Source organism: Pseudomonas sp. 910_23 (assembly GCF_052850795.1).
The window spans coordinates 287,968-334,907 of record NZ_VXCZ01000005.1 but is presented as its reverse complement, the minus strand read 5'-3'; the positions used below and the strand labels follow the sequence as shown (position 1 = coordinate 334,907).

General features: G+C 59.8%; 38 protein-coding genes (1 of these 38 running past the window's edge). 27 read left to right on the top strand and 11 right to left on the bottom strand.

The window, feature by feature from the left end; all coding sequences use genetic code 11:
- Positions 1–420: 420 nt before the first annotated feature.
- Positions 421–693: a DUF1652 domain-containing protein gene (locus FW800_RS08630; protein ID WP_005788459.1), complete on the top strand. Its 273-nt coding sequence runs from the start codon at positions 421–423 to the stop codon at positions 691–693.
- Between the two features lie 80 nt (positions 694–773).
- On the opposite strand, the gene FW800_RS08625 is transcribed toward FW800_RS08630, so the two are convergent.
- Positions 774–3,218 (bottom strand): UvrD-helicase domain-containing protein, encoded by a 2,445-nt coding sequence (locus FW800_RS08625; RefSeq protein ID WP_446437426.1) that lies wholly within the window; start codon positions 3,216–3,218, stop codon positions 774–776.
- 218 nt (positions 3,219–3,436) lie between these two features.
- Between FW800_RS08625 and FW800_RS08620 the strand changes: the two genes are divergently transcribed.
- Positions 3,437–4,132, top strand: coding sequence for a pirin family protein (locus tag FW800_RS08620; protein ID WP_446437425.1), 696 nt, complete (start codon positions 3,437–3,439; stop codon positions 4,130–4,132).
- A gap of 115 nt (positions 4,133–4,247) precedes the next feature.
- On the opposite strand, the gene pgm is transcribed toward FW800_RS08620, so the two are convergent.
- From pgm to FW800_RS08600, 4 genes are all read right to left on the bottom strand, one after another.
- On the bottom strand, positions 4,248–5,891 hold the full coding sequence (pgm, locus tag FW800_RS08615; protein WP_446437424.1) for a phosphoglucomutase (alpha-D-glucose-1,6-bisphosphate-dependent): 1,644 nt from the start codon (positions 5,889–5,891) through the stop codon (positions 4,248–4,250).
- Between the two features lie 105 nt (positions 5,892–5,996).
- Complete coding sequence (locus tag FW800_RS08610) at positions 5,997–7,400, bottom strand: aminotransferase-like domain-containing protein (protein ID WP_446437423.1); 1,404 nt, start codon at positions 7,398–7,400, stop codon at positions 5,997–5,999.
- 36 nt (positions 7,401–7,436) lie between these two features.
- Entirely contained in the window at positions 7,437–8,861 is a 1,425-nt protein-coding gene (locus FW800_RS08605) for a hypothetical protein (RefSeq protein ID WP_446437422.1), read from the bottom strand.
- Between the two features lie 703 nt (positions 8,862–9,564).
- Positions 9,565–10,587: a zinc-dependent alcohol dehydrogenase family protein gene (locus FW800_RS08600; RefSeq protein WP_005788465.1), complete on the bottom strand. Its 1,023-nt coding sequence runs from the start codon at positions 10,585–10,587 to the stop codon at positions 9,565–9,567.
- A 268-nt stretch (positions 10,588–10,855) separates the two neighbouring features.
- Between FW800_RS08600 and FW800_RS08595 the strand changes: the two genes are divergently transcribed.
- The 17 genes from FW800_RS08595 to FW800_RS08515 all read left to right on the top strand — a co-directional run bounded on the left by FW800_RS08595 (position 10,856) and on the right by FW800_RS08515 (position 31,196).
- Positions 10,856–11,770: a LysR family transcriptional regulator gene (locus tag FW800_RS08595; RefSeq protein WP_078821402.1), complete on the top strand. Its 915-nt coding sequence runs from the start codon at positions 10,856–10,858 to the stop codon at positions 11,768–11,770.
- A 132-nt stretch (positions 11,771–11,902) separates the two neighbouring features.
- Positions 11,903–12,631: a helix-turn-helix domain-containing protein gene (locus FW800_RS08590; RefSeq protein ID WP_032875173.1), complete on the top strand. Its 729-nt coding sequence runs from the start codon at positions 11,903–11,905 to the stop codon at positions 12,629–12,631.
- A gap of 182 nt (positions 12,632–12,813) precedes the next feature.
- Entirely contained in the window at positions 12,814–13,878 is a 1,065-nt protein-coding gene (locus tag FW800_RS08585; RefSeq protein WP_446437421.1) for an SDR family oxidoreductase, read from the top strand.
- Positions 13,875–15,134, top strand: coding sequence for an aspartate aminotransferase family protein (locus FW800_RS08580; RefSeq protein ID WP_103735205.1), 1,260 nt, complete (start codon positions 13,875–13,877; stop codon positions 15,132–15,134). The genes FW800_RS08585 and FW800_RS08580 overlap by 4 nt, the downstream gene beginning before the upstream one ends.
- Positions 15,135–15,149: 15 nt before the next feature.
- Positions 15,150–15,593 (top strand): type II toxin-antitoxin system RatA family toxin, encoded by a 444-nt coding sequence (locus FW800_RS08575; protein ID WP_032875168.1) that lies wholly within the window; start codon positions 15,150–15,152, stop codon positions 15,591–15,593.
- A gap of 3 nt (positions 15,594–15,596) precedes the next feature.
- On the top strand, positions 15,597–16,739 hold the full coding sequence (locus FW800_RS08570) for an acyl-CoA dehydrogenase family protein (protein ID WP_032875165.1): 1,143 nt from the start codon (positions 15,597–15,599) through the stop codon (positions 16,737–16,739).
- Positions 16,736–17,563, top strand: a complete 828-nt coding sequence (locus tag FW800_RS08565) for an SDR family NAD(P)-dependent oxidoreductase (RefSeq protein WP_446437420.1) — start codon at positions 16,736–16,738, stop codon at positions 17,561–17,563. The genes FW800_RS08570 and FW800_RS08565 overlap by 4 nt, the downstream gene beginning before the upstream one ends.
- A gap of 10 nt (positions 17,564–17,573) precedes the next feature.
- Positions 17,574–18,533: a fatty acid desaturase family protein gene (locus FW800_RS08560; RefSeq protein WP_103735206.1), complete on the top strand. Its 960-nt coding sequence runs from the start codon at positions 17,574–17,576 to the stop codon at positions 18,531–18,533.
- 46 nt (positions 18,534–18,579) lie between these two features.
- Positions 18,580–19,395 carry a DUF3050 domain-containing protein gene (locus FW800_RS08555; protein WP_032875157.1) on the top strand — a complete coding sequence of 272 codons (816 nt, stop codon included), beginning with the start codon at positions 18,580–18,582 and terminating at the stop codon, positions 19,393–19,395.
- A gap of 29 nt (positions 19,396–19,424) precedes the next feature.
- Positions 19,425–20,492: an HlyD family secretion protein gene (locus FW800_RS08550; protein WP_032875154.1), complete on the top strand. Its 1,068-nt coding sequence runs from the start codon at positions 19,425–19,427 to the stop codon at positions 20,490–20,492.
- The gene (locus FW800_RS08545; RefSeq protein WP_005788488.1) at positions 20,489–22,006 is read left to right on the top strand and encodes a DHA2 family efflux MFS transporter permease subunit; all 1,518 of its coding nucleotides are present in this window, start codon (positions 20,489–20,491) and stop codon (positions 22,004–22,006) included. Before FW800_RS08550 ends, FW800_RS08545 begins: the two co-directional genes overlap by 4 nt.
- A gap of 22 nt (positions 22,007–22,028) precedes the next feature.
- Positions 22,029–23,372 (top strand): TolC family outer membrane protein, encoded by a 1,344-nt coding sequence (locus tag FW800_RS08540; protein WP_248091266.1) that lies wholly within the window; start codon positions 22,029–22,031, stop codon positions 23,370–23,372.
- An 84-nt stretch (positions 23,373–23,456) separates the two neighbouring features.
- Positions 23,457–24,353: a LysR substrate-binding domain-containing protein gene (locus tag FW800_RS08535; protein ID WP_032875145.1), complete on the top strand. Its 897-nt coding sequence runs from the start codon at positions 23,457–23,459 to the stop codon at positions 24,351–24,353.
- A gap of 178 nt (positions 24,354–24,531) precedes the next feature.
- On the top strand, positions 24,532–25,773 hold the full coding sequence (gene mexE / locus FW800_RS08530) for a multidrug efflux RND transporter periplasmic adaptor subunit MexE (protein ID WP_216091322.1): 1,242 nt from the start codon (positions 24,532–24,534) through the stop codon (positions 25,771–25,773).
- A 15-nt stretch (positions 25,774–25,788) separates the two neighbouring features.
- Positions 25,789–28,968 carry an efflux RND transporter permease subunit gene (locus FW800_RS08525; protein ID WP_005788492.1) on the top strand — a complete coding sequence of 1,060 codons (3,180 nt, stop codon included), beginning with the start codon at positions 25,789–25,791 and terminating at the stop codon, positions 28,966–28,968.
- Positions 28,965–30,380 carry an efflux transporter outer membrane subunit gene (locus FW800_RS08520; protein ID WP_216091321.1) on the top strand — a complete coding sequence of 472 codons (1,416 nt, stop codon included), beginning with the start codon at positions 28,965–28,967 and terminating at the stop codon, positions 30,378–30,380. The genes FW800_RS08525 and FW800_RS08520 overlap by 4 nt, the downstream gene beginning before the upstream one ends.
- Positions 30,381–30,671: 291 nt before the next feature.
- On the top strand, positions 30,672–31,196 hold the full coding sequence (locus tag FW800_RS08515; RefSeq protein WP_194438335.1) for a hypothetical protein: 525 nt from the start codon (positions 30,672–30,674) through the stop codon (positions 31,194–31,196).
- A gap of 725 nt (positions 31,197–31,921) precedes the next feature.
- Here the strand turns inward: FW800_RS08515 and FW800_RS08510 are convergent.
- Complete coding sequence (locus FW800_RS08510) at positions 31,922–32,941, bottom strand: AraC family transcriptional regulator (protein ID WP_446437419.1); 1,020 nt, start codon at positions 32,939–32,941, stop codon at positions 31,922–31,924.
- Positions 32,942–33,109: 168 nt separating this feature from the next.
- Here FW800_RS08510 and efeU point away from each other — a divergent pair, with 168 nt between their 5' ends.
- From efeU to efeO (FW800_RS08490), 4 genes are read left to right on the top strand one after another with little or no spacing between them, the layout of a single operon-like run.
- Complete coding sequence (gene efeU / locus FW800_RS08505; RefSeq protein WP_194438337.1) at positions 33,110–33,955, top strand: iron uptake transporter permease EfeU; 846 nt, start codon at positions 33,110–33,112, stop codon at positions 33,953–33,955.
- Positions 33,956–33,965: 10 nt separating this feature from the next.
- Positions 33,966–35,168 carry an iron uptake system protein EfeO gene (gene efeO / locus FW800_RS08500; RefSeq protein WP_446437418.1) on the top strand — a complete coding sequence of 401 codons (1,203 nt, stop codon included), beginning with the start codon at positions 33,966–33,968 and terminating at the stop codon, positions 35,166–35,168.
- Positions 35,169–35,181: 13 nt separating this feature from the next.
- Positions 35,182–36,486 (top strand): iron uptake transporter deferrochelatase/peroxidase subunit, encoded by a 1,305-nt coding sequence (gene efeB / locus FW800_RS08495; RefSeq protein WP_032875125.1) that lies wholly within the window; start codon positions 35,182–35,184, stop codon positions 36,484–36,486.
- 24 nt (positions 36,487–36,510) lie between these two features.
- On the top strand, positions 36,511–37,329 hold the full coding sequence (efeO, locus tag FW800_RS08490; RefSeq protein ID WP_032875122.1) for an iron uptake system protein EfeO: 819 nt from the start codon (positions 36,511–36,513) through the stop codon (positions 37,327–37,329).
- Positions 37,330–37,398: 69 nt separating this feature from the next.
- Here the strand turns inward: efeO (FW800_RS08490) and pssA are convergent, their stop codons facing one another.
- Entirely contained in the window at positions 37,399–38,742 is a 1,344-nt protein-coding gene (gene pssA / locus FW800_RS08485; RefSeq protein WP_032875119.1) for a CDP-diacylglycerol--serine O-phosphatidyltransferase, read from the bottom strand.
- A 124-nt stretch (positions 38,743–38,866) separates the two neighbouring features.
- Between pssA and FW800_RS08480 the strand changes: the two genes are divergently transcribed.
- Both FW800_RS08480 and FW800_RS08475 read left to right on the top strand, forming a co-directional pair.
- On the top strand, positions 38,867–39,418 hold the full coding sequence (locus FW800_RS08480; RefSeq protein WP_446437417.1) for a TetR/AcrR family transcriptional regulator: 552 nt from the start codon (positions 38,867–38,869) through the stop codon (positions 39,416–39,418).
- A gap of 56 nt (positions 39,419–39,474) precedes the next feature.
- Positions 39,475–39,954 carry a nuclear transport factor 2 family protein gene (locus tag FW800_RS08475; RefSeq protein WP_032875113.1) on the top strand — a complete coding sequence of 160 codons (480 nt, stop codon included), beginning with the start codon at positions 39,475–39,477 and terminating at the stop codon, positions 39,952–39,954.
- A gap of 62 nt (positions 39,955–40,016) precedes the next feature.
- On the opposite strand, the gene FW800_RS08470 is transcribed toward FW800_RS08475, so the two are convergent.
- Together FW800_RS08470 and FW800_RS08465 are read right to left on the bottom strand one after the other, a co-directional pair.
- Positions 40,017–41,174 (bottom strand): PQQ-dependent sugar dehydrogenase, encoded by a 1,158-nt coding sequence (locus tag FW800_RS08470; protein ID WP_248128759.1) that lies wholly within the window; start codon positions 41,172–41,174, stop codon positions 40,017–40,019.
- Positions 41,175–41,186: 12 nt separating this feature from the next.
- Positions 41,187–41,501, bottom strand: coding sequence for a hypothetical protein (locus FW800_RS08465; RefSeq protein ID WP_446437416.1), 315 nt, complete (start codon positions 41,499–41,501; stop codon positions 41,187–41,189).
- Positions 41,502–41,685: 184 nt separating this feature from the next.
- On the opposite strand from FW800_RS08465, the gene ku reads away from it, so the two are divergent.
- The gene (gene ku, locus FW800_RS08460) at positions 41,686–42,525 is read left to right on the top strand and encodes a non-homologous end joining protein Ku (protein WP_446437415.1); all 840 of its coding nucleotides are present in this window, start codon (positions 41,686–41,688) and stop codon (positions 42,523–42,525) included.
- Positions 42,526–42,549: 24 nt separating this feature from the next.
- Positions 42,550–45,069, top strand: a complete 2,520-nt coding sequence (gene ligD / locus FW800_RS08455; protein WP_446437414.1) for a DNA ligase D — start codon at positions 42,550–42,552, stop codon at positions 45,067–45,069.
- 19 nt (positions 45,070–45,088) lie between these two features.
- Here the strand turns inward: ligD and lpxO are convergent, their stop codons facing one another.
- Positions 45,089–45,988 (bottom strand): lipid A hydroxylase LpxO, encoded by a 900-nt coding sequence (gene lpxO, locus FW800_RS08450; RefSeq protein ID WP_032875099.1) that lies wholly within the window; start codon positions 45,986–45,988, stop codon positions 45,089–45,091.
- Between the two features lie 265 nt (positions 45,989–46,253).
- Positions 46,254–46,940, bottom strand: the 3' portion of a protein-coding gene (locus FW800_RS08445) for a Wzz/FepE/Etk N-terminal domain-containing protein (RefSeq protein WP_103735219.1). It continues 651 nt past the right edge of the window; only the last 687 of its 1,338 coding nucleotides appear in the window; the start codon falls outside the window, past its right edge; its stop codon occupies positions 46,254–46,256.

The window sequence follows — 46,940 nt, the reverse complement described above, 5'->3', positions numbered from 1 at the left end:
AAGAGCCCTTTGGTTACTTTGGGGCTCTTTTCCAAAGTGATCCGCTGTAAAAGCGGAACCAATAGCAGCCGTTACCCAAATAACGGATATATACCCGGTCTGATCCAGCACCCTGGTCAGCCCTGAGGCCGCCATCGGGAGCAAGTCGAATCGTCGCACCGCCCTGTGCCAGCACAGCGAACAAAATGCTTGAGATTGCCTAAATCTACCCGCCCCCACAATGGCCAGACGACCATTCGAAGTAATGGCCTTTTGCCTAATCTGCTGTAGGACATGATCCACATCAAAATCAGGTAAAAGAACCGCCGAACGGGGCCGAAAAACTCACCTTGTACTTGCGAACGAATGCTATTTTTAAGTTATTCGCCGTCTTGACCAACGAAGGTCCTGACCCCTGCCGCGAGCTAAAGGAAGCGCTCAATGAACAAGGTAGGCAACATGAACAAAGTGACTTTTCCCAATGCGTGCCAGTTGATGCGCTGGCATTTTCATCCGATGGGCTTCGAGGGGAGTATGGATGCCCCCGGCAGCATGATCGCCCGCCTGTTCGACCGCGCCAGCGGTGAAACATTGATCGCCATCGCCGGCATACCTTGCGCCACAGTGATGAACGCCGCTGATGTGGAGCGCATTATCGAGGCCGTGGAGGATGAGCTGGAGTGTTTTGTGCCGCCGTTGTCGTTGCGGGCCTGAATAGTATTTGTCAGCCGCCGATTACCTGATGCGGGAGCGGACAAGCCCCTCCCGCATTTTGCTGTGTGTCAGCTGAAGGTTCAGCGCTGATCGTCGAAAAACGCTTTCTTGCCATCCACCCGCTCGGATGCCCTGGGCACATTTACACCCTGGCCCTCCGACTTTTCCACATACCAGTAGCAGTGGCTGACCGCTCGGGTAATACCGACGTAGGCCAGTCGTAGTATTTCGTCCTTTTGCGCATTGTCGTACGGCTCGCTGTCACCTTCCTTGCCCAAGCCCGCCATGCGGTAGACCTGGTTTTTGTAGGGCGAGCTGGTGAGATGCTGGCAGTCCCCAAGCAGAAATACTGCATCGGCCTGAAGGCCCTTGGCGCTGTGGTAAGTGAGCTGTTTCAGACGGCGCTCGTGGACCGGCAAGCTAGAATCCACATTAACAACAGACTGAATATGCTCTTGAATCAGCAACTTATCGCTGCTTTTTCGATAAAGCATCAAGACCGTATCCCCGCGTTGGTAATGCTCCAGCAACCGCCGGCCGAGCGCCGCGTCGTCGCGCTCCAGCACGGTGACCGGCACCAATGCCTTGGGCTCGCCACTGGCCTTGGCCTTCTTGCCGGGGATGGCCGGTGCGGTGCGCACGATATGCTCGGCCGCGTCGATGATGTGTTGGTGGCTGCGGTAGTTCTCGCCCAGCATCACGCGAGTGGTGCTCGGTGCGACAAATTCCTGGTTGAATTCCATGAAGTACTTGGGCGAACTGCCGCGCCAGCCATAAATCGACTGCCAGTCATCGCCGACACACAGCAAGGATGAGCGTTGCGCCCCACGCCCGACGTGCATGGCTGGGCCGCGACTGCGGATTTCCCGCAGCGTGGCACGGATCCACGAGACGATCTGCGGCGATACATCCTGGAATTCGTCGATCATCAGGTGTGACATCGGCCGCAGCAAGGGATCACTGAGCAGCTTGAGGTTCTCCGGGGTATTTTCGCCAAACAGGGAAAACATTCGGTTGTAGGTCATGATCGGCGGTGATTGATCGAGCAGGTGGTCTTCCAGGGCCTTCCAGAAAATACTCAAGGCCTCGAAGAACAACCGATCCGGGTCTTCCTTGGCGAAGCTCATCTGGCCCACGGCCGTCGGTACGTCCAGCCCGAGGTTCTCGATAAACCCGGCCGCCGTGACAAAACTGTCCAGCAGCGGCGCCGAGGCGAGCTCACCCTTGACCTTGTAATCAAAGCCAGGCCCTGCCGTGGCCTCGCCGGCCAGACTGCTTAAAAGGCGCTTGGATGACTCGTAGTTATCCAGCCATATCAATGGCTTATTGCAGAAAGCTTGAAACAGGGTGCGCTTTACCGCCCACTCTGCGCGCACCGATAGTTTTGAGTTTGGGCGGCTGATCCCCGCGTTTTCCCGCGCATCGAAACCCAATACGACCCAGGCATCCAACTGCGGGATATAGCCGTGACAATGAAACTTGGCACCGTTGATTTCAAAAGTCTGACGGCTGGGTTCGATGCCTTTGATCGGCCAGGCGCCCGCGCGGAACCACAGGTCCTCGATCACGTCGCAGAGTTCTTCATCACGTTTGGCCGCCAACTCGGTCACGGCCATGCGCTTTTGCACGTCCGGATGATCGCGCTCAAGCTCCTTGAGCTGCAGGCCCTGGCGAGCCAGCGGCGCAATCAACTCGCGAAAACGCGCATGATGCCCCTGCAAACGGTGATAACAGGCGTTCATATGTTGGCGCTGGGCATCACTGATACGTAGATCGAAGGCATTGCTATCGGCGTCTTCGAAGCCGCCACTGAGGTTTTCAAAGGCTTGCAGCCGTTCAAAACCCGGCAGGCTGCGCACCATCGGCAGGATGCGCGAGTGAAACGTACGCACCACCGCCTGGGCTTGTTTCAGGTCAAGGGGTTGGCCCCACAGGCTCAGAATCTCCATGAGCTTGTTGATGAAGTCCTTGCGCGACTCGCGGGTGAACGTCACCACGGTCATTGAACTCAACTCAAAACCCAGGTAGTGGGTGAGCAACAGGATACGCAACACCAGGGAGGTCGATTTACCTGCGCCGGCGCCCGCAATCACCGAGGTCGAGGGCGTGTCGCTGAAGATCATCTTCCACTGCGCTGTGCTCGGCTGCGCGTGGGCTGGCAGCAGGCGCGCCACATCCGCCTTCATGAGCTTCTTCACATCGGCGGTGAGCGGCAATCGCCAATCGTCGAACAGGCTGTCATCCACACCGGGCGCTCGGTGCTCATCAGGGCGAAAGTCGCGAATCAACAGGACTTGCCGGCCCTCTTCAAGACCATCGGCCTTGCCCTCGCGATACCCATATTCCACACCGGCTTCATGCCCATTGCGGAAACCGTCGGCCTGGCCATGCAGCCAGGAAAACCGGTGCTGCGCGCGCAAACGGGTGAGGCCATGGCCGAACAGGCGAGCGGCCAGCCGCTTCAATAACGGCATTTCAGCCAAGGGGCGCAGTTCAGGGGGCAGATCAGGCTTTTGTTGCGGCACGCGGACTCCTGCGATGAGCTTGGCTTTGACAAGGCCGCCATGGTCGCCGGAATCGACGCTCAGTTCCAGCCAATTGCTTTGCCTTCATGTAGTTAGGCGATGAAGTGAAAGCTGAAGCAGGTTTAAATGATCGAATTGATGGATAGGAATCAGGCATTTTTTACGCTTTTTATCGATCATGCGCTGCTGGATGATGGGCTCATTCACAGGAGACGATCATGCTTGAACTTCGACCTTTCAACACCCTCGGCGGCGCCCATCATGGCTGGCTCGACGCCCATCACCACTTTTCATTCGCCGAATACCACGACCCCGAGCGTATGCACTGGGGCAATTTGCGGGTATGGAACGACGACATCATCGCGCCTGGCAGCGGTTTCCCCCAGCACCCGCACCGCGACATGGAAATCATCACCTACGTACGCGAAGGCGCAATCAGCCATGCCGATAACCTGGGCAACAAAGGCCGCACCGAGGCGGGCGATGTACAGGTGATGAGCGCTGGTACCGGGATCGCCCACAGCGAGTACAACCTGGAGGCCACCCCGACCAAGATCTTCCAGATCTGGATCATCCCGAATGAGGCCGGCTTGCCACCGTCCTGGGGTGCCAAGCCGTTTCCGCAAGGTAATCGTGAAGGCTTTGTGACGCTGGCCAGCGGCAAGGCTGGCGACAGTGAAAGCCTGCGCATTCGTGCCGATGCACGCTTGGTGGCGGCGAACCTGAAAGCTGGGGAAAGCGCCGAATACCGGCTGGACACCGGACGCCGGGCGTACCTGGTGCCGGCAACCGGCGTAATTGAAGTCAATGGTTTGCGCGCACAGGCGCGAGACGGCGTGGCCGTTGAGGATGAGCAAGTGTTGCGGGTGACGGCGATCGAGGACAGCGAGATCGTGCTGGTCGACCTGGCCTGATCTTGCATCATGCTGCTATCTAATGTGGGAGGGGGCTTGCTCCCGATGAGGTTATGCCAGTCAACACATCTGTGACTGACCCACCGCTATCGGGGGCAAGCCCCCTCCTACACCGTTACTGGGAAATTGCGCCGTCCACCAGCACCTGCGCCTCTTCCACCAGCTGCTTGAGGTGTTCTTCGCCGATAAAGCTCTCGGCGTAGATCTTGTAGATGTCCTCGGTACCCGATGGCCGCGCAGCAAACCAGCCGTTTTCCGTCATGACCTTCAAGCCGCCAATCGCCTGGTTATTGCCCGGGGCATGGCTGAGGATCTGCTGGATGCTCTCGCCGGCCAATTGGGTGGACGTCACCTGCTCCGGCGACAGCTTGCCCAGCAGGGCTTTCTGCGCCGGGGTCGCCTTGGCATCCACGCGAATGGCAAACGGTTCGCCGAGTGCATCGGTCAGGCCGCGGTAGATCTGGCTGGGATCCTGGCCCTTGCGCGAGGTCATTTCCGCCGCCAGCAAGGCCGGGATCAGGCCGTCCTTGTCAGTGCTCCAGACCGTGCCGTCCTTGCGCAGGAACGAAGCACCAGCGCTTTCTTCGCCGCCAAAACCCAACGAGCCTTCGAACAAGCCATCGGCAAACCATTTGAAGCCCACCGGCACTTCATACAGGCGCCGGCCCATACGTGCAGCCACGCGATCGATCAGGCCACTGCTGACCACGGTCTTGCCCACCGCAGCATCGGCTCGCCAATCAGGACGGTTCTGGAACAGGTAATCGATGGACACCGCCAGGTAGTTGTTCGGCGCCAACAGGCCGCCGGAGGGCGTGACGATACCGTGACGGTCATGATCCGGGTCACAGGCAAACGCCACGTCAAAACGTTCCTTGAGACCAATGAGGCTCTGCATGGCGTAGCTGGAGGATGGGTCCATGCGGATCTGTCCATCCCAGTCCACGCTCATGAAGCGGAAGGTGGAATCCACTTCGGTGTTCACCACCTCCAGGTTCAGGCGGTAGTGCTCGGCAATTGCCGACCAGTAGCGCACCCCCGCCCCGCCCAATGGATCAACGCCCAGGCGCAGATCAGCGCTACGGATCGCGTCCATATCGATCACATTGATCAGGTCGGCCACATAGCTGTTGAGGTAGTCATGGCGATGAGTGGTCTCCGCCTTGAGCGCCTGGGCATGGGTGATGCGCTTGACCCCAGCAAGCTTGTTGGCTAGCAGTTCATTGGCTTTGGCTTCGATCCACTTGGTGACGTGGGTATCGGCCGGGCCGCCATTGGGCGGGTTGTACTTGTAGCCGCCACTCTGCGGCGGATTGTGCGACGGGGTGATCACAATGCCGTCCGCCAGGCCGCTGGTGCGGCCGCGGTTGTAGCAAATGATGGCGTGGGAAATCGCCGGGGTCGGTGTGTACTCATCGCCCTCAGCCAGCATGACGTGCACGCCATTGGCAGCGAGCACCTCCAGGGCACTGGCACCGGCCGGCGTGGACAATGCATGGGTATCCAGGCCAACGAACAACGGCCCTGTGATGCCTTGGGCTTCACGGTACAGGCAGATCGCCTGGCTGATCGCCAGCACATGCCATTCATTGAAGCTCAGCTCGAACGAACTGCCTCGGTGCCCGGAGGTACCAAAGGCTACACGCTGGGTAGAGATTGCTGCATCAGGCTGGCCGGTGTAATAGGCCGTGACCAGTCGCGGGATATCCACCAGCAACTGAGCCGGTGCCGGTTTGCCCGCAAAAGGACTGATAGTCATGCATAAACCTCGGAAAATAAGGATTCGGAAAAAATGACAGTTTACTCAGAGTTGGACTACTGAGCGATGTTATCGATCCCACAATTCGGAGAGAAGTTTCACACATTAATCGGTCTGTGCCTGGAGCAGCGCCTGAGCCAGCGCATTCAGGACAATATCCAGATTGGGGTGGCCGCTGAACGTATGACTCAAGCGCATATGCTGGTGATGCAAGCCTAAGAGGCTGAACAACTCCCCCGGCGCAATCACGACCTGCTGGGCGAGCATGCGCTGGAACACCAGACGCATATCCACCGGCGCCACCGACTGCAACCAGAAACTTGCCCCGGCGATAGGCATTCGATAACTCACACGCCCTTGCATATGCACATCCAACCGATGGCTCATGGCTTGCGCCTGTTCCTGGAGGCGCTGGCATAACGTCTGCAGGTGCTGATCCAACCGCCCGCTCTCATATAGCCGAGCAATGGCGCGTTGCCGAATGGAGGAAAGTCGAAATGAGCGCAGCAAAAACTGGCGCTGCAACTCACTGCCCATTTGCTGCGTCAGTAGGTACCCAAACGGCGCTTCTGGCCCCAACACCTTTTCGAACGAAGAAAACACAATCAGCCGCTGCGGGTTGACCAGGTTGCGCAAAGCCGTCTGCGACGACGCGAAGCTCAGCTCACCAAATGTGTCGTTCTCCAGCAACCAACAGGCGTGCCGCTCCAGCAAATGCGCTACTTGCAGCCGTTCGGGTAGCGTCAGCGCATTACCCGAGGGCATGCTGACCACGGAGGACAGCAGCACAAGGTGTACCGGTTCGTGCTTGAGCAGGTGCTCGAACGTGGCCAAGTCGAAGCTGCCATCGGCGTGCCAGGGCAGTTCAATAACCCGCACGCCAGCGCTCTGTAACAGGCGCAAGACCAGGTAATCGCAGGGCGATTCAGCCAGCACCACCGTACCCTCGAGGCCAAGCGTATCGATCAGGATTTGCAGTACGCCCTGAAGATCGGCGCCGATATACACCTCGTCGGCCTGCCAGCAATGGCTAGGCGACGAGGTATAACGGGCCGCCAATGCCGCCCGTAATTCCCATACACCACAAGGTTGCGACGGTTGCAGGTGGTGTGGATACCTGCGCACCAGCTGGCGCTCCAGCGCAAGCAAAGCGCCATCCAGTGAACCCAACAACGCCGGCTCATCACCACTGAGCACAACCATGGTCGGGCGTCGCGCCGCCGCATACAGCCGCTCAAGCAGGTCGGCGCCCGCCATGACCGGCGGGTTTGCCGCCACCGGCCAGGCGAAATAGCCAGACTTGGCCACCGAGTAGACCCGCCCTTCCTTTTCCAGCAAGGAGTAAGCGTACTGAATCGTCGAGATCGACACGTTCATCCGTGTTGACAACTGACGCAACGACGGCAACTTGACCGGCGTCTCCAGGCTGACTTCGTTGATCAGGTTGATCATGTAGCGGTACACCGCCTGATAGGCAAAGTCTGCCTGCCGCTCTCCCCTCAGGTTCATCGCCGCTCACCGGCATCTATACGCCAATGCACGGTGCTAGCGCCCCGACACTTGGGCGATCCGGGCCTCGGGCCGGCTAAACAGTTGTTTGTGGATGCGAGAGCCGTGCGCAGCCTGCAATGTTCGCTTGCGATACAAATGCTGCAATAAGGCCAGCGGCAAACCACTGGTGTCTACCAGCCACTGATGCAACATGTCCGCAGCAGGCTTGCCCTGCAGCGCCTTGTGCAGTTCGGGCAGTGCCACCAACATGCCGGGATGGCATTGACGCAAGAAGCCCTCCAGCCGTTCGCCATGCTGAACGAAAGGCGCGAACAGCAGGCAAGTCAACTGACTTTCATCCAGACCAAAAAACGCCTGGGCGTAGGTGGTCGACAATACCCGCCCATCCGGGCTGGACGCCTCGGTGATCAACTCAATGGGGACGCGTCTGCGCAGCATGTAGTCTGCCGCGTGACGAACAAAACCTTCGACACCGTGCTCATAGGAGAGCTCACGCAGGCATTGGGCCTGCAAGCCGTACATATGTGCCATGAGCAATGGGTTTGGATAGGCTGGGTGGCTGAACTGGAACTCGAACGGGTCGCGCTTGTGAGCCAGAAACTCCGTAAGCAGCGGCGCGCGCGCGACGTCGACATCGTCGAGCAGGTCGGCAATACCGATGTAGGCCAAATGCCGGTGCCCGCCCCGGCCTGGGTTCTCGGTGCCCGCGTAGTGCTCGCCATAGAGGTCGCGGTAGCAGCCGACGCTCCATTCTTCCATGCGTGCAAACAACCCGTTGAGCGATGTCGGCTTGCCGGGCGCGAACGCGAGACCGGTTGCCAGGGCATTTTTCTTCAGCCACGCGATGTATTGGCTTTGCTTGCGCACCGAATCGCCGCTGACCACTGCGTGCACACCGCCGTTCCAGGTAGCAACCCGCTGATAGAAATCGCCAAGGGCCAGATACGTGTCGTTGCGCAGGATGGCGCGAATGTCCCCGGACGTCAGGTGCCCTATCATCAGCATATTGCGCTGGCTGACTTCACGCCCGGCACTGGACGCCGGGCGCTGATGATTAAAGGGCAGTACTTCATGGTTTTCGACCATCAGCAGTTCAACCCGAGAATCATCATGGAAGAACAACGCGCCATAGCCCTGATGCAGTGAATCAAGCGTTGCCTGAGTCATTCCCGGATGCCGCAACGTTGCCACGCGCAGATGAAAAGTCTTGGGTGCACGCCCGGCGATGCTCAGTTGCGCCGCACGCAACAGCGCCAGGGTGTAGCTGCTGACCTCACCCCCGCCGTGAGCAATCAGCACTTTGTAGTTGCCTACTTGTTCCATGCCACCGGCCGCTACCACAATTCGCTGGATCAACAGTTGCAGTGCGGTACGTTCGTCACGGGTAAAGTGCCCGACCAACCGTTGCAGAACTTGCTGGTAAACATAGTTCATGGCTTGCTCATGAATAGCGCTCATCGTTCTACTACCTGAATTGAAATATTAGCTTCAAGCAATTATCAATTGTCATTGCTCGACCCATTACATCTATAAGTTTGTCGTCAGTTGCATCGTGCGAGGTTGATTCAACATTAGCACCCTGCAACAAAATCGCAGGACCGCTCACCGGAGCAGTCAATGGCGCCACCGATGCTGAGTCGTGGGCGTGCACGGCTTCCAGCGCGGCTGGCCGCATGTCTTAGGAATATTCCGACAACGCCCTACACCACTTTAACTAAGCAACTAAGGAAACGTCCGACGCATATTAGTTACCCGCTCATTGTTGGCTCAGGTAAAGCGACTGCGTATTTGTTTTGCACTTTCGAGAAGGCGACCCGTGCATCGCTAGTTTCAGAGGTGCGAGACGTTAATGTCAGGTATTCAATCATTGCTCAATCCTTGAGATGACAGCGAAGACACAATTATCGGCACTCAAATAATGATTAACAGATACAGAACAACGCCTGAAAGCAGTTCAGATGGGCAGGCGACCGAACTTTTTTGGCGCGCACGCAACAGCGCCGCGCTGGAATTCAGGGCGGCGTAAGGAAAAAAGGTATTGTTTGCAGGGCGCAACGCCCTCGCGGCGGCTCAACCCCGATGCGGGTTAAGCCCTGTCAAATGGCGCATTTGCCTCATAGGCCCAGACGCCAACGTATTCATTTACGAATACTCCTACAGCTCAAACAGCTTCAACCTGCAACGCCACACGCTCGCGACACGGGCATTCGTCCATGTATCGATGTGCTTCGACGAACTTACCGAACGGAAACACCGTGGTTTTCAGTGGGACCAGCACCCGATCGGCCGTCAGTTGGTTGATCTCACGCAAGGCGCGCTGCACTGCCACCTGGTCCTGGATGATGCCCAGCTCCGGCTTGCCCGTGAAGTTGCCGATACAGTGCACGAAGAACTGAATGTTCTTCTGGAACGCCGCACAGGCCGGGAACGGCGTCTGGTTGCCGCCTTGCAGGCCATACAGCACCAAGCTGCCACGCGGTGCCAGCACATCACCGAGCAGCGACATCTGCGGGCCACCCAGGCCATCGAATACCACGTCCACGCCACGGTTATCGGTGAACTTGTTGATCTGCATGAGCAGGTCTTGTTCTTCGGTGACGATGACTTTTTCTGCCCCAAGGGACAGCAGGTATTCGCGCTCGGCACTGTCTTTGGTAGCGGCGATCACCCGCACACCCAAGGCCTTGCCCAGTTGTACAAACGATGGGCCGGAACAATGGCTGGCATCGGTCACCAAGGCAAACTGCCCCGGTTTGACCCGCGCCAGATCCATGTAGGCAAAGTAGGCAATCAGCAGCGGCGTGTAGTGCACGCTGGCTTCAATCGGGCTCAAGACATCCGGGTAACGGGTCAGCGCCGAACGGGGCAGGACGATCTGCTCGCCGTACACCGGGTAATCATTGGGGCTCTCGGCCGGAAAACTGGCCACCTTGTCGCCCACTGCCAAGTCATCCACGCCGTCACCGAGGGCGACAACAACGCCGGCCATTTCATGACCAAGGCCCGAAGGCAGGCGCGCATGGGAAGACGCCAGGTTCTGGCGCCACAGAATGTCGTACCAACTGATGCCAATTGCCTCGACACGCACCTGCACTTCGCCCGGTGCGGGCTGCGCGGCTGCATGCTCTTCGCATTTGAGCACCTCGGCCGGACCAAACTTGTGAAAACGGATCGTGCGGGACATCGCAAACCTCGTCAAAGTAACCTCTAATGCCATGAACTTTATCTGGGCTTTCCAGGTAAGACCACCGGTCGCCATTAATAGTCGACATGCCTGTCATTGATTCCGCGAAGGAGGAGCAGACCTCAACTATCGTAGGAAAAATCAATTAGCCGGTGCAGAGTACCAGCCTTTCCCCGTAAGATTCATGCCGGTCATGCTTCTGAATAGGACCTTATGGGTTCCTGTGTGACCGCTCACATCAAGTTTGCAGACTCTTCCAGGACACAAGATGAACCGTAACGACCTGCGTCGTGTCGACCTTAACCTCTTGATCGTATTCGAAACCTTGATGCATGAGCGCAGTGTGACCCGCGCGGCCGAGAAATTGTTCCTCGGCCAGCCGGCCATCAGCGCGGCCTTGTCGCGCCTGCGTGGGCTGTTCGATGACCCGCTGTTCGTGCGCACCGGGCGCAGCATGGAACCCTCGGCCCGCGCCGTAGAAATCTTCGCCCTGCTCTCCCCGGCCCTGGACTCGATTTCCACCGCCGTCAGCCGCGCCGCCGAATTCGACCCGGCCACCAGCACCGCCGTGTTCCGTATCGGCCTGTCCGATGACGTGGAATTTGCCCTGCTTCCGCAATTGCTCAAACGCCTGCGTTCCGAAGCCCCCGGCATTGTGCTGGTGGTACGCCGCGTCAATTACATCCTGATGCCCAGTCTGCTCGCCTCCGGTGAAATCTCCATCGGCGTCAGTTACACCGCCGACCTGCCGGCCAATGCCAAGCGCAAGGTGCTGCGGCGCAGCCTGCCAAAACTGCTGCGCGCCGACAGCGTGCCCGGCTCGCTGAGCCTGGACGACTTCTGCTCACGCCCCCATGCATTGGTGTCATTCGCCGGCGACCTGAGCGGGTTTATTGATGAAGAGCTGGAGAAACTCGACCGCAAACGCCACGTAGTACTGGCCGTGCCGCAGTTCAACGGGCTGGGCACGTTGCTGGCGGGCACCGACATCTTGGCCACCGTGCCGGATTATGCGGCTGAAGCGCTGACCGCGGCGGGAGGGTTGCGCGCCGAAGACCCGCCGCTGCCCGTGCGCTCGTTTGAGCTGCATATGGCATGGCGGGGGTCGCAGGATAATGATCCGGGGGAGCGGTGGTTGCGGTCGCGGATTCAGATGTTTTTCGGGGATCCGGATAGCCTCTAGCAAGCGTCGGCTTGATACGCACTCGCTGTGCAACGAAAAGACAGCGACCCAGCGCCGCGCTTGAATCCAGCCCTGCGCAGGCCTACCCTGCACGCGTCGAACAATCACCCAACACGTCAAGGAAGACTTCAAATGTGGGATGGCAGCGTTACCTTTGGCGACTCGTGGGCCGGCTACATTGGCCGTGCGGATCAAAACACTGCTCACTCCCATGTCGCCATCCAACTGTGCATCGGCGTAGGTCACCCCGCCACCCTTGAGTTGCCCGGAAGGGTGCTCCGTGCGGCAGGTGTGATCATCGGTCCCAACGTCGAACACCGTGCCGTGGCGGAGAGTCATCCGGTAGCGTTTTTATATGTCAGCCCGGACACGGCGTTGGGCCGTGCACTCAATGCGTTGCTCCAGGACGATGGCATCGCCCTGGCCAGTGATGAACTGCTGACGTGCTTTCGCCGTAGTACATCCCTGTCGCACTTTGTCGATGCCCTCTCGCGTTTGCTGGCAATTACCCCGCCGATCGACCATAGGCTCCACAAAGCGCTGAATATTTTGCGCCTGGACCGCGACGGCCCAGGTTGCGTCAGTCGCGCTGCCCAGGCGGTGGGGTTGTCCAGCCCCCGGTTGCGCTGCGTCGCCACCCACCAGATGGGGGTTTCCCTCTCCCAGTGGATCATCTGGAACAAATTGGAACGGGCCTCCAAATCCCTGGCCGGCGGTTCGACGTTATCGGACGCCGCCGCCGACGGCGGTTTCTCCGACCAGGCGCATCTGGCTCGCATGATGCGCCGCATGATTGGCATGACGCCGCGCACCGCCGCTGAGGTTTTGCGTAAGACAAGCGTTTCGTTCAAGACGCACTGATATCAAAACGCCAATATCGATCGCATCTTATTCGCGACAACGTTAAGCGCTGATCACCTCCTCCCAGAGCACCTCAGCGCCACCGAAAGTGAATAGAAGAGTGTTCGCCCGGGGCACCTGTGCCTGCAATTCGGCGAAACGCACCATGAATTCTTTCGATGAATCCGCAGGATGCGCCCTACATGTCAGCACAGCAAAAACTAACCGTCCTTCTCACTGGAGGCTCAGGGGTGCTCGGTGAGTCACTGATCGACTGCCTGGCAGAGGACTTTCACCTGGTCTGCCTGGCGCGCAAAAGCCGTATCCGCGATCCCCGAGTGGAAGTGCTCAAGGGTGATATTTGCAGCGTTGACCTGGGCTTGGCCAGCGACGTTTATGCGGCGCTGGTTGAGCGTGTCGACTGGGTGATCCACGCCGCGGCGGTGACGCGCCTGGACGGTGATATCGATCAGATCTTTTCGGTGAACTACCTTGGCACCGAAAACGTCGTGGCCTTCGTGCAGCAAGCCAAGGTGCCGCTGTATCACATCAGCACCGCCTTTACCCACCCTTGCGACTATTACGAAGGCGTGCAAGCGGAAACGCCATACGAAGTCGCCAAGCGCCAGGCCGAAACCCTGGTGCGCTCGGCTGGCATCGATGTGTCGATCTTTCGTCCGTCCATCATTATCGGTGACGCCAGCACAGGGCATATGCCCAACTTTCAGGGTTTCCATATGACCATGGGGCTGATGATGTCTGGCGTACTGCCCATCGTACCCTGCCCGCCTGCTGGCTATGTCGACCTGATCGCCCGTGACGTCGCGGCCCGAGCGATTGCCAACGCGCTGCACCAGCGTTTGATCGGCGACGACTACTTTCTCACCAGCGGCCCACAGGCTCTGGATCTGACGGGGCTGCTGGACCTGATGTGCCAATCCATGGATGCCCAGATGCAACCCTTCACACGGCCACGCTGCATGGCGCCGGATATTTACGAACGGTTGATCCGCCCGGTATTTCTGCCGGCGCTGAGCGGCAATATCCAGGCTGCCCTGACCCGTGCCACTCAGTTGTGCCGCTATGCCTGCCTGCGCACGCCACTGCCCACTTCATTGCCACAGTTACTCGGTGAGCCGGCGTTCAGCCAGCGTGATGTTGGCCGCGAGTTGCTGCTGTCGCTCAACCACCTGGCACCCAAGCTGGGGGCTCTGACGCGCATGCTCAAGCAGCCGGTGACAACGTCCACAGAAGCGAGCGTGGCATGAACCACACTGTTATCGAACCTACTCTCGACGCCGCACAGGTCGACCAATACCTGCGCCAGCACGTCAACTCGGGCTACGCACGCCTCGCCTCGCTGATGAACCTGCCGATCGAGCAGTCCAGCCGTGGCGTCTACATCTACGACGAGCAAGGCCGTCAATATCTGGATGCAGGCGGCTATGGCGTGTTTTTCCTCGGCCATGGCCACCCGGTCGTCGTGGAAGCGGTTACCCGGCAACTGCAGCAAAACGCTTTGGCCAGCAAGTTGTTGCTCAACCCGCAACAGGCCTTTGCCGCACGCGCCCTGGCAGCGCAGTGCCCGGGTGACCTGGACTATGTGTTCTTTTGCAATTCAGGCGCCGAGGCCACCGAAGCCGGCTTGAAGCTCGCGCGCCTCAACGGTTGCCGCCGTACGCTGTCGACCTTCGGGGGGTTCCACGGCAAGACCCTCGGTGCCCTCGCCGTCACCGGCCGCGAGAGCTACCGAGAACCCTTCAATGGGTTGCTCAGCGACAGCGAGTTCGTGCCGTTTGGCGACAGCGTCGCACTTGAGCAGCAACTACGCGCATCGCCGGACAAGGCCTGCGTGATCCTCGAACCGATCCAGGCCGAAGCGGGAGTCATTCTGCCGCCATCGGGTTACCTCAGGCGTGTGCGCGAGCTGTGCAATCAGTATGGCGCCGTGCTGATTATCGACGAGATCCAATCTGGCCTGGGCCGCACCGGCTATTGGTGGGGCTGTGACCAGGAACAGGTGGTGCCCGACATCATGCTGGTAGGTAAAAGCCTGTCCGGCGGTTGCGTACCGGTGAGCGCCATGGTCGCCAGCGCCACGATCTATGCGCCGTTCAATCGCAACCCTACGGTCCACACCTCGACCTTCGGCGCCAACCCGCTGGCCATGGCGGCCGTGCAGGCCACGCTGCAAGTGATGGTGCAAGAAGACCTGGTCGCGCGTGCCCGGTTACTGGGCCAGGACCTGCACGCCCGCTTCAGCGCGCTGTTGCAACAAAGAGGTTGGGCCGAACGTGTGCAACTGCGCAGTGCAGGTTTGCTGTTGGGCTTTGAGTTCGCCGAGGCCTCAATCGCCGCCAACATGGTCATGGCCCTGATCGAGCAGCGCATCATTGTGTGCCACTCGCTCAATGATCACCGGGTGATAAGGCTCACGCCGTCGCCATTGCTGACGGCCCAGGATTGCAACTGGTTGATCGAAGGCTTCACCCAGGCACTGACCACTTCGATGCCATCCCTTTAAATGGAGTTTTCCCCCATGCAAGAAGTCAACGTGCAGGCCCATATTCCCCATGCCTGCGCTGATGAAGTATTTGCGGTGATCAGCGATTTCAGCAATTACGTCGAGCTCTGCGAGTCGGTGCGCGATATCAGCATCAACAAGGTCAGCGACCAGGTGTCGTTTACGTCCTGGGAGGTCAACTTCCACAGCGGCATTCTCAAGTGGCAGGAGCGTGACACCTTCAATGCCGACACCCGGGAAATTCATTTCGAGCAGATGGCCGGCGACGTCGATCACTTCTCCGGCACCTGGCACGTCTTGCCGGACGGCAAGGACGCGATCATCTCCTTCAAATCGCGCTTCGACCTGGGCCTGCCGATGCTCGCGGACATGCTCGACCCTGTGGCCAAACAAGCCATCCGGGACAACATTCACTCGATCATCACCGGCCTGTTTCCGGCGAGCTACTTGAAGGCCTGAACCATGTCACTGTCGTTACTGAATCGCTCACGCGATCTGCTTCAACGCTACGCCCCTGGTTTTGACGAGCGTCTGGCGGCCATTCCTCCGGCCCAGCGTGAGGCGCCACAGAGCGAGGTCATCGCCCTGTTCAAGCAACATGGCCCGGTGGGTTTGCTGGTCAACCGCGAAGCCGGCGGGCTGGGCGCGAATATCCTCGACGCGGTGCATGTGCAGATCGCCCTGGGGGCCCGCTCGCCCTCGCTGGCAGTGGCCAGCACCATGCACCAGTTTTCCGTGGCGAGCTTATTGGCACTCACGCAGAACGGTGGCGGCGCCGAAGGCCTGTTGCTGGCTGCCGTCGCGCAAAAACGCTTGTTGCTGTCTTCGGGGTTTGCCGAGGGCACCAGCGGAGCGGGCATTCTCGACTCGGCCATGCAAGCGGTGCACACCCCAGAGGGGGTGTTACTCAGCGGCAGCAAGAAGCCCTGCTGCCTCGGACAGTCGATGGACTTGCTCACCGCCAGCTATATCCGCCAAACCCCTGGCGGCGAAGAGCTGATGGTCGCATTGATTCCGGCCACTGCGCCGGGCATCAGCCGTAATCCCTTCTGGCAGAACAGCGCCTTGGCCGGCGCTGAAAGCATCGAAGTGCGCCTCAACGAAGTGCTGGTGCCCGAGCGCATGGTGTTTTCCGCCGGTTACACCCACCAGCTGGGCGACGTGCAAACCGTGGGTTTTATCTGGTTCGAACTGTTGATTTGCGCATCCTATGTGGGTGCCTGCGCCGGCCTGATCGAGTCGGTCACAGACGCCGCCCGCTGGACCGCGCATCACCGCGTGGACCTGGCAGCCGACCTGCAATTGGCGATCAGCGCGCTGGAAGGCGCGGCCCTGGATATCGAGCGCAACCCACAGGACTTGCCTAACGTGCTGGCCCGTCTGCTGCTGGTGCGTTACGGCATCGAGCAACGCCTTGCCCAGCTCTCCGACCAGGCTCACGCCATGTTGGGCGGGATGGCGTTCATCACCAGCAACCTGAGCTCCAACGGGTTGATGGCCTGCCGCGGTTTGCAATTTCATCCACCGGCCAGGATCTCGATGGCGACCAACCTTGACACCTACTTGTCCGCATCAACCTTCAGCATGACCGGAGCGCACTCATGAATCTGCTCGGAAAAACCATTGTTATCACCGGCACCGCGCGCGGCCTGGGTTTCGCAGCGGCCTGCAAACTCAAGCAACTGGGCGCCACCGTGATTGGCCTCGACATCCTCGCACCGCAAGACAGCAGTCTGCTGGACGCGTTTTATCAAGTCGACCTGTGCGACCGCCACGCCGTGGCCAACGTGATCAGCGCTATCAGCACCGATTTCGGCGACATCGACATTCTGGTCAATAACGCCGGCACCCTGACGCTGGAACGCGGCGAAACCGGCGTCACCGATGAGGTGACCCGCGCGGTGGATGTCAACCTGTTCGCGCCTTGGCAACTGACTTCGGGGTTCCTGCCGGGTTTGCTGCGAAAGCGCGGCAAAGTGGTCAACGTGTCCTCACTGTTCGCGCTGGTGAATGCGCCCTACGTGGCCGCCTATGCTGCGAGCAAACGGGCGCTGAGCGCTTATTCGGATGTGCTGCGTATGCAATATCGCGGGGAACTTGACGTGGTCACGGTGTACCCGGGGTTCATCGACACAGCGATCCACTTGCCCGCGCAGCGTGTGGGCCTGTCGGTCAAACGCCTGGTGACATTCAAGTGGGGTGACAAGACCCTGCTGTCCCTCGAAGAAAAGCTGGATGCCGCCGCGAACGGCCTGGTACGTGCCTGCCGGAAAAATGGCCTGCGCAACCGGGGGCTGACGTTCATGGGCACGCTGGCCATGTATACCGCACGCAGCGTGCCGAGCGTGGTGGATGGCTTTATCGCCATGCGCCTGCGCACGCTCACGCGCGGCGGCCACCTGGTGCTCAACCCTGAACTGATCGAGTAAGCCGTCGCCAATGGCCAGCCACCTGCACCCCAAGCCCCAGGTCCGTCTCGACCGCGCCTTGTTCAAGGCCCGGCCGAGGGAGTCCTTGCTGATCATCGCCTACGCCTTGAGCCTGTACCTGTTGCCACTGGCACTGTTTGTGTGGGTGACGACCACAGCTTCCACCCTGTGGACGCTGGTGTGTTTGCCGTTGGTGGTATTGGCGGGATACGGGTTATTTCTGCAAGCGATCCTTGGGCATGAAGGTTTCCACTTCAACCTAAGTGCGAACCCCATGCGCAGTTGCTACCTGGGCATTGCCACCAGTTCGCTGCTGCCGGGGTTCTGTGTGACCGGTTACTTTGTAGACCATTGGCAACACCACCGTTACAGCAACAGCACGAAGGACCCGGACTACCGGCTCTTTTCGCGTTACCACACACTGGTAAGCCGCATCACCCTGTCGCGCTTGATCGCCACCCTGAGCTATCTGCAGACCACCTGGCGCCTGGCGTTCGGGCCATTGGGCAATCCCTCGGCGCTGCCGTTGAGTTCAGCCCAGGTGCAATGGCTGGCGCGCTGCAATATCGCCTGTCAGGTTGTATGGCTCAGCCTTTATGGGCTGGCCATGTGGCTCATCGACGGGTTGCTGCTGGGGTTTTCCTTGAGCCTGGCGGTGGCGTTCATGCTGTCGGCGGTCAATGCCTATCAAGAACATGCTTTCGACGCAGGCCCGCACTTGCCGCCAGCGCGTTCACGCACTTCGCGCCTCAACACCTGGCTGCACGCGGGCTCGAACTTTCACCTGGAACATCATTTTTACCCCGCGGTGCCTTGCTGGCGACTGCCCAAGGTACACCGTCAACTGCTGGACGCGGGGTGGTACGAAAACCGGCAATACCTGCTGGAAAAGCACTTCGTGCGGTCTTTCCGGTATGCCACCGGGCGCCACCCCTACCGTACAAACACGGTAAACGACACACACCCTTAATTTCCGCTGGATTTTCTGCCTGACCCTTCAGGCCGCAGGAGCACGCATGCCTTTTGATATCGATAGCCACATTGAAACCGAGCGCGAGCAGCTGTTCAGTCACCCCTTGTTCGCCAGTATCCGCACCGTAGAAGACGTGCGCACCCTGATGGAATTTCACGTGTTCGCCGTCTGGGACTTCATGACCTTGCTCAAGCGTATCCAGCGCGACCTCACCTGCGTGGAGTTGCCCTGGGTACCGCCGGTACACATCACCGCCGCCCGCTTGATCAACGAAATCGTGGTCGGTGAAGAGACCGACGAGCATCCCGAGGGCGGTTTTATCAGTCACCTGGACCTGTACCTCGCGGCCATGGATGAAATCGGCGCCGACAGCAGCGTATTCCGCCGCTTCCTGGCCGCTATCCAGGCCAAGGTGCCGCTGGCCAAGGCGCTCAACCACGGAGAGATTCCAACGGCGGCCAAAGTGTTCATGTGCCAGACCCTCGATATTGCGCAACACGGCAGCACCGAAGCGGTCCTGGCGTACTTCTTCTTCGGGCGTGAAGACATTATCCCCGACATGTTTGGTCGCCTGCTGTCGCAATGGTCGGTCAGTGAAAGCGAGGTACCGATGCTCACGTATTACTTGAAGCGCCACATCGAGATGGATGGTGACGATCACGGCCCGGCGGCCAAACGCATCATCGCCGAAATCGTCACCAGCCCCGCGCAACACCTGCACATGGTCGAGAGTGCGAAAACCGCAATCAACTCACGGATTGACCTGTGGAATGGCGTGCATCAGTTCCTGCTGGACAAGGCTCAGCCGACGGTGAGCCGTCCTGCGCGGGAGGTCCACACCGTTTCTGAGCCTGCTTGACCTCAACGTGCATCGACAGGGAGTACCACATGACCAAAGGCAAGTTGATAAAACTGACGCTGTGCGGCGTCGTGGTCGGCGGGTTGCTGATACTGGGCTGGCAGCGCTGGCAGTATTCCAGCACCTACGTGAGTACCGACAACGCCGAACTCGACGGGGTGATCATCCCGGTACGGGCCAAGCTCTCGGGCGTGGTGATCAGTGTGCCGGTGGTGGACAACGTCACGGTACAAAGCGGCGACCTGCTGTTTCAGATCCGCGACAGTGAATACCGCTACCAGCTGCAGCAGCGCGAAGCACAGTGGCAAGCGCTGCTCGCCGCCGCCGGGCGCGCAGGCGTGCCGGGGGCGCTGGACAGCCAGGTGCTCGGTGCAGTGGCCATGCGCGAGGCCGCGCAAGCGGCCCTGGCTCAAGCGAGCGCCAACCTTGAGCAAGCGCGTAACGACTACCAGCGTGCCCGTCGCCTCGGCGCTCAAGGCGTGCTGAGCACCCAGGACCAGGAAGTCGCCAAGGCGCGTTTCGATGCCCTCAGCCATGCCCAGGGGGTAGCGCGCAGCAACGCCCAGGCCGCGGCCCAAAGCACCTTGGCCAACAAGGCCGAACTCAAGGTGCAGGACTATCGGATCGCGGCCGCGCAAGCTGAGCTGGAACAATCCAGGATCCAGCTCAACGACACCCGCCAGACCGCGCCGTTGCGCAGCATTGTCTCGAAAAAAGAAGTGGAGCCTGGCCAGTTTGTGGTCGCCGGCCAAAAGCTCATGAGCCTGATCGCCACCGAACCGCTGTGGATTACCGCCAACTTCAAGGAGACCCAGGTGGGCCGCGTGCGCGTCGGCCAGAATGCCCGAGTTACCGTGGACGCCTTCCCCGGGCACGCCTTCGACGGCGTCGTCGAAAGCCTGGCACCGGCCACCGGGGCGAAGTTCTCATTGCTGCCCCAGGAGAATGCCACGGGCAACTTCACCAAAGTGGTGCAGCGCGTGCAGGTGCGCATCGCGCTCAACGCCGTGCCGGATGACTACAAGTCGCTGTTGAGCCCGGGCATGAGCGCGTTCGTCGAAGTGGCCGCACCTGACGACGCCGGCCAGACGCTATGAGGTCGCCCTACCTGATTGCGTTTACCGTCACGCTGGTCTCGATGATGGAGCTGCTCGATGTCACCATCGTCAACGTCGCGATTCCCAGCCTGATGGGCACCTACGGGGCGTCGGTGGATGAAATCTCCTGGGTCTCCACCGGTTATGTGGTGGCCAACGTGGTGATTCTTCCGGTCAGTGGCTGGCTATCGGCGTGGTTCGGCCGGCGTACTTATTACCTGGTCTCTACTGCGCTGTTCGTACTGGCATCGTTGGGTTGCGCGATGTCTGCCGAACTCTGGCAACTGGTCGCGTTTCGGGTGCTGCAAGGCCTGGCGGGCGGCGGGTTGCTGGGCATTTCCCAGGCCATCATCTACGACGTGTTCCCCAAGGAAAAAGTCAGCAGCGGCATGGCGTTGTACGGCGTGGGGGTGATGATGGGGCCAACCCTCGGTCCGACCGTCGGCGGCTACCTGATCGACACCTTGTCGTGGCACTGGATCTTCTTGATCAACTTGCCGATCGGTGCCGTGGCCTTGTTGCTGTGCTGGCTGTGTATCAACGACTCGCCCAACGAACAAAAACCTTCCAGCGTCGACTACAGCGGCTTCTGCTTGCTGGCTCTGGGCGTCGGCAGCCTGCAGATCCTGCTGGAGCGCGGCGAACACTGGGACTGGATGGCGTCCAACTGGACCGTAGCCTGCCTGTTGCTCAGCAGCTTCAGCCTGGTGGGCTTCTTCTGGTGGGAGCGGCGTGTGGCCAACCCAATCGTTAACGTCGCACTGTTCCAGAATCGCGAGTTCCTGATGGGATGCATCTGTGCATTTTGTGTGGGCTTCGGGCTGTACAGCACGTTGTTCATGGTGCCGCTGTTCTTGCAGACCTTACTGGCGCAGAGCGCTTACCAGAGCGGGCTGGTGATTTTCCCCGGGGCAGTGGCCAGCGCCATCAGCACCTTGGTGATCGGCAAGCTGTCCCAGGAAAACAAGATCGACGAGCGCGTGTTCGTCACGCTGGGCATTGTCATGTACTGCTATGCCATGTTCCTGCACACCCAGTTCACCCTCGACAGCAACCCCGACTCGCTGTACTGGCCCTTGGTGATCCGCGGCCTGGGCCTGGGCATGATCTTCGTGCCGCTGACCAACCTGGCGATGCGCCGCCTGCCGCTGACATTGATCTCCGGTGCTTCAGGCGTACTCAACCTGATGCGCCAGTTGGGGGGCAGCGTGGGTATCGCCATCGCAGCCACCCTGCTCACACGGTTCTCGTGGGAACGCTACCGCCTGCTTTCCGAACATGTCACCGAATCGAGTCTGGTTGCCAGTGGCTGGGGAGGCGTGGAAACCGACCCGCTGTTTCTTTCCCTGGGCCTGGCGAGCCATCAACAAGCCCTGGCCCTGATGCCCTACATGCAAGCACGCGAACAAGGGCAAATGCTGGCGTTCAGCATGCTGTTCGGCACCTTGGGAGCGGTAATGGCCATTGGTATTCCCATGGTGCTGATGATGCGCAGAAGCCACATCAGTCGATAAATCTTTCAGTGGAGCACACCCCTTGCGTATTCCAGGCCTGCATCTCAACACCGCCCCCCTGCTCATGCCTCTGTATTGGCTGGCACTCGCCTGCGCGCCCACCCAGGTATCGGCAAATGACTTGTACCACCTGTACCAGAAGGCACTGACCCACGACATGCAGTTCGCCGCCGCACAGGCCCAGCAATTGGCCACGGCAGAAAAGGAACCGCAAAGCCGTGCCAACCTGCTGCCAGACCTGTCTGTCACCGGCGGCGCGGCCTGGGTCGATGCCGAGGACTCTTCCGATTATCATCGCAATCGCAATAACACCAACGCCTACGCGGTGGTCCTCACACAGCCGCTGCTGCGTTGGCAGAATGTGATCGCCCACGACCAAAGCAAACTGTTGATCAGCGCCAGTGAACTGCACACTGAACAGGCGCGCCAAGCGCTGATGCTGCGCGTTGCCCGCGCTTATTTCGACGTGCTGCTCAATCAGGAACTGTTGAGCACCCGCACACAACAGCTACAAACCCTGCGCCAGAGCCAGACGCGCAGCCAGCGACTGCTGGCCGACGGGGCTACCACCGCTAACGCGCTCGCGCAGGTTCAGGCCAAATACGACCAGGCATTCGCCGAACAGATTGCCGCCCGTGGTGCATTGGACATCGCCAACGAAACACTCACCCAATTGACTGCCGCACAGGCGGGGCCGTGGTCAGGCAAAGAGCCGCAGTTCAGTGCCCCGGTGCCCGCTGCCATCGATGATTGGGCCACGACCGCGCAACAGGGCAACCTTGCCGTACAGGCGGCGCAGATTGCCCAGCGCCTGGCCGAAATGGACATCGACAAGGAACGGGCCGGCCATTTGCCCACCCTCGATCTGATCGCCGCCCATGGCCGCTTCGCCTCTGTCGGCGGTGATGTATACGATGTGACGTTACCGGAAAATCGCTATAACCAGACCGTGGTCGGGGTCAAACTGAGCGTTCCACTCTACAGCGGTGGCCGCACCAGCAGTCGCGTGCGCGAAGCCCATGCACTGCAAAGCAAGGCAGCGGACGAAGTCGAAGATGCACGCCGCAACGCCGGGATGAAGGCACGTCAGGCCTACCTGCAAGTCACCAACGGCATGAGTCAATATCAGGCACTCAAGCAGGCCTTGAACTCCAGCCAGATCAACCTCGCCGCCGTGACCCACGGCTTCGAAGCCGGTTCCCGCATCAACACCGACGTACTGGATGCCCAACAGAAAGTCACCGATACCCAACAACGCCTGGCCCAACAGCGCTATGCCATTCTAATGGCCCAGTTGCACCTGTTGGCGTCCACCGGCAACCTGAGCGACGCGCGCCTGCGTGAGGTCAGCCGTACACTGAACTGACGCACGGATGAAAGCGCTGACATTCGCTCAACGTAGGGACTGAGTTGGATTAAGCTGGGGCATCTCAAAAATGGAACACTGCCCATGTTCGACCTGAACGAACTCTTCCTTTACGCCAAGGTGGTCGAGCACGGCGGCTTTGCGGCGGCGGGTCGAGCGTTGAACCTGCCCAAATCGACCCTGAGTCGCAGAGTCGGTCAGCTTGAGGCAAGGCTTGGGGCTCGGCTGATACAGCGTTCGACGCGCCAGTTCCAGGTTACCGATATCGGCCAGGCTTATTATCGACATTGTGTGGCGATGATTGCCGAGGCCGAGTCGGCAGAAGATGTGGTGGCCTTCAACAAATCAGAACCTCGCGGCTTGATTCGCCTGAGTTGCACCACCGCGCTGCTCAACTATTGGGTGGCGCCGATGCTGGCTCAATTCATGGCGCAATGCGGTAATGTCGAACTGAATGTGAAGAGCTTCAACCGTAAGGTCGATGTGATTGCCGAGGGTTATGACCTTGCCTTGAGCCTGTGTTTCCCACCCCTGGAAAGCAGTGAACTGGTGATGAAACTGCTCGGTAAAAGTACTCAGGTGCTGGTGGCGAGCGCGGCTTTTTTGCAGGACTATGCCCTGCCCTCGCAACCCGCCGACCTTGCCGGGCTGCCCACCGTGCACTGGGGCAACCTGATGATTCAGTACGTGTGGGAGCTGACCGGCCAGGATGGCGCGACGACGCAGATCCAGCACACGCCGCGCCTGGTCAGCGATGATGTGCCGACTTTGAAAAACGCGACACTGGCGGGAGTAGGCATCGCCAACCTGCCGTGGGTGGTGGTCAAGGAGGATGTCGCCGAGGGGCGTCTGGTTGTCTTGCTGCCTGAGTGGCAGCCCGTGCAAGGCGTTATCACGGCGGTATTTCCATCCCGGCGCGGGCTGATGCCGTCGGTGCGCGCCTTGATCGATTTTCTGGGTGAAGCATTCGATGCACCTTAGGCAACAGTCTTTTGTCATCAAGGCCATTGATAGCTCCCTAACGAAACCCCCATGCTAGAGGGCTGACTCCCCTCTTATATCATTCCGAATGATAGTTACCTTTGCTTCATTCGATTCGTGACATAGCACCCCGCCGCGCATGATCCGCCCATCTCAAATACATTGGCGGATGCACCTCATGGAACAGTCACTCAAACTTTTGCGCTTCCCCCTGGCGATTCTGGCCGTGGTGGTGATGAGCGCGTGCGGCAAGTCTCCCGAACAAGCGGCCGCCATGCCCCCAGCCAAGGTCAGCGTGGCCAAGGTACTGGAACAGCCGGTCAACGAGTGGGACGAATTTACCGGACGGCTGGAAGCCCCGGAAACCGTGCAGATTCGTCCTCGGGTGTCCGGCCAGATTGACCAGGTCGCTTTTACTGAAGGCGCTTTGGTCAAGAAAGGCGACCTGCTGTTCCAGATCGACCCGCGCCCGTTCCAGGCCGAAGTGCGCCGCCTGGAAGCCCAGTTGGCTCAGACCAAAGCCGCCGCCACCCGCAGCGAAAACGAAGCGCAACGCGGCGAACGCCTGCGCCAGAGCAATGCGATCTCCGCCGAACTGGCCGACTCGCGCACCACCGCCGCCCAGGAGGCCCGCGCCGCCATGGCCGGGATCCAGGCGCAGTTGGACCTGGCCCGCCTGAACTTGAGCTTTACCCGTGTCACTTCACCGATCAGCGGCCGCGTCAGCCGTGCCGAAATCACCGCCGGCAACCTGGTGACCGCCGACACCACTGCGCTGACAAGTGTGGTGTCCACCGACAAGGTCTACGCCTACTTCGACGCCGACGAGCGTGTGTTCCTCAAGTACACCGAACTGGCCCGTGAAGGCCGTCGCGGCGCAACCACCCCGGTGTATCTGGGCCTGTCCAACGAAACCGGCAACCCGCACCTGGGCCAGATGAACTTCGTCGACAACCAGGTCAACCCGTCCACCGGCACCATCCGTGGCCGTGCGGTGTTTGACAACAGCAAGGGCGAATACACCCCTGGCCTGTATGCGCGCTTGAAGCTGGTCGGCAGCGGCACCTACTCCGCCGTGCTGATCAACGACGAAGCCGTCGGTACCGACCTGGGCAAGAAGTTTGTGCTGGTGATGGACGGCGACAAGCCGGCTTACCGCGCGGTGGAATTGGGGCCCAAGATCGAAGGCTTGCGCATCGTACGCAGCGGCCTGACCAAGGACGACACCGTGATCGTCAAGGGCCTGCAGCGTGTGCGCCCCGGCTCACCGGTCGCGCCGGAAACCATTCCGATGGCCAGCAAGGAAACCCTCGCCGCCTTGGCCCAACAACGACAAGCGCTTGAAGCCAGCAACCTGGAGCAAGTGGCGCCGGACACGACCGCGCCCAAGCTCGCCAGCACTGCGACTCCACGCGGTTAAGGGATACGACTCAAGATGAATTTTTCCAAGTTCTTCATTTCGCGGCCGATCTTCGCAGCGGTGCTGTCGCTGTTGATCCTGATCGCGGGTGCAATCTCACTGTTCCAACTGCCGATCAGCGAATACCCGGAAGTAGTGCCGCCGACTGTGGTGGTACGCGCCAACTTCCCGGGTGCCAACCCCAAAGTCATCGGCGAAACCGTGGCCGCACCGCTGGAGCAGGCCATCACGGGTGTCGAGAACATGCTGTACATGTCCTCGCAGTCCACCGCCGACGGTAAGCTGACCCTGACTATCACCTTCGCCCTGGGCACCGACCTGGACAACGCGCAGGTGCAAGTGCAAAACCGTGTGACGCGGACTCAGCCAAAGCTGCCGGAGGAAGTGACACGCATCGGTATCACCGTGGACAAGGCTTCCCCCGACCTGACCATGGTGGTGCACTTGACCTCCCCGGATCAGCGTTACGACATGCTGTACCTGTCCAACTACGCGATCCTCAACATCAAGGACGAACTGGCCCGTTTGGGTGGCGTCGGCGATGTGCAGCTGTTCGGCATGGGTGACTACTCCCTGCGTGTTTGGCTGGATCCGAACAAGACCGCCTCGCGCAACCTGACCGCTACCGATGTGGTCACGGCGATCCGCGAGCAGAACCGCCAGGTGGCTGCCGGTGCCCTGGGCGCTCAGCCTGCGCCGAGTGACACCAGCTTCCAGTTGTCGGTCAATACCCAAGGCCGCCTGGTCACCGAGGAAGAGTTCGAGAACATCGTGATTCGTGCCGGCGCCAACGGTGAAATCACGCGCCTCAAGGACATCGCCCGGGTCGAGCTGGGCTCCAGCCAATACGCGCTGCGCTCGTTGATCGATAACCAGCCGGCCGTTGCGATTCCGATCTTCCAGCGCCCCGGCTCCAATGCCATCGACATCTCCAACGATGTGCGCAGCAAGATGGCCGAGCTGAAAAAGAGTTTCCCGGCGGGCATGGATTACCGCATCGCCTATGACCCGACCATTTTTGTACGCGGCTCTATCGAAGCGGTGGTGCACACACTGTTCGAAGCGCTGATCCTTGTGGTGCTGGTGGTGATTCTGTTCCTGCAGACCTGGCGCGCCTCGATCATTCCGTTGGTGGCGGTGCCGGTATCCTTGATCGGTACGTTTGCGGTGATGCACCTGTTCGGATTCTCGCTCAACGCCCTGTCATTGTTCGGCCTGGTACTGGCCATCGGTATCGTGGTGGATGACGCGATCGTGGTGGTGGAGAACGTCGAGCGCAATATCGAACTGGGCCTGGAGCCGTTCCCGGCCACCGAAAAAGCCATGAGCGAAGTTACCGGCCCGATCATCGCTACAGCGCTGGTGCTGTGTGCCGTGTTCATTCCAGCCGCTTTTATCAGTGGCTTGACCGGGCAGTTCTACAAGCAGTTCGCGTTGACCATTGCGATCTCGACCGTGATCTCGGCGTTTAACTCGCTGACGCTGTCCCCTGCCCTGGCCGCCGTGTTGTTGCGCGGTCACGATGCGCCGAAGGATCGCTTCTCGAAGTTCCTCGACAAGCTCTTCGGCGGCTGGCTGTTCCGTCCCTTCAACCGCTTTTTCGAAAAGGCCAGCCATGGCTACGTGGGTACCGTACGCCGAGTGATTCGCGGCAGTGGTATTGCCCTGTTCGTGTACGCCGGCCTGATGGTGCTGACGTTCTTCGGCTTTGCTCACACCCCGACCGGTTTCGTACCGGCCCAGGACAAGCAATACCTGGTGGCCTTCGCCCAACTGCCCGACGCCGCGAGCCTGGACCGCACCGAAAACGTAATGAAGCGCATGTCGGAGATCGCCCTTAAACAACCCGGTGTAGAAGCCGCGATTGCCTTCCCGGGTCTGTCGATCAACGGTTTCACCAACAGCCCGAACAGCGGCATCGTGTTCGTGACCTTGAAGCCCTTTGATGAGCGTAAAGACGCGAGCATGTCCGCCGGTGCAATTGCCGGTGCACTGAACGGCCAATACGCCAACATTGAAGAAGCCTACATGGCGATCTTCCCGCCCCCGCCGGTACAAGGCCTGGGCACCATCGGCGGGTTCCGCCTGCAGATCGAAGACCGTGGCAACCTCGGCTATGACGAGCTGTACAAAGAAGTCCAGAACGTGATTGCCAAAAGTCACAGCGTGCCTGAACTGTTCGGCCTGTTCACCAGCTACACAGTGAACGTGCCGCAAGTCGACGCCGCCATCGACCGCGAAAAGGCCAAGACCCACGGCGTGGCGATCAGCGACATCTTCGATACGCTGCAGGTCTACTTGGGCTCGTTGTATGCCAACGACTTCAACCGCTTCGGGCGTACCTACCAGGTCAACGTGCAGGCCGAGCAGCAGTTCCGTCAGGACTCCGACCAGATCGGCCAGCTGAAAGTGCGTAACAACAAAGGCGAGATGATCCCCCTGGCGACCTTTATCAAGGTCAGCGACACCTCGGGCCCGGACCGCGTGATGCACTACAACGGCTTTATCACCGCTGAAATCAACGGCAACGCCGCACCGGGCTACAGCTCTGGCCAGGCCCAGGCTGCGATTGAAAAGCTGTTGAAGGATGAACTGCCCAACGGCATGACCTATGAGTGGACTGACCTGACCTATCAGCAAATCCTCTCGGGCAATACCGCGCTGTTCGTGTTCCCGCTCTGCGTGCTGCTGGCGTTCCTGGTACTGGCCGCCCAATACGAAAGCTGGAGCCTGCCGCTGGCGGTGATCCTGATCGTACCGATGACGCTGCTGTCGGCCATTACCGGGGTGATCATCTCGGGCGGCGACAACAACATCTTCACCCAGATCGGCCTGATCGTACTGGTGGGCCTGGCCTGCAAGAACGCGATTCTGATCGTCGAGTTCGCCAAGGATAAACAAGCGGAGGGCCTCGACCCGCTGGCTGCGGTACTGGAAGCCTGCCGCCTGCGTCTGCGGCCGATCCTGATGACCTCGTTCGCGTTCATCATGGGTGTGGTGCCGTTGGTATTGTCCAGCGGTGCGGGTGCCGAGATGCGCCATGCCATGGGTGTGGCGGTGTTCTCCGGGATGATCGGTGTGACCTTCTTCGGTCTGTTGCTGACGCCAGTGTTCTACGTACTGATCCGTCGCTATGTTGAGCGCCAGCAAGCGCGCAAAGCGGCCAAGGCCTTGAAGCTGGAGACACAGCAATGAGTGTGAAAGTATTCCTGCCGAGCTTGCTGGTACTGGCGCTCGCCGCCTGTGCCGTAGGCCCGGACTACAAGACCCAGCAACTGGAGGCGGCCAACATCACGGCCGCCGCCGACAGCAAAAGCTACGACCATGCCAAGTACGAAGGCATCTGGTGGCAGCAGTTCGAAGACCCGACGCTCAACCAGCTGGTAACCCAGTCGCTGAGCGGCAACCGTGATTTGCGCGTAGCCTTTGCCCGCCTGCGGGCAGCACGGGCTATCCGTGACGACGCGGCCAACGACATCATGCCAGTGGTCACCTCCCGCGCCAGCAGCGATGTGGGCAAGGGCCAGATTCCCGGCCAGACTACCAAGCGTGTCAACAGCGAGCGCTATGACCTGGGCCTGGACATGGCCTGGGAAGTGGATTTGTTCGGGCGCATCCGCCGCAACCTGGAAGCCAGCGACGCTGACCAACAGGTGGCCGAAGCCGACCTGTACCAACTGCAAGTCACCATGATCGCTGAACTGGTGGATGCCTATGGCCAACTGCGCGGGGCGCAACTGCGTGAACGCATCGCCCTGGACAACCTGAAGAACCAGCAAGAATCACGCACCATCACCGTCAGCCTGCGCGATGCCGGCGTGGGTGATCAACTCGACGTCGAGCGTGCCGACGCACGCCTGGCGGCGGTGGAAGCCAGCGTGCCGCAGCTGCAAGCCGAACAAGTGCGCGAGCGCAATCGCATCGCCACCCTCCTCGGCCAGCGTCCCGACAAGCTGAGCGTGGACCTGAGCCCCAAAGACCTGCCGGCAATCGCCAAGGCCCTGCCGATTGGCGACCCGGGGCAATTGCTGCAACGGCGCCCGGACATCCTCAGCGCCGAACGCAAGCTGGCCGCCGCCACCGCGCGTATCGGCGTGGCCAAGGCCGACCTGTTCCCACGGGTCAGCCTCAGCGGCTTCCTCGGCTTTACCGCCGGGCGTGGTTCGCAGATCGGCTCGGCTGCAGCGAATGCCTGGTCCCTGGGCCCGAGCATTACCTGGGCCGCGTTTGACCTGGGCAGTGTGCGTGCGCGTTTGCGCGGTGCGAATGCCGAGGCCGACGGGGCCCTGGCAACCTACGAACAGCAAGTACTGCTGGCCCTGGAAGAGTCCGAGAACGCCTTCAGCGATTACGGCAAGCGTCAGCAACGCCTGGTGTCGCTGATCCGCCAAAGCGAATCCAGCCGCGCCGCCGCCGACCTCGCCGCGATCCGCTACCGCGAAGGCACCGTGGACTTCCTGGTACTGCTCGACGCCCAGCGCGAACGCCTGGCCGCAGAGGACTCCCAGGCCCAGGCCGAAGTGGATCTATATCGCGGCATTGTGGCGATCTACAAGGCGTTGGGTGGTGGCTGGCAGCCGGATACGGTGGTGGCCAGCAGCAAGTGAGGTAAAGAGCTCCTTTGGTTGGTCGCATCCAGCCAATTTTTAGCCCTGCGATCCATTCGGTCGCGGGGCTTTTTTTTGCCGGGACTTCCTAAAATGTTGAACGTTATTTCTGTAAGCCAATTAAGAAGTCCTTCGTAGGTGATTTCCTAGTACTGCGCTATACCTGGCTTCCAGGTTTAAATACTTCAGAAACAACAGTGCATTTTCATGTAGGCAAGCGGTACACCCACGTTAAAGTAATTGGCGCACGTGTCGACAACCAAGTGCCACTTACTAATGGAGGAAGGCGACATGGCTATCATGTTGACTGCTGAGCAGATGAGGCATACCAAGGCAACCAACGCTTACGTTATTAAAAATCCTGAACAAATAACGAATGAATTCACAATCACTGAGGAGTCCGTAGCAGCTGACACACTAAATCTTGGTGAAACAAAAAAAATCGCCGACCTGAAAGAATATTTAAAGGGCTTTGACATGACAGCCATAAGCTCAGATGACCTCAGAAAAGTAGCGCGACGATTATTCGACGATGAAATGATAGATATACATGCATTTGTAATATTCGCCGAAGGCAATTTGGCGAGTGGTGCAGATGGTCTTCCTACAGAAACAGACGTCAAATTCAACGCCATCGCTTTGTTTAATGAGCGGCTTGAGGACTACAATGATTTCCTTGAAAATAATCCTGCAGACGTGAAAGAAGATACTTTGAGGTGGCGGCGTGGGATGATAGATGCCAATCACGCGATAGGCGCATTGACCTACTTCGTCAACTCTTCCAGAAGTGATTTAAAGATTCATGAGCAAGCTTGAATCCAAGTCGTTTGGGCAGTGCGCTAAGGAGGATCTTAACGCACTGCCATTGCAGGCCTTCAGCGGCCGTATTTGGCGGTGCCTGAGTAGGATTTCACATCAGGGTCGGAATTGAACATAGCGACTCGATAGGTACCAAACGATCCAGAGTATGAAGCGCTGCTCCCAAAGCTTGTCGCAACAGATTGCCAAGAGGCTCCCAACTGCTTTTGGATAATCAACTGTGGCGCCCGCCCTCCTCCCGTGGAAGCTGAGGCATCAATAGTCGCACCCGCACATCCATTCGCGGAAGTTATTGTGAACGGGCCATACACAGTCGTTTCGACACCAGGTGGCAAAAGCCCGCTATAGCTATCACTTATATACAGACACAAGGCCGACACCTGAACAGACAAAAGCATTAACGCGAGACACGGCAACGCAATAAGACCTTTCATGATCTCACCTCAAATCAGAAAATAGTAAATAAATACCCACTCGAAATATCTGATCTTTTATTTCCCCATAAGCGCACCTCGCAGTTAAGCAACGGCTGCCAGCACATGACACTCGATATCAGCCCAGCAGATATCAAGCACCCACTAATGCGGGTAGGAACACGTTGCTTACAGTGCACGAAATCAAGCGCTAAATATGCCAGCCACGTCCTAAAATATCGAAGGAGCGTTCTGTCATACTTGGGTGAAGGAATAAGTGAGAATTGTCCTAATCCCGCATGACGGAAGTTAGAGTCGACTCGAGTCGCTCAAAATCAAACTCCGATAATGCCCCGGATTCGACCCCGCCCACTTGCGAAACGCCTTGTAGAACGAACTCGCATCGGCAAACCCCAGCCGCGTGGCAATCTCGGCAAAGCTGATCTGCGGTTCAGCCAGCCACACAATCGCCAGTTCTTTGCGCACACTGTCTTTGAGGCCCTGATAAGTCTGCCCCTCTTCCGCCAGGCGCCGACGCAGGGTGGACGCAGAAATACATAGCCTGGCTGCAAGGCCCTCCGTTTCCGGCCAGGTGTCGGGAGGCATCTGCCGAAGGTCGTGCTTGATGCGCGTGGCGAGGCTTTCAGGGTCGCGGTATTTGACCAGGATGTTAGCGGGTGCATGGGCCAGAAAACGTTGGAGCTCCTGCTGACTGCGTTTGATCGGCAGGTCCAGGCAGTCGGCAGAAAAGATCATGCGGGTACGAGGTCGATCAAAGCGCAGGTTGTCGGAAAACATTACCTGGTAATCGTCACAGAAGTCCGGCTGCGCGCAACGCAGCTCAATGGCCAGGATCGGGATGCGACGCCCCGCCAGCCAGCACGCAACGCCGTGGACGATCATCCAATAAGTGAAATACGTGAACGCACGCTTGGGCTCATCAGGTTCGAGCAGGACGATCTCCGCCAGGCTCTGTTGGCGAACCAACTGTGCCGGCATGTGCTCCAGCATCAACGACAGAAACCCCAGGCCGGTTTCCAGGCCCGCCGCCAGGCTCGGTTGCGCCATGGCGGCGCGACACAGAAACGCCAGGCTACCGGATTTGAGTGCACGCGGGTCCATGCCAAAAAACTCGTCATCCCTGCGCCGCGCCAGCAAACGCCAAAGGCGCGCATAGGCCGTGGCCGGGACACGGGCATTGGGCTGCTCAAGTAACGCAGGGTCAATCCCGACTTTGCTCAATGCCTCGACAGTGGCCGAACCAGGCGCACAGCTCTGCAACAGCGCTTCGCTCACAAGGTGGATGGAGATGGTGTCTTTTTCCGACATGGGATGTTGAGTTATCCGACTGCAAACCAGGTGGCCTGCATCATAAGGGCGGTTGCGCTTCGCCACCACTGTTCAGCCCACGTTCAGCAAAGGTCAATATTTCTTGTTTAGCAATGAGTATCATTATGTTACAACTTAGCTTCCTAACTAGTTACGCCCTGGTGCCCGATGCTCGTTCCTTTTTTAATCATGCTGCGCGAAGGCATTGAAGCCGCCTTGATCGTTGGCATCATCGCCAGTTACCTGCAGCAGACCGGTCGTGGCCAATGGATGCCCGCCGTGTGGATCGGCGTTTTCCTTGCTGCCGCCCTGGCCTTGCTGGTCGGTGGTGGCCTTGAGTTGGTCAGCGCCGAATTCCCGCAAAAGCAGCAGGAACTGTTCGAAGGGATCGTAGGGCTTGTCGCCGTGGGTATCCTCAGTTCCATGGTGTTCTGGATGCGCAAAGTGGCGCGGTCAATCAAACACGCTTTGCATGAGTCTCTCGACCATGCCCTGGCCGGCTCCAGGCACCAGGTATTCGCGCTGATCGCCATGGTGTTTTTTGCCGTGGCCCGCGAAGGGCTGGAGACGGTGTTCTTTCTGCTGGCGGTGTTTCAGCAGAGCGAAGGTATGGGCGCGCCGATAGGTGCCCTGCTCGGCCTGATCCTGGCCATTGTCGTAGGCTTTCTTATCTATTCCGGCAGCATGCGCCTGAACCTCGGCGCGTTTTTTCGCTGGACCGGCCTGTTCATCCTGGTAGTGGCGGCCGGCATTCTCGCCAATTCTGTGCAAGCCCTGCATGAGGCCGGTGTGTGGAACCACTGGCAAACCGTGCTGTTCGATTTCAGCGCTGCGCTGCCCATGGACAGCCCGTTGGGCTCGGTACTGGCCGGCATGTTCGGTTATCAGGAGGCGCCGACCGTCAGCACCCTGGGTGCCTATGTGATTTACCTGGTGGTGGCGCTGGTGATGTTCTTCCTGCCTTCGGCCCCCGCCAAGCCTGTCGCCACGACTTCTTCCGTTTCCAGCCAGTAAGGACCGTCTCTTGTCCAACCCAACCCCTCAATCGGCCCCGCCATCCCGCGCCTTGCGCTGGGGTGTGGCCGGCTCGGTGGTGGTGATGATCGCCGCCGGTGGCCTGTTCTACTATGCCTCGCAATTGGCCGCGACCAAGCGCCAGACCAACCACAATGAAATCGCAGTCACGATTCACAGCCACGCCTGCGAGCCCAACGCCCTCACCGTGCCGGCCGGGCGCGCAAGCTTTCGTATCATCAACCGCTCCGACCGTGCGGTGGAGTGGGAAATCCTCGACGGTGTGCTGGTGGTCGAGGAACGGGAAAACATTGCCCCTGGCCTGAGCCAGGTGATCAACGCCAACCTGTTGCCCGGTGACTACGCCATCACCTGTGGCCTGTTGAGCAACCCGCGTGGCACCTTGCATGTCACCCCCACCGCGGAGTCCGACGCCCAGGCCAAGGCCAAGCCGTCGATGGTGGCGTTTATCGGCCCGTTGTCGGAGTTCCGTGTGTACTTGATCGGCCAGAGCGGTGCACTGATCAAGGCGGTGACGGCGCTGCAACAGGCTATCGACGCCGGTGATCTGGCCCAGGCGCAGGCCCTGTATGTGCCGGCCCGTGAGGCGTATCAGCGCCTGGCGCCTGCCTCTCAACGCCTGGCCGAATTGGATAACGCAATCAACGCCCGCGCCGACTACTTTGAAAAGCGCGAGCAGGACCCGGCCTTCAGCGGCTTCCATCGCCTCGAATACAGCCTGTTCCAGCAACACAGTCTCGACGGCCTGGCGCCGGTCGCGCAACGCCTGGTGGCCGACGTCACCAAGCTCAAGCAACAATTGCTGGCGCAATCGCTGCCCCCAGAGCAACTGGTGAGCATTGTGGTACGCAACCTCAACAGCCTGGCGGATGTACGTGCCCGCAGTGGTGAAGAGGAGCGCTACAGCCATATCGATCTGAACGGCTTTGCCGCCAACCTGGACGTCGCTCGTAAAGTGGTCGACTTGATGCGCCCGCTGCTGGGCAAGTCCGCAGCCGGCTTGCTGCCCGATATCGACAGCGCGCTGAATGCCTTCGACGCCGAACTCGCTGCATTCAAAGTCGGCAATACCTACAGCACGTACGACAGCATCACCGCCGATCAGCGCCAGCAGATCGCCGACAAGGCCAAGGCACTGGCCGCCGCACTCGATGGAATCGACCCCGCCCTTGGCCTTTCCGGCCTGCAGTGAGACGAACGCATACATGAGTGATTCAGAACAGCTAAACCTTGCGCGTCGCCGCGTCCTGCTGGGCATGGCGGCCACCGGCGCGGCCATCGCCGGCAGCACCTTGACCTGCCCGGCCATGGCCGCAGCGGCCGAGCAAGTCACCAGCGCTCCGCGCAGCGACAAGACCCACGACCACCAGGCTTTTTTCGGTCAGCATCAGAGCGGCATTGTCACCCCGCGCCCGGCCTGCGGCATGGTGGTGGCCTTCGACGTACTGGCCAGCGACCGCGAGGACCTCGAACGTTTGTTCCGCACCCTGAACGAGCGTATCGCGTTCCTGATGAGCGGCGGCACCGTGCCGCAGGTAGACCCGAAACTGCCACCCACCGACTCCGGCATCCTTGGCCCGGTGGTTACCCCAGATAACCTGACCATCACCGTGTCGGTCGGCGAATCGTTGTTCGATGAGCGCTTCGGCCTCAGTGCCGTCAAGCCCAAGCGCCTGATCCGCATGGTGGGTTTCCCCAACGATGCACTGGAGCCGGCGCAGTGCCACGGCGACCTGAGCCTGCAGTTCAGTTCCAACACGCCCGATACCAACATCCACGCCCTGCGCGATATCGTGAAAAACCTGCCTGACTTGCTGCTGGTGCGCTGGAAACAAGAAGGCAGCGTGCCGCCCCAGGCCCCGGCCAAGCCCGGCGAACCGGCGCAGAGTGCGCGTAACTTCCTGGGTTTTCGCGACGGTTCGGCCAACCCCGACTCCAATGATGCCAAGGCCATGGACCAGATCGTCTGGGTGCAACCGAGCAGCGACGAACCCGCCTGGGCGGCCCATGGCAGTTACCAGGCCGTGCGTATCATCCGCAACTTTGTCGAGCGCTGGGATCGCACCCCACTGCAAGAACAGGAAAGCATCATCGGCCGCGTCAAACCCACCGGCGCCCCCATGGATGGCCAGCATGAAACCCAGGTGCCGGACTACAGCAAAGACCCGCATGGCAAGTTGACCAAGCTTGATGCGCACATCCGCCTGGCCAACCCGCGCACCCCGCAGACCCAGGCCAACCTGATCCTGCGGCGGCCGTTCAACTACTCCAACGGCGTCAACAAAAACGGTCAGCTGGACATGGGCCTATTGTTCATCTGCTATCAGGCTGACCTGGAGAAAGGCTTTATCAGCGTGCAAACGCGGCTCAACGGCGAACCGCTGGAGGAATACCTCAAGCCGGTCGGCGGCGGGTATTTCTTCACCTTGCCCGGCGTCACCGGCCCTGAGGATTTCATCGGGCGCACGCTGCTTGCTGCAACGCACTCCACCACCCCTGCCAAGACCTGAAACACACCAGAGCGGAATGCCCCCATGAAGAAGTCGTCTATCGCGTTGTCGTTGTTAATGAGCCTTGCGCCGCTGGCTGCCTTCGCCGCTACCGCGCCGCTCGACCTGGTAGGCCCGGTATCGGACTACAAGATCTACGTTACCGAGGAAATCGGCGAACTGGTCACCCAGACCCAGGCGTTTACCAACGCCATCAATAAAGGTGACCTGGCCACCGCCAAGAAGCTCTATGCGCCGACCCGCGTGCACTATGAGGCCATCGAGCCGATCGCCGAGCTGTTCAGCGACCTCGACGCGTCCATCGATTCGCGTGTCGATGACCATGAAAAAGGTGTAACGGCCGAAGACTTCACCGGTTTTCACCGGATTGAATACGCGCTGTTCTCGCAAAACTCGACCAAGGGCCTGGAAGCACTGACCGCCAAGCTCAATACCGATGTGAACGATCTCAAGACGCGGGTCGATGGCCTGACCTTCCCGCCGGAAAAAGTCGTCGGCGGCGCTGCGGCGCTGCTGGAGGAAGTCGCTGCCACCAAGATCTCCGGCGAAGAAGACCGCTACAGCCATACCGACCTGTATGACTTCCAGGGCAACATCGACGGTGCGAAGAAAATCGTCGATTTGTTCCGTGGCCAGATCGGGCAGCAGGACCAGGCGTTCCTGGCCAAGGTCGATAAAAATTTCGCCACCGTGGACAAGATCCTGGCCAAGTACAAGACCCAGGATGGCGGCTTTGAAACCTACGACAAGGTCAAGGACAACGACCGCAAGGCCCTGGTAGGCCCGGTCAACACCCTGGCTGAAGACTTGTCGATGCTGCGCGGCAAGCTGGGTTTGAATTAAAGGCTACCGGCAAAAAAAACACCCAGGCCCTGTTGAGGGCCTGGGTGTTTTTTGCCTGCGGGATAACGGCTACAAAATGCGGTACAGCAAACGCTCAATGCGCACTCGGCTAACCCGACGCAGGAATTTCCCCACTGCCGGCGGGTAATCAACCAACGTCTGCAATTGCTGGTAGCCCCGGATACGCGTGGTGTGCTGGAAGATCTGCGCCAGCTCGGTACGCCGCGGCTCCAGCCATTGGCCCTTGGGGTCGTCGATCAGCAAGCCGTTTTCCAGGTCGAGGCGAAATGCCCTGGGGTTGAGGTTGTTGCCGGTCAGCAAGGTATAGCGCTGGTCAACCCACATGCCCTTAAGGTGGTAGGTGTTGTCGCCATCGCGCCACAGGTGCAGGTTCAACTGGCCGCTGTCGATCATCGGCTGGTGACGCTTGGCAAAGCGCCGCAGGCTGATCTCATATAGATAAGGCAAGGCCGCGATCACCTTGAACGGCTCGCTGGGCGGAATATAGAAGTCGTTGGCCGTCTTGTCGCCGACCACGATGTCGATCTTCACTCCACGCGCCAGGGCGCGGTTGATCTCGCGGGTCACCGGCAACGGCAGGTTGAAATACGGGGTGCAGATGGTCAACTGCTGCTGGGCGCTGGCGATCAGCTCCAGAATGACCCGGCTCAGGGGGTTGTTCTTGCCAACGCCGAGCAACGGGCTCACCGAGAGGTGACCATTGGGCAACTGCCCGGCCGTGGTGTCATAGGCCGCGTGCTTGAGACGGCTGCGCAGGTCGCCGATATCGTTGCGCAGGCTGCGGGTGGTCGGCGGGTTGGGCAGGTCCAGGCGGTGCACGGCCTTGGATGCCACCAGGCCGTGCTCGATCAGGTGCTGCATAGAATCGGCCAGCACCTGGCTATGGATCAGGTGGTAACGATCAAAGCGGTACTTGTCGAACTTGTGCAAATAAACATTGTTGAGGCTGGCGCCGCTGTACAGCACGCTGTCATCGATCACAAAGCCCTTGAGGTGCAATACGCCAAACAGCTCGCGGGTTTGCACCGGCACGCCATACACCGGCACTTCGCTGGCGTGGCTTTGCGTCATGGCCTGGTACCAGGCGCTGTTGCCCGGCTGCTTGCCGGCGCCAATCAAGCCACGCTGGGCGCGCAACCAGTCGACCATCACCACGATGTCCAACTCCGGCCGTGCCGCCTTGGCAGCGTGAAGCGCGTCGTAGATCTCCTGCCCCGCTTCGTCGTGCTGCAAGTACAAGGCGACGATGTAGATGCGACGCGTCGCCTGGGAGATTTTTTCCAGCAGGCAGCGACGATAGGCATCGGCGCCGGACAGCACCTCGATGGCCTCCGGGGACAGCGGGAAACCGCGTAGTTTGGGCAACAGGGAGCGTTTGAAGAACGACGGCATAGGGCTCGCAATGGGTCGAATCCGAAGAGGTCCAGAGCTTACACCATGGGGCTGCTCAGGTCTCGCCGTACGGCATGGAAAAAGCCGGTTGACCAAGAAGAACGATCGTTCTACTGTAATAAGCATGAACGACATAACCCGCGACATTATCCTCGACGTCACCGAAAAGCTGATCTATCGCCATGGCATCGCCGCCACCGGCATGGACTTGCTGGTAAGAACCGCTGGCGTATCGAGAAAAAGCATCTATCGCTATTTCGCCAACAAGGACGAGCTGGTGATTGCCGCCCTGCAGCGCCGCGACGAACGCTGGATGCAGTGGCTGCGCAGCGAAGTGGAACGCAGCGACAACAGCGGCGAGCGCCTGCTGGCGCTGTTCAGCGCCCTGAAAAGCTGGTTCGGTTCCGCGGATTTTCGCGGCTGCGCCTTTATCAATACCAGTGGCGAAACCGGCAACGCTCAAGATCCGGTACGCCTGCTGGCCAAGGCCCATAAACACAAACTGTTCGAGTACGCACTTGAACTGTGTCAAGCACATGGCACCCCCGACCCGCAACAGCAGGCCGCGCAACTGCTGATCCTGATCGATGGCGCCATTACCGTTGCCCTGATCATGGGTGATTCAACAGCTGCCGATAATGCGCAATGCATGGCGCGAACGTTATTGGGACTTTGAATTCTCGGAATTGGCAACTTCTATCATTCAACCCTATTGTTTTAAGGAACCACCCCATGTCAGCCAATGCACAAGCCCGCCCGCCCCTACCGCCCTTTACTCGCGAGTCAGCCATCGAAAAAGTCCGGCTGGCCGAAGACGGCTGGAACTCCCGCGACCCAGAACGGGTTTCCCTGGCCTACACCCTGGACACCCAGTGGCGTAACCGCGCCGAATTCGCCCACAACCGCGAAGAAGCCAGGCAGTTCCTGAGCCGTAAATGGGCCAGGGAACTGGATTATCGATTGATCAAGGAGTTGTGGGCGTTCACCGGCAACCGCATCGCCGTGCGCTATGCCTATGAGTGGCATGACGACTCCGGCAACTGGTTTCGTTCCTACGGAAATGAAAACTGGGAGTTCGATGAGAACGGCCTGATGGCCAACCGCTTTGCCTGCATCAACGATAAGCCGATCCAGGAAAGCGAACGCAAGTTCCACTGGCCGCTGGGGCGTCGCCCGGATGATCATCCGGGCTTGTCAGACCTAGGGCTGTAGCTCTCTTACCCTCTGTAGGAGCGAGCTTGCTCGCTCCTACAAAAAGCGATTACCGAAAGGCATCAGTCCTGATTCAGCCCGACCCGATACAACACTCCATTATCCTCATCCGTCAGCACATACAGAAACCCATCCGGCCCCTGCCGCACGTCACGAATTCGCGCTTTCAACTCGCCCAGCAAACGTTCCTCGTGAACGACCCTGTCACCCTCGAACTGCAACCGAATCAACTCCTGAGTGCCCAGCGCACCGATAAACAGATTGTGCTGCCACACCTTGAACCGGTCGGCGTCATAGAACGCCATGCCGCTGATGGCCGGGGACTTCTCCCAGACATGATGGGGCTGCACCGTGCCTTCTGCCGTTTTGCCCTTGGCTTCGGGAATCGGTAGCAGAGAGTAGTTGATGCCGTGGGTCGCCAGCGGCCACCCGTAGTTCTTGCCGCGCTCGATGATGTTCACTTCATCGCCCCCACGCGGCCCATGCTCGTTTTCCCAGATCGTGCCGCTCCACGGGTTCAGCGCCAGGCCCTGTGGGTTACGCTGGCCGTAGGACCAGATCTCGGGACGTACACCGGGTTGACCGACGAAGGGGTTGTCATCCGGTACGCGGCCATCTGGATAGATGCGCACAACTTTGCCTTGCAGCTTGTCCAGGTCCTGGGCGGTCGGGCGGTCGTTGTTCTCGCCCAGGGTCACGAACAGATAGCCGTCACGATCGAACGCCAGGCGCGAGCCGAAGTGGTTGCCGGTAGACAGCTTGGGCTCCTGGCGCAGGATCACCTTGAAGTCCTCCAGGCCGCTCATGTCAGCAGACAGGCGCCCGCGCCCCACAGCAGTTCCGGCTTTGCCATCCTGCCCGCCGCCTTCGGCGTACGACAGGTAGACCATACGGTCCTGCTTGAAGTCGGGTGACAACACCACATCCAGTAACCCGCCCTGCCCCTTGGCCCAGACTTGCGGCACCCCCTTCAACGGAGCGGAAAGCTTACCGTCGGGGCTGACAAATCGCAGGTACCCGGGAAGCTCGGTCACCAGGAAGCCCTGCTGATCCGGTAGAAACGCCAGCGCCCATGGATGATCCAGGCCTTTGGCGATCGGCGTGACGGTGATGCTGCCTTGCTCGCTGGGGAACTGCTGGCTATCGGCGGCATAAACGGTGGTCAGCGGCAGCAGCGTGGCGGCACAGACAGCCGCTAGCAGAGTTTTGCGTAGAAACATAAGGCGAAGTCCTTACCGGCGATTGCCGTTGGCATCATAGGTGGGTGCTTTGGTTTCGGTGGCCGGGCGACGGGGAGCTACGTCGCGCTTGGGATACGTATTGCCGATTCCGCGGTTTTCCACGGTCGGCCGAGGGCCGGTGGGCGCAGTCTGGATACCGCCGGCCGCAGGTGCATTGGGCTGAGTGCCCTGCATGCTATTGGGGTTGGCCCGGTGAATCGGGCTGTTATTGGTGTCGTATTGGCCCGGCAGGTTTTGCGCCTGGGCCCAAGGCGCCAGGGCCAGGCCCAGCGCAAGTACTGCAAGATAACGTACATAAGCATTCATGACGGAGCCTCTCTATGCCGAGTACTACGTGCTTTCGATAACACGCTACGCCATGGGTTCGGCTTGCGACACTAAATAGTTTCTCATCAGGTGTAACACGATCTGTCCGAGCATCTGCCCGCCGAAACTTTTGCCGCGGCCTGCGAGTCACCAGAACAGGCTCACTTTTTAAGGAATCGGAGTTATGCCACGGGCAATCTGGAAAGGCGCTATCAGTTTCGGTCTGGTTCATATCCCGGTGTCGCTGGTCTCGGCGACATCTTCCCAAGGCGTTGATTTCGACTGGCTGGACAAACGCAGCATGGACCCGGTCGGCTACAAGCGCATCAACAAAACCACGGGCAAGGAAGTCACCAAGGAACATATCGTCAAGGGCGTCGCCTTTGAGAAGGGCCGTTATGTGGTGCTCAGCGAAGATGAAATTCGCTCGGCCCATCCGAAATCGACCCAGACCATTGAGATCATCGCGTTTGTCGCCGCTGACCAGATCCCCCTGCAAAACATCGACACGCCCTACTTCCTGGCGCCGGACAAACGTGGCGGCAAGGTCTATGCACTGCTGCGCGAAACCCTGAAGAAAACCGGCAAGGTCGCCCTGGCCAATGTGGTGCTGCATACCAAACAGCACTTGGCCGCGTTGATGCCGCTCGAATCGGCCCTGGTACTGGTGATGCTGCGCTGGCCCGCAGAAGTGCGCAGCCTGGACGAGCTGGAACTCGGTGCCGATGTAACCAAACCGACCCTGGCCAAGGGTGAATTGGACATGGCCAAGCGCCTGGTGGAAGACATGAGTGCAGACTGGCAACCCGACGAGTACCGCGACAGCTTCCAGGACAAGATCATGGCGCTGGTGGCGAAAAAGGCCAAGGCCGGCAAGATCGAAGACGTGGAGTCGAGCCAAGACAGCGAAGAGCGCAAATCCGCCGACGTTATCGACCTGACCGAACTGCTTAAACGCAGCCTGGCGGGCAAACCCGCGGCGAAAAAGCCCGCCGCGAAGAAATCCAAAAAAAAGGCCTCTTGAGCCTGCCATTGACTGGAGCGCGACATGGCAAAGCCCCTGAGCGAATACAACCGCAAGCGCGATTTCAAGATCACCGCCGAACCCGCCGGCAGCTCACCCGCCAGCAAGCGGAAAGCCTCGGCGCTGAGCTTCGTGATTCAAAAGCATGATGCGCGCAACCTGCATTATGACTTTCGCCTGGAACTCGACGGCGTGCTGTTGAGCTGGGCGGTGCCCAAGGGCCCGAGCCTGGACCCAAGCCAGAAGCGCCTGGCGGTCCACGTTGAAGACCACCCCCTGAGCTATGGCGGTTTCGAGGGCAGCATCCCAGCCGGCCAATATGGCGCAGGCGATGTCATTGTGTGGGACCGAGGTATCTGGCAACCCCATGACGAGCCGCGCAAAGCCTATGCGGCCGGCAAGCTCAAGTTCACGCTGGTGGGCGAAAAACTCGCTGGGGATTGGACCCTGGTACGCACCCGACTCAAGGGTAGTGGCGACAAGGAGCAGTGGCTACTGATCAAGGAAAAAGACCAGCAGGCACGCCCCGCTTCTGAATACGATATTGTCGACGCCGAGCCTGCCAGCGTGCTCAGCGATGCGGTGGTCGGCACGCCCAAGGCCAAGGTCCCAGTCAAAAAAAAGGCAGCGCCAAAGGCCAAGGCCCGCACGCAAGTGAGCGCCATACCCGAAGAATTTGCCCCGCAATTGGCGACCTTGGTCGATCGCGCCCCCGAGGGCGATTGGAGCTACGAGATCAAGTTCGACGGTTATCGCATTCTCGCGCGCATCCATGACGGTGAAGTGCGCCTGTTCACTCGCAACGGCCACGACTGGACCGAACGCCTGCCGCGCCAGGCCAAAGCCTTGCAAGCCCTCAAGCTCAAGGACAGCTGGCTGGATGGCGAAGTGGTCAGCCTCAACGGCGACGGGTTGCCGGATTTCCAGGCGTTGCAGAATGCCTTCGATATCGGCCGCAGCCTGGACATCGTCTATTACCTGTTTGATGCCCCCTTCCTGAACGGCCGTGATCAACGCGAAGATCCGGTCGAGGAGCGTCGGGCTGCGCTTAAAGCTGCGCTCGCCGGCAGCAAAAGCAAACTGCTGCGTTTCTCCGAAGCCTTTGCCGCCAACCACCGCGATATTTTCGAAAGCGCCTGCGACCTGGCGCTCGAAGGCGTGATCGGCAAGCGTGCAGGCAGCCCCTATGTGTCCCGCCGCAGTGCTGACTGGATCAAGCTCAAATGCCGCCTGCGCCAGGAGTTTGTGATTGTTGGCTACACCCGCCCTCAGGGTTCGCGCAGCGGGTTTGGCGCGCTGCTGCTGGCCGTCAACGATGAAACCGGGCTGGTATATGCCGGGCGTGTGGGCACCGGATTTGATCAGGCCACTTTGAAATCCATCTACGCCAAGCTCACGCCATTGGAGCGCAAGGACTCGCCCTTGCAAAAGCCTTTGACCAGCACCCAGGCCCGTGGCGTGCATTGGGTCGAGCCGCGCCTGGTGGGTGAAGTGCAATTCGCCGAATGGACGCGTGAAGGCGTGGTGCGCCAGGCGGCCTTTGTGGGGCTGCGCACTGATAAGCCTGCGTCGCAGATCATTCATGAACAGCCGCGTGCGGCAAAGTCGGTCAATGCCTCGAAGAAGCAGAAAACCGATAAAGCCGACAACGCGGTGAAGAACGTGAAAATCACCCACCCCGATCGCATTATCGACAAGCACAGTGGCACGCAAAAACAGCAATTGGCGCAGTTCTACGCCGACATCAGCGAATGGATCCTGCCGTTCCTGCGTGGTCGCCCTGTGTCGCTGCTGCGCGCACCCGAAGGCATCGAAGGGGAGCAGTTTTTTCAGAAGCACTCCGAACGCCTGGCAATTCCCCACATCAAGCAACTGGATCAGGCCCTGGATCCCGGTCATGCACGCCTGATGGAGGTAGACAGCGCAGAGGCGCTGGCCGGCGCCGTGCAAATGGGCACTGTCGAGTTGCATACCTGGGGCGCCACTACGGGCAAGATTGAAACCCCTGACCTGTTCGTCCTGGACCTCGACCCGGACCCGGCCCTGCCTTGGAAATCCATGCTGGAAGCGGCCGAACTGACCCTGTCGGTGCTGGATGAGCTGGGCTTGCAAGCCTTCGTCAAGACCAGCGGCGGGAAAGGTCTGCACCTGATCGTGCCGCTGGCCCGGCGTGATGGCTGGGACGCCGTCAAGGCATTCGCCAAGGCCATCGCCCAATTTATGAGCCAGCAACTGCCCGAACGCTTTACCGCCACCAGCGGCCCTAAAAACCGTGTGGGCAAGATCTTTATCGACTACCTGCGCAACGCCCGTGGCGCCAGCACTGTGGCGGCATACTCCGTGCGTGCACGGCCGGGTCTGCCGGTATCGGTGCCGGTCAGTCGGGAAGAATTGAAAGGATTGCGCGGGGCCCAGCAGTGGACGGTGGCGAACCTGCATGAGCGTCTGCAGGGGTTGAAGGGCGACCCATGGGCCGGCTATGCCAATCGGCAGAAAATCGGCAAGAAGATGTGGGACAAGCTGGGCGCAAAACCACCGCAGTGATTCGCGCCCGGCACAGGGTTCAGATAAGAATGAAGATCAGCGCCAGACCGGCAAAGATCGCCCATTTTTCCAGGTAGTAGCGTGTGCGGTTGCGCTTTTTGAGCTCTTTGCCGCGCAGGCGGATCTTGTACAAGCGGGTAAAGGCGCGGTTGAGGCCGCCGGTCTTGTCGCCATCATCATTGGGCGAGCCTGCAGCGGCCATTACATTGCGGCTGAACCAACGGTTGAATGCCGCCGCCCAGCGGTACTTCATCGGGCGTTCGATATCGCAGAACAGAATGATGCGGTTCTGCTGGGTGGTGTTTTCTGCGTAGTGAATGTAGGTCTCGTCGAACATCACCGGCTCGCCGTCGCGCCAGTAATAGCTCTCGCCATCCACATTGATGTAGCACCCTGGGTCGTTGGGCGTATCGAGCCCCAGGTGATACCGATAGGAGCCCGCGTAGGGGTCACGGTGGCGCACCAGCTTGGAGCCCGGTGGCAGTTCGGCGAACATCGCGGCCTTGATCGAGCCGATCCCTTGCACCAACTCGGTGGTGCGCGGGCACAGCTTCATCGCCGAAGGGTGGCTGTCGCCATACCACTTGAGGTAAAAGCGCTTCCAGCCCGACTTGAAAAACGAGTTGAAACCCACGTCGTTGTACTGATCCGAACGTTTGATCTCCCCGGCCCGCATCAGGTTCTGGCCTTCCTCGCGGATCTCTTGCCAATGTTCCTGCAGGGGGCTCAGGTCTGGAAAATCGCTGGGCGACAGATAGGGACGGCTGGGCTGCTTGGAGAACAAGTACAGGAAACAGTTGATCGGCGCCAGGAACGTCGAGTGATCGCTAAGCTGGCGACCCAGCTTGTGTCGCACCCGACCACGCAGGTGTACATACGCAATGGAGGCAACGTAGAGAGCAACAATGATGAGTTTCAAGGGATTCGTCACAAGTCAGGGAGAGAACAGGCTGCTCCTGCGGGCCCACAACGGCCGAGGATGGATATGCAGCACCTGAAATCACAATTCACGTACAGGTGACACGGCAGGCTGGGCGACCTTGCGGCGTGTAACCATTGGCCGTTATTTAGCCATACTTTGTAACCAAAGGTTAACTAAGAATTGTGAAAAGCTGTCTACTGAGTGTGCTGGGGATGGAAACAGGCGGGCGTTCCCGCCCACCTGCCTAAAGGTTTTGCTGAAATTATTGCGGGGTGTCCTTAATCTCGCGGCGGGGCAAACTGCCGTCTCCCAACGCCGTAAAGGGTACGGCCTGGCTACGGCTGCGGATGAAGTAGCGAATCAGCGCGATCATGAGTCCCACCAACAGGCCGCCCACCAGACTCAAAGCAATGATCAGCGATTTTTTCGGCTTGATCGGCGCCAGAGGCTCTTGGGCGCGGCGGTCGACCGTTACCAGCTTGAGGTTGCTCATGTCGATGTTCAAGCCACGCAGCCTGGCAACTTCAGCACGAAGCGGCTCGACGTCCTGCAGGAATATGTCCTCATTGCCGCGCTTGCGCAGCACCTCGACTTCGCGGTTGCTTTCGAGCAGTTGCAAATCCTTGCCGATCTCGGCAATTCGCGGGTTGGTGAAGTCATCGCTGGTGCGCTGTTGCAGCGCAGCGCGCTCGGCTTCCAGAGCCTCGGTGCCCATGAAGTACAGCGGGATCTTCTGATTGTTCACCTCTGTGCGCATGACCTGGCTCGACCCACTGCGCGTGGAGTCCGCCATGGAAGATGGTGTCGTCGGGGTGCGGATGCCCATGGACTTGGCAATGGCGATGGCTTCCGCCAGCTCGGCCAGGCGATTGGTACGCTCCATCTTCATCTGCAAGCGCAGCGCGCTGAGCTCATCCTGCAACTGGGCACGCTTGAGTCGGTCAGCCTC

Coding starts and splice junctions, on each gene's coding strand:
- efeO (WP_032875122.1), top strand. CDS start 36,511: ATGAAGAAGTCGTCTATCGCGTTGTCGTTGTTAATGAGCCTTGCGCCG.
- pgm (WP_446437424.1), bottom strand. CDS start 5,891: ATGACTATCAGTCCTTTTGCGGGCAAACCGGCACCGGCTCAGTTGCTG.
- mexE (WP_216091322.1), top strand. CDS start 24,532: ATGGAACAGTCACTCAAACTTTTGCGCTTCCCCCTGGCGATTCTGGCC.
- FW800_RS08555 (WP_032875157.1), top strand. CDS start 18,580: ATGCCTTTTGATATCGATAGCCACATTGAAACCGAGCGCGAGCAGCTG.
- FW800_RS08515 (WP_194438335.1), top strand. CDS start 30,672: ATGGCTATCATGTTGACTGCTGAGCAGATGAGGCATACCAAGGCAACC.
- FW800_RS08580 (WP_103735205.1), top strand. CDS start 13,875: ATGAACCACACTGTTATCGAACCTACTCTCGACGCCGCACAGGTCGAC.
- FW800_RS08465 (WP_446437416.1), bottom strand. CDS start 41,501: ATGAATGCTTATGTACGTTATCTTGCAGTACTTGCGCTGGGCCTGGCC.
- FW800_RS08575 (WP_032875168.1), top strand. CDS start 15,150: ATGCAAGAAGTCAACGTGCAGGCCCATATTCCCCATGCCTGCGCTGAT.
- FW800_RS08620 (WP_446437425.1), top strand. CDS start 3,437: ATGCTTGAACTTCGACCTTTCAACACCCTCGGCGGCGCCCATCATGGC.
- FW800_RS08470 (WP_248128759.1), bottom strand. CDS start 41,174: ATGTTTCTACGCAAAACTCTGCTAGCGGCTGTCTGTGCCGCCACGCTG.
- FW800_RS08510 (WP_446437419.1), bottom strand. CDS start 32,941: ATGTCGGAAAAAGACACCATCTCCATCCACCTTGTGAGCGAAGCGCTG.
- FW800_RS08590 (WP_032875173.1), top strand. CDS start 11,903: ATGTGGGATGGCAGCGTTACCTTTGGCGACTCGTGGGCCGGCTACATT.
- FW800_RS08610 (WP_446437423.1), bottom strand. CDS start 7,400: ATGAACCTGAGGGGAGAGCGGCAGGCAGACTTTGCCTATCAGGCGGTG.
- FW800_RS08595 (WP_078821402.1), top strand. CDS start 10,856: ATGAACCGTAACGACCTGCGTCGTGTCGACCTTAACCTCTTGATCGTA.
- FW800_RS08525 (WP_005788492.1), top strand. CDS start 25,789: ATGAATTTTTCCAAGTTCTTCATTTCGCGGCCGATCTTCGCAGCGGTG.
- FW800_RS08605 (WP_446437422.1), bottom strand. CDS start 8,861: ATGAGCGCTATTCATGAGCAAGCCATGAACTATGTTTACCAGCAAGTT.
- FW800_RS08535 (WP_032875145.1), top strand. CDS start 23,457: ATGTTCGACCTGAACGAACTCTTCCTTTACGCCAAGGTGGTCGAGCAC.
- FW800_RS08600 (WP_005788465.1), bottom strand. CDS start 10,587: ATGTCCCGCACGATCCGTTTTCACAAGTTTGGTCCGGCCGAGGTGCTC.
- efeU (WP_194438337.1), top strand. CDS start 33,110: ATGCTCGTTCCTTTTTTAATCATGCTGCGCGAAGGCATTGAAGCCGCC.
- ku (WP_446437415.1), top strand. CDS start 41,686: ATGCCACGGGCAATCTGGAAAGGCGCTATCAGTTTCGGTCTGGTTCAT.
- FW800_RS08550 (WP_032875154.1), top strand. CDS start 19,425: ATGACCAAAGGCAAGTTGATAAAACTGACGCTGTGCGGCGTCGTGGTC.
- FW800_RS08570 (WP_032875165.1), top strand. CDS start 15,597: ATGTCACTGTCGTTACTGAATCGCTCACGCGATCTGCTTCAACGCTAC.
- ligD (WP_446437414.1), top strand. CDS start 42,550: ATGGCAAAGCCCCTGAGCGAATACAACCGCAAGCGCGATTTCAAGATC.
- FW800_RS08480 (WP_446437417.1), top strand. CDS start 38,867: ATGAACGACATAACCCGCGACATTATCCTCGACGTCACCGAAAAGCTG.
- efeB (WP_032875125.1), top strand. CDS start 35,182: ATGAGTGATTCAGAACAGCTAAACCTTGCGCGTCGCCGCGTCCTGCTG.
- FW800_RS08520 (WP_216091321.1), top strand. CDS start 28,965: ATGAGTGTGAAAGTATTCCTGCCGAGCTTGCTGGTACTGGCGCTCGCC.
- FW800_RS08545 (WP_005788488.1), top strand. CDS start 20,489: ATGAGGTCGCCCTACCTGATTGCGTTTACCGTCACGCTGGTCTCGATG.
- FW800_RS08475 (WP_032875113.1), top strand. CDS start 39,475: ATGTCAGCCAATGCACAAGCCCGCCCGCCCCTACCGCCCTTTACTCGC.
- FW800_RS08630 (WP_005788459.1), top strand. CDS start 421: ATGAACAAGGTAGGCAACATGAACAAAGTGACTTTTCCCAATGCGTGC.
- pssA (WP_032875119.1), bottom strand. CDS start 38,742: ATGCCGTCGTTCTTCAAACGCTCCCTGTTGCCCAAACTACGCGGTTTC.
- FW800_RS08565 (WP_446437420.1), top strand. CDS start 16,736: ATGAATCTGCTCGGAAAAACCATTGTTATCACCGGCACCGCGCGCGGC.
- FW800_RS08585 (WP_446437421.1), top strand. CDS start 12,814: ATGTCAGCACAGCAAAAACTAACCGTCCTTCTCACTGGAGGCTCAGGG.
- FW800_RS08560 (WP_103735206.1), top strand. CDS start 17,574: ATGGCCAGCCACCTGCACCCCAAGCCCCAGGTCCGTCTCGACCGCGCC.